This is a genomic window from Pseudomonas sp. NPDC089401 (genome assembly GCF_044749485.1).
GTDB lineage: Bacteria > Pseudomonadota > Gammaproteobacteria > Pseudomonadales > Pseudomonadaceae > Aquipseudomonas.
Genome location: NZ_JBIVIA010000003.1, coordinates 344,082 through 399,208 on the forward strand (window position 1 = coordinate 344,082; position 55,127 = coordinate 399,208).

General features: G+C 64.4%; 55 protein-coding genes and 2 pseudogenes (2 of these 57 cut by a window edge). 29 read left to right on the forward strand and 28 right to left on the reverse strand.

The genetic code is table 11. The annotated features are described in order from the left end of the window. From ACIP21_RS08955 to ACIP21_RS08980, 6 genes and pseudogenes are all read left to right on the forward strand, one after another. A pseudogene (locus ACIP21_RS08955) lies at nt 1–361 on the forward strand (RHS repeat-associated core domain-containing protein) (its annotated part extends 3,917 nt beyond the left edge of the window); the annotation flags it as partial. 258 nt (nt 362–619) lie between these two features. Beyond that, nucleotides 620–814, forward strand: a pseudogene (locus tag ACIP21_RS08960) (hypothetical protein); the annotation flags it as partial. Next, on the forward strand, nt 793–1,302 hold the full coding sequence (locus ACIP21_RS08965) for a DUF6714 family protein (RefSeq protein ID WP_400686532.1): 510 nt from the start codon (nt 793–795) through the stop codon (nt 1,300–1,302). The pseudogene ACIP21_RS08960 and the gene ACIP21_RS08965, both read left to right, overlap by 22 nt. 82 nt (nt 1,303–1,384) lie before the next feature. Next, nucleotides 1,385–1,819 (forward strand): Ohr family peroxiredoxin, encoded by a 435-nt coding sequence (locus ACIP21_RS08970; RefSeq protein WP_400686534.1) that lies wholly within the window; start codon nt 1,385–1,387, stop codon nt 1,817–1,819. A gap of 66 nt (nt 1,820–1,885) precedes the next feature. Next, nucleotides 1,886–2,626, forward strand: coding sequence for a response regulator (locus tag ACIP21_RS08975; RefSeq protein ID WP_400686535.1), 741 nt, complete (start codon nt 1,886–1,888; stop codon nt 2,624–2,626). Next, on the forward strand, nt 2,623–3,960 hold the full coding sequence (locus ACIP21_RS08980; protein WP_400686537.1) for a sensor histidine kinase: 1,338 nt from the start codon (nt 2,623–2,625) through the stop codon (nt 3,958–3,960). Before ACIP21_RS08975 ends, ACIP21_RS08980 begins: the two co-directional genes overlap by 4 nt. 3 nt (nt 3,961–3,963) lie before the next feature. On the opposite strand, the gene ACIP21_RS08985 is transcribed toward ACIP21_RS08980, so the two are convergent. Continuing rightward, nucleotides 3,964–4,746, reverse strand: a complete 783-nt coding sequence (locus tag ACIP21_RS08985; RefSeq protein ID WP_400686539.1) for an AraC family transcriptional regulator — start codon at nt 4,744–4,746, stop codon at nt 3,964–3,966. 102 nt (nt 4,747–4,848) lie between these two features. Between ACIP21_RS08985 and ACIP21_RS08990 the strand changes: the two genes are divergently transcribed. From ACIP21_RS08990 to ACIP21_RS09000, 3 genes are all read left to right on the forward strand, one after another. Continuing rightward, nucleotides 4,849–6,078: a CynX/NimT family MFS transporter gene (locus ACIP21_RS08990; protein ID WP_400686541.1), complete on the forward strand. Its 1,230-nt coding sequence runs from the start codon at nt 4,849–4,851 to the stop codon at nt 6,076–6,078. Between the two features lie 87 nt (nt 6,079–6,165). After that, nucleotides 6,166–6,540, forward strand: coding sequence for a sigma factor (locus ACIP21_RS08995; RefSeq protein ID WP_400686543.1), 375 nt, complete (start codon nt 6,166–6,168; stop codon nt 6,538–6,540). Between the two features lie 90 nt (nt 6,541–6,630). Further along, the gene (locus tag ACIP21_RS09000) at nt 6,631–9,513 is read left to right on the forward strand and encodes an ATP-binding protein (protein WP_400687106.1); all 2,883 of its coding nucleotides are present in this window, start codon (nt 6,631–6,633) and stop codon (nt 9,511–9,513) included. Nucleotides 9,514–9,515: 2 nt separating this feature from the next. On the opposite strand, the gene ACIP21_RS09005 is transcribed toward ACIP21_RS09000, so the two are convergent. Genes ACIP21_RS09005 through ACIP21_RS09015 form a run of 3 tightly spaced genes read right to left on the reverse strand, consistent with a single transcriptional unit; the run spans nt 9,516 to nt 12,682 of the window. Next, the gene (locus ACIP21_RS09005) at nt 9,516–10,295 is read right to left on the reverse strand and encodes an alpha/beta fold hydrolase (protein ID WP_400686545.1); all 780 of its coding nucleotides are present in this window, start codon (nt 10,293–10,295) and stop codon (nt 9,516–9,518) included. 17 nt (nt 10,296–10,312) lie between these two features. Further along, on the reverse strand, nt 10,313–11,353 hold the full coding sequence (locus ACIP21_RS09010) for an alpha/beta fold hydrolase (RefSeq protein WP_400686547.1): 1,041 nt from the start codon (nt 11,351–11,353) through the stop codon (nt 10,313–10,315). A 21-nt stretch (nt 11,354–11,374) separates the two neighbouring features. Beyond that, complete coding sequence (locus ACIP21_RS09015) at nt 11,375–12,682, reverse strand: epoxide hydrolase family protein (RefSeq protein ID WP_400686549.1); 1,308 nt, start codon at nt 12,680–12,682, stop codon at nt 11,375–11,377. Nucleotides 12,683–12,876: 194 nt separating this feature from the next. Between ACIP21_RS09015 and ACIP21_RS09020 the strand changes: the two genes are divergently transcribed. From ACIP21_RS09020 to ACIP21_RS09035, 4 genes are all read left to right on the forward strand, one after another. Next, nucleotides 12,877–14,088, forward strand: a complete 1,212-nt coding sequence (locus ACIP21_RS09020; protein WP_400686551.1) for an MFS transporter — start codon at nt 12,877–12,879, stop codon at nt 14,086–14,088. Between the two features lie 68 nt (nt 14,089–14,156). Next, nucleotides 14,157–15,293, forward strand: a complete 1,137-nt coding sequence (locus ACIP21_RS09025) for a sensor histidine kinase (RefSeq protein ID WP_400686553.1) — start codon at nt 14,157–14,159, stop codon at nt 15,291–15,293. Beyond that, on the forward strand, nt 15,290–15,661 hold the full coding sequence (locus ACIP21_RS09030; protein ID WP_400686555.1) for a response regulator transcription factor: 372 nt from the start codon (nt 15,290–15,292) through the stop codon (nt 15,659–15,661). The genes ACIP21_RS09025 and ACIP21_RS09030 overlap by 4 nt, the downstream gene beginning before the upstream one ends. A 26-nt stretch (nt 15,662–15,687) precedes the next feature. Beyond that, nucleotides 15,688–16,338, forward strand: a complete 651-nt coding sequence (locus ACIP21_RS09035; protein WP_400686557.1) for a response regulator transcription factor — start codon at nt 15,688–15,690, stop codon at nt 16,336–16,338. Nucleotides 16,339–16,420: 82 nt separating this feature from the next. Here ACIP21_RS09035 and ACIP21_RS09040 read toward each other — a convergent pair whose 3' ends face one another. The 3 genes from ACIP21_RS09040 to ACIP21_RS09050 all read right to left on the reverse strand — a co-directional run bounded on the left by ACIP21_RS09040 (nt 16,421) and on the right by ACIP21_RS09050 (nt 19,279). Then, on the reverse strand, nt 16,421–16,684 hold the full coding sequence (locus ACIP21_RS09040) for a DUF2790 domain-containing protein (protein ID WP_400686559.1): 264 nt from the start codon (nt 16,682–16,684) through the stop codon (nt 16,421–16,423). Nucleotides 16,685–16,961: 277 nt separating this feature from the next. Then, nucleotides 16,962–18,452 carry an aldehyde dehydrogenase gene (locus ACIP21_RS09045; protein ID WP_400686561.1) on the reverse strand — a complete coding sequence of 497 codons (1,491 nt, stop codon included), beginning with the start codon at nt 18,450–18,452 and terminating at the stop codon, nt 16,962–16,964. A gap of 104 nt (nt 18,453–18,556) precedes the next feature. After that, a complete protein-coding gene (locus tag ACIP21_RS09050) occupies nt 18,557–19,279 on the reverse strand; it encodes an SDR family oxidoreductase (protein ID WP_400687108.1) in 723 nt (240 codons plus the stop codon). A 131-nt stretch (nt 19,280–19,410) separates the two neighbouring features. Here ACIP21_RS09050 and ACIP21_RS09055 point away from each other — a divergent pair, with 131 nt between their 5' ends. The 7 genes from ACIP21_RS09055 (at nt 19,411) to ACIP21_RS09085 (ending at nt 25,229) form a co-directional block, all read left to right on the forward strand. Continuing rightward, nucleotides 19,411–20,214: a LysR family transcriptional regulator gene (locus ACIP21_RS09055; RefSeq protein WP_400686563.1), complete on the forward strand. Its 804-nt coding sequence runs from the start codon at nt 19,411–19,413 to the stop codon at nt 20,212–20,214. 61 nt (nt 20,215–20,275) lie between these two features. Continuing rightward, complete coding sequence (locus ACIP21_RS09060; RefSeq protein WP_400686565.1) at nt 20,276–20,698, forward strand: nuclear transport factor 2 family protein; 423 nt, start codon at nt 20,276–20,278, stop codon at nt 20,696–20,698. Next, entirely contained in the window at nt 20,695–21,447 is a 753-nt protein-coding gene (locus ACIP21_RS09065; protein ID WP_400686566.1) for an SDR family NAD(P)-dependent oxidoreductase, read from the forward strand. Before ACIP21_RS09060 ends, ACIP21_RS09065 begins: the two co-directional genes overlap by 4 nt. A gap of 3 nt (nt 21,448–21,450) precedes the next feature. Further along, entirely contained in the window at nt 21,451–22,698 is a 1,248-nt protein-coding gene (locus ACIP21_RS09070; protein ID WP_400686568.1) for an NAD(P)/FAD-dependent oxidoreductase, read from the forward strand. Next, nucleotides 22,695–23,507, forward strand: coding sequence for a DUF1365 domain-containing protein (locus ACIP21_RS09075; protein WP_400686570.1), 813 nt, complete (start codon nt 22,695–22,697; stop codon nt 23,505–23,507). Before ACIP21_RS09070 ends, ACIP21_RS09075 begins: the two co-directional genes overlap by 4 nt. Next, a complete protein-coding gene (locus ACIP21_RS09080; protein WP_400686571.1) occupies nt 23,482–24,741 on the forward strand; it encodes a class I SAM-dependent methyltransferase in 1,260 nt (419 codons plus the stop codon). The genes ACIP21_RS09075 and ACIP21_RS09080 overlap by 26 nt, the downstream gene beginning before the upstream one ends. A 2-nt stretch (nt 24,742–24,743) precedes the next feature. Further along, nucleotides 24,744–25,229: a DUF2878 domain-containing protein gene (locus ACIP21_RS09085; protein ID WP_400686573.1), complete on the forward strand. Its 486-nt coding sequence runs from the start codon at nt 24,744–24,746 to the stop codon at nt 25,227–25,229. 4 nt (nt 25,230–25,233) lie between these two features. Here the strand turns inward: ACIP21_RS09085 and ACIP21_RS09090 are convergent, their stop codons facing one another. From ACIP21_RS09090 to ACIP21_RS09120, 7 genes are all read right to left on the reverse strand, one after another. After that, nucleotides 25,234–26,646, reverse strand: coding sequence for an MFS transporter (locus ACIP21_RS09090; RefSeq protein WP_400686575.1), 1,413 nt, complete (start codon nt 26,644–26,646; stop codon nt 25,234–25,236). An 82-nt stretch (nt 26,647–26,728) separates the two neighbouring features. Further along, nucleotides 26,729–27,166, reverse strand: a complete 438-nt coding sequence (gene aroQ / locus ACIP21_RS09095) for a type II 3-dehydroquinate dehydratase (RefSeq protein ID WP_400686576.1) — start codon at nt 27,164–27,166, stop codon at nt 26,729–26,731. A 4-nt stretch (nt 27,167–27,170) separates the two neighbouring features. Then, complete coding sequence (gene aroE / locus ACIP21_RS09100) at nt 27,171–27,989, reverse strand: shikimate dehydrogenase (RefSeq protein WP_400686578.1); 819 nt, start codon at nt 27,987–27,989, stop codon at nt 27,171–27,173. After that, the gene (locus ACIP21_RS09105; protein ID WP_400686580.1) at nt 27,986–29,218 is read right to left on the reverse strand and encodes a CaiB/BaiF CoA transferase family protein; all 1,233 of its coding nucleotides are present in this window, start codon (nt 29,216–29,218) and stop codon (nt 27,986–27,988) included. Before ACIP21_RS09105 ends, aroE begins: the two co-directional genes overlap by 4 nt. Beyond that, a complete protein-coding gene (locus ACIP21_RS09110) occupies nt 29,215–29,670 on the reverse strand; it encodes a MaoC family dehydratase (protein WP_400686581.1) in 456 nt (151 codons plus the stop codon). Before ACIP21_RS09110 ends, ACIP21_RS09105 begins: the two co-directional genes overlap by 4 nt. Further along, a complete protein-coding gene (locus tag ACIP21_RS09115; protein ID WP_400686583.1) occupies nt 29,667–30,065 on the reverse strand; it encodes a VOC family protein in 399 nt (132 codons plus the stop codon). Before ACIP21_RS09115 ends, ACIP21_RS09110 begins: the two co-directional genes overlap by 4 nt. After that, nucleotides 30,062–31,009, reverse strand: a complete 948-nt coding sequence (locus ACIP21_RS09120) for a ketopantoate reductase family protein (protein WP_400686585.1) — start codon at nt 31,007–31,009, stop codon at nt 30,062–30,064. Before ACIP21_RS09120 ends, ACIP21_RS09115 begins: the two co-directional genes overlap by 4 nt. A gap of 93 nt (nt 31,010–31,102) precedes the next feature. Between ACIP21_RS09120 and ACIP21_RS09125 the strand changes: the two genes are divergently transcribed. Continuing rightward, nucleotides 31,103–32,008, forward strand: coding sequence for a LysR family transcriptional regulator (locus tag ACIP21_RS09125; protein WP_400686587.1), 906 nt, complete (start codon nt 31,103–31,105; stop codon nt 32,006–32,008). A 129-nt stretch (nt 32,009–32,137) separates the two neighbouring features. Here ACIP21_RS09125 and ACIP21_RS09130 read toward each other — a convergent pair whose 3' ends face one another. Beyond that, nucleotides 32,138–32,743 (reverse strand): hypothetical protein, encoded by a 606-nt coding sequence (locus ACIP21_RS09130; protein WP_400687110.1) that lies wholly within the window; start codon nt 32,741–32,743, stop codon nt 32,138–32,140. 206 nt (nt 32,744–32,949) lie between these two features. On the opposite strand from ACIP21_RS09130, the gene ACIP21_RS09135 reads away from it, so the two are divergent. Continuing rightward, nucleotides 32,950–34,173, forward strand: a complete 1,224-nt coding sequence (locus ACIP21_RS09135) for an amidohydrolase family protein (protein WP_400686588.1) — start codon at nt 32,950–32,952, stop codon at nt 34,171–34,173. A gap of 147 nt (nt 34,174–34,320) precedes the next feature. Here ACIP21_RS09135 and ACIP21_RS09140 read toward each other — a convergent pair whose 3' ends face one another. Further along, on the reverse strand, nt 34,321–35,946 hold the full coding sequence (locus tag ACIP21_RS09140; RefSeq protein ID WP_400686590.1) for a methyl-accepting chemotaxis protein: 1,626 nt from the start codon (nt 35,944–35,946) through the stop codon (nt 34,321–34,323). Between the two features lie 509 nt (nt 35,947–36,455). On the opposite strand from ACIP21_RS09140, the gene mtlD reads away from it, so the two are divergent. Beyond that, complete coding sequence (gene mtlD, locus ACIP21_RS09145; RefSeq protein WP_400686592.1) at nt 36,456–38,642, forward strand: bifunctional mannitol-1-phosphate dehydrogenase/phosphatase; 2,187 nt, start codon at nt 36,456–36,458, stop codon at nt 38,640–38,642. A 222-nt stretch (nt 38,643–38,864) separates the two neighbouring features. On the opposite strand, the gene ACIP21_RS09150 is transcribed toward mtlD, so the two are convergent. From ACIP21_RS09150 to ACIP21_RS09175, 6 genes are all read right to left on the reverse strand, one after another. Then, nucleotides 38,865–39,350: a heme-binding protein gene (locus tag ACIP21_RS09150; protein ID WP_400686594.1), complete on the reverse strand. Its 486-nt coding sequence runs from the start codon at nt 39,348–39,350 to the stop codon at nt 38,865–38,867. Between the two features lie 60 nt (nt 39,351–39,410). Continuing rightward, a complete protein-coding gene (locus tag ACIP21_RS09155; protein WP_400686596.1) occupies nt 39,411–40,742 on the reverse strand; it encodes a cytochrome c in 1,332 nt (443 codons plus the stop codon). 10 nt (nt 40,743–40,752) lie between these two features. After that, complete coding sequence (locus ACIP21_RS09160; protein WP_400686598.1) at nt 40,753–42,378, reverse strand: GMC family oxidoreductase; 1,626 nt, start codon at nt 42,376–42,378, stop codon at nt 40,753–40,755. After that, entirely contained in the window at nt 42,371–42,916 is a 546-nt protein-coding gene (locus tag ACIP21_RS09165) for a sugar dehydrogenase complex small subunit (RefSeq protein WP_400686600.1), read from the reverse strand. The genes ACIP21_RS09160 and ACIP21_RS09165 overlap by 8 nt, the downstream gene beginning before the upstream one ends. A 584-nt stretch (nt 42,917–43,500) precedes the next feature. Continuing rightward, the gene (locus ACIP21_RS09170; protein ID WP_400686602.1) at nt 43,501–43,926 is read right to left on the reverse strand and encodes a hypothetical protein; all 426 of its coding nucleotides are present in this window, start codon (nt 43,924–43,926) and stop codon (nt 43,501–43,503) included. A gap of 40 nt (nt 43,927–43,966) precedes the next feature. Beyond that, complete coding sequence (locus tag ACIP21_RS09175) at nt 43,967–44,359, reverse strand: hypothetical protein (RefSeq protein WP_400686604.1); 393 nt, start codon at nt 44,357–44,359, stop codon at nt 43,967–43,969. Nucleotides 44,360–44,677: 318 nt separating this feature from the next. On the opposite strand from ACIP21_RS09175, the gene ACIP21_RS09180 reads away from it, so the two are divergent. Together ACIP21_RS09180 and ACIP21_RS09185 are read left to right on the forward strand one after the other, a co-directional pair. Next, nucleotides 44,678–45,811, forward strand: a complete 1,134-nt coding sequence (locus tag ACIP21_RS09180) for an alanine--glyoxylate aminotransferase family protein (protein WP_400686606.1) — start codon at nt 44,678–44,680, stop codon at nt 45,809–45,811. 413 nt (nt 45,812–46,224) lie between these two features. After that, on the forward strand, nt 46,225–47,142 hold the full coding sequence (locus ACIP21_RS09185; RefSeq protein ID WP_400686608.1) for a hypothetical protein: 918 nt from the start codon (nt 46,225–46,227) through the stop codon (nt 47,140–47,142). Nucleotides 47,143–47,840: 698 nt separating this feature from the next. On the opposite strand, the gene ACIP21_RS09190 is transcribed toward ACIP21_RS09185, so the two are convergent. The 5 genes from ACIP21_RS09190 to ACIP21_RS09210 all read right to left on the reverse strand — a co-directional run bounded on the left by ACIP21_RS09190 (nt 47,841) and on the right by ACIP21_RS09210 (nt 52,262). Beyond that, entirely contained in the window at nt 47,841–48,299 is a 459-nt protein-coding gene (locus ACIP21_RS09190; protein WP_400686610.1) for a potassium channel family protein, read from the reverse strand. 279 nt (nt 48,300–48,578) lie between these two features. Then, nucleotides 48,579–49,790 carry a hypothetical protein gene (locus ACIP21_RS09195; protein WP_400686611.1) on the reverse strand — a complete coding sequence of 404 codons (1,212 nt, stop codon included), beginning with the start codon at nt 49,788–49,790 and terminating at the stop codon, nt 48,579–48,581. A 361-nt stretch (nt 49,791–50,151) separates the two neighbouring features. Next, a complete protein-coding gene (locus tag ACIP21_RS09200; RefSeq protein WP_400686613.1) occupies nt 50,152–50,643 on the reverse strand; it encodes a GNAT family N-acetyltransferase in 492 nt (163 codons plus the stop codon). Between the two features lie 81 nt (nt 50,644–50,724). Continuing rightward, complete coding sequence (locus tag ACIP21_RS09205) at nt 50,725–51,663, reverse strand: hypothetical protein (RefSeq protein WP_400686615.1); 939 nt, start codon at nt 51,661–51,663, stop codon at nt 50,725–50,727. A 74-nt stretch (nt 51,664–51,737) separates the two neighbouring features. Further along, nucleotides 51,738–52,262, reverse strand: coding sequence for a ProQ/FinO family protein (locus ACIP21_RS09210; protein WP_400686617.1), 525 nt, complete (start codon nt 52,260–52,262; stop codon nt 51,738–51,740). A gap of 665 nt (nt 52,263–52,927) precedes the next feature. On the opposite strand from ACIP21_RS09210, the gene ACIP21_RS09215 reads away from it, so the two are divergent. Continuing rightward, the gene (locus ACIP21_RS09215) at nt 52,928–53,206 is read left to right on the forward strand and encodes a DUF3077 domain-containing protein (RefSeq protein ID WP_400686619.1); all 279 of its coding nucleotides are present in this window, start codon (nt 52,928–52,930) and stop codon (nt 53,204–53,206) included. 119 nt (nt 53,207–53,325) lie between these two features. Here the strand turns inward: ACIP21_RS09215 and ACIP21_RS09220 are convergent, their stop codons facing one another. Continuing rightward, nucleotides 53,326–53,967 (reverse strand): HAD family hydrolase, encoded by a 642-nt coding sequence (locus ACIP21_RS09220; RefSeq protein WP_400686621.1) that lies wholly within the window; start codon nt 53,965–53,967, stop codon nt 53,326–53,328. Nucleotides 53,968–54,162: 195 nt separating this feature from the next. Here ACIP21_RS09220 and ACIP21_RS09225 point away from each other — a divergent pair, with 195 nt between their 5' ends. The 3 genes from ACIP21_RS09225 to ACIP21_RS09235 all read left to right on the forward strand — a co-directional run. Next, on the forward strand, nt 54,163–54,306 hold the full coding sequence (locus tag ACIP21_RS09225) for a hypothetical protein (protein ID WP_400686623.1): 144 nt from the start codon (nt 54,163–54,165) through the stop codon (nt 54,304–54,306). A gap of 130 nt (nt 54,307–54,436) precedes the next feature. Continuing rightward, entirely contained in the window at nt 54,437–54,613 is a 177-nt protein-coding gene (locus ACIP21_RS09230; RefSeq protein ID WP_400686625.1) for a hypothetical protein, read from the forward strand. 84 nt (nt 54,614–54,697) lie between these two features. Beyond that, nucleotides 54,698–55,127, forward strand: partial view of a sigma-70 family RNA polymerase sigma factor gene (locus tag ACIP21_RS09235; protein ID WP_400686627.1) — the 5' portion only. The gene runs 77 nt beyond the window's last position; the window shows 430 of its 507 coding nt (coding positions 1–430); its start codon is at nt 54,698–54,700; its stop codon lies off the right edge, out of view.

A 55,127-nucleotide genomic window follows, 5' to 3' on the forward strand; every position in this document is an offset into this window, starting at 1 on the left:
TACGGAGATCAAGTCGCGGGACTTCGATGCCATTGCCTGGTTCCACTGCGATCACCTGGGTACGCCGTTGGAGCTGACGGATCGACAAGGCGCTGTTGTGTGGGCAGGGCAGTACAAGGCGTGGGGGGAAGTGCGAGAAGAACAGAGGGAGGATGCGAGGCTCAATGGACTAGAGAACCCGATTCGCTTCCAAGGTCAGTATCAAGACCGCGAAACGGGGCTTCACTACAATCGCTACCGTTACTATGAACCCAAGCAGGGGCGCTTCCTCTCGGTCGACCCGATAGGACTCGCGGGTGGGTTGAATGTTTATGGCTATGCGGCCGGTAACCCTCTGACCTATGTTGATGCCCTTGGCCTGAATCCCGCTGCAGGCTGTGTAGTCGGCGCATGGGGCGGGCCAGTTGGATGTGGCGTAGGGGCTGTTGTAGGCACTGTGGCTGCGGTCGTAGCGGTAGGTGCTATCGTCAGCGCTCCTGGAGATACGCCCGCTGAGCAAGAGACTTTGTTTGACGACGCAGGCCGAAAAGTTAGCCCGTTTGCTGCAAATTTGAAACCACCAGGAAACTGCTCGCCTGGAGAACAGCAGCGCATGCAAGATGAAGTAGAAAAGGCATGTAAAGGTCAACCAAGACGCTGCACCGCCGCTACAGATCCGATCGAAGCCGCTCTCCGCAAAGAAATAAATATCCAATGCGGCAACGCGCGCGAAGCAATTAATAACCGGTGTTATGCTGGCGGTAATCGCGGGCACCGTAATGAATCCATCAAGGCGTGGGAGGCAGCAGCAAAATGCGAGGAAAGAATACGCTAAACAAGAGCCAAATCGAAATCAGACTAAAGGTAGAGCGTGCATTTGGAAATAAACCTCCGCCACCAGCAGAAGAAATAATCAACACGAAGTACATAGAACCCATCAGAATCAGAGATTTCTTCAAAGGAAAGCCTTGGTGGGAGATCACATTAGAAAAGCTCCAGACCGACTATTCTGGAGATGGCTCTGCCTGCCTAACATTCATGTCACCCAAAGGCAGAAACTACTACCTCCCTGCATACTTATTACTTACCACCGAGAGTTACTACGAAGGGGATGTTGTGACCTTAGACTTCCCATCTAGACTTCTTATGTATGCTAAAGATGACGATTACTTTGAGATTACAGGCTTGAAAAATGAAGAAATGGTGGCGATCGCTGAAGTTTTGCGATTCTTAGTGACCGAGCATGATGACGAGGATGCACAGGAGGCTCTGGATTTCCTATGGAAACAATATTTGCCTCAACCCCCGCACAATCCCCCCTAATAACAGCTAACAGCAGATAACGGGCCCTCCCCCCCGTGCCCCCTCAGGCTAAAGGCCAGAGCAAGGATCACGAGAATCACCCATGCTGAATGTCGAAAAAGTCCTCTACAGCGCCCGCACCCACACCAAAGGTGGCCGCGATGGCGTCGGGCGCAGCGATGACGGGCGCCTTGACGTCACCCTGTCGCCCCCCGGCGTGCCGGCCGATGGCAGCAACCCTGAACAACTGTTCGCCGTGTGCTGGTCTGCCTCGTTCCTCGGCGCCCTGCGCCATGCCTGCAACGCCCGCAAGGTCCCCTTCCCTGCCACCGCCGCGGTGGATGCCCAGGTCGAGCTGCTGCACGCCGAACAGGGCTTTTTCCTGCGCGCGCATTTCGCCATTGCCCTGCCCGGCATCGAACCAGAGTTGGCCGAGGTGCTGATCGACGCCGCCCGGCACAACTGCCCCTATGCCAAGGCGACCCACGGCAACCTCGCAGCCACCTTCAGCGTGGCGCAGGCCGGACCGACACCTTGATGTAATGGCGCCCCGCCGCCGCCAGCGCTACAAGTGTGCGCCTCTGGAAGCACGAAGGTGGGGCAGATGGAACACATGGATCACATCCTGATCGTCGACGACGACCGCGAGATCAGGGAACTGGTGGGCAACTACCTGCGCAAGAACGGCCTGCGCGCCTCGCTGATGGCCGACGGCAGGCAGATGCGCAGCTTTCTCGAAGCCAACCGCGTCGACCTGATCGTGCTCGACATCATGATGCCCGGCGATGACGGCCTGGTGCTGTGCCGCGAACTACGCGCCGGCAAGCACAAGACCACGCCGGTGTTGATGCTCACCGCCCGCAATGAAGAAACCGACCGCATCATCGGCCTGGAAATGGGCGCCGACGACTACCTGGTCAAACCCTTCGCCGCCCGCGAGCTGCTGGCGCGGATCAACGCGGTGCTGCGCCGCACACGCATGCTGCCGCCCAACCTGGTGGTCAGCGAAGCGGGCCGGCTGCTGGCGTTCGGCGACTGGCGGCTGGACACCACCGCGCGCCACCTGCTCGACCGCGACGACACCGTGGTCGCCCTGAGCGGTGCCGAATATCGCCTGCTGCGGGTGTTCGTCGACCACCCGCAGCGGGTGCTCAGCCGTGACCAGTTGCTCAACCTGACCCAGGGCCGCGACGCCGACCTGTTCGACCGTTCCATCGACCTGCTGGTCAGCCGCCTGCGCCAGCGCCTGGGCGACGACGCCCGCGACCCGGCCTACGTCAAGACCGTGCGCAGCGAAGGCTACGTGTTCTCCTTCGCCGTGCAGATCCTCGGGGAGCCGGCATGAAGGCCCTGCGCTGGCCGCGCACGCTGGCTTCGCAGCTGTCGCTGATCTTTCTGCTGAGCCTGGTGAGCGCCCACGGCCTGTCGTTCGGCCTGCAGTTCTACGAACGTTACCAAAGCGCCAAGACCCTGATGCTGGGCAACCTGGAACAGGACCTGACCACCACCGTGGCGGTGCTCGAACGCCTGCCGGCCGACGAGCGCAAGGCCTGGCTGCCGCGCTTCGTACACCCCAACTACCGCTATCAACTGGACGAAGGCCAACCCGGCACGCCGCTGGACATGGCTTCGCCCCCCGAATTCGTACGTTCGATGGAAGCGACACTGGGCCGCGAGTACAACCTGCACTACACCCAGCTGGTGGATTTTCGCCCGCACTACCAGGCGCACCTGCGCCTGCACGACGGCAGCCCGCTGACCATCGACGTGCGCCCCAAGATCTCGCCGCTGTCACCCTGGCTGCCGGTGGTGCTGGCCGGGCAACTGTTGCTGCTGCTGGGCTGTACCTGGCTGGCGGTGCGCACCGCCATTCGCCCGTTGACGCACCTGTCGAAGGCGGTCGACACCCTCGACCCCAACGGCGGCGGCGCACGCCTGGACGAATCAGGCCCGGTCGAAGTGGCCTACGCGGCAGTGGCCTTCAACACCCTGCAGACGCGCATCGCCGCCCATGTGAAGGAGCGCATGCAGCTGCTGGCCGCCATTTCCCACGACCTGCAGACGCCCATCACGCGGATGAAGCTGCGCGCTGAGCTGATGGACGACTCGGTGGAGAAGGACAAGCTGTGGAGCGACCTCAGCGAGATGCAGCACCTGGTCCAGGAAGGCGTGGCCTATGCCCGCAGCATGGACAGCTCGACCGAGACGAGCCGGCGCATCGATGTGCGGGCATTCTTGCAGAGCCTGGTGTTCGACTACCTCGACACCGGCAAGCAGGTCAGTCTCGACATGCCCCGCGACGCCGTGCTCGACGCCCGTCCCCATGCCCTGCGCCGGCTGCTGGTGAACCTGGTGGACAATGCCCTGAAGTACGCCAGCGACGTCGAGATCGCCGTGCACCGGCCCGCCGCCGGCAGCCTGGCCATCGCCATTCTCGACCGTGGCCCCGGGATCCCCGAGGCGCTGCTGGCCGACGTGCTCAAGCCGTTCTATCGTCTGGAAAGCTCACGCAACCGCGACACCGGTGGCACCGGGCTGGGCCTGGCGATTTCCCAGCAGCTGGCGCTGTCGCTGCAAGGCTCGCTGGTGCTGTACAACCGCGAAGGCGGCGGGCTGTGCGCGCAGCTGACCCTGCCCGTGCCGATTGCCGAGCAGGTCAAGGCCCTGGCCAACGGCTGACGCTCAGCGCGCCGCGAGGAAATCGCTGGGCGACTCGCCCATCACCCGGCGGAACATGCTGCTGAACGCACTGGCGCTGGCGTACCCCAGCGCCTGGGCGACCACGCCGATGCCCTCGCCCTGGTCGAGCCGGTCCAGCGCGCTGGCCAGGCGCACCTGTTGCACCCAGTGGCGAAAGCTCATGCCGGTTTCCTTGAGGAACAGGCGGATCAGCGTGCGGCCACTGGCACCGACCTGGTCGGCCCAGTACTCGAGGGTGCGGGCATGCCCCGGCGCTTGCAGAATCGCGTTGCAGATCACCAGCAGGCGCCGGTCGCTCGGCCAGGGAATCTGCAACGGCAAGGTGCGCGCGCTTTCCAGCTCGCAGAGGATCAGCGCGACCACATGGGCATTGCGGCCTTCGAACACGTACTCGATGGGCTGGCCGGCCAGCACCAGGATCAGCTCGCGCAGCAGCGTCGACACCTCCAGCACACGGCAGCGCCCGCCGAAACGGGCTGCGATGTCGGGCTGGACATAGATCGAACGCATGCTGACCGCGCCGAGCATCAGCTGATCGTGCACCACCTCTGGCGGAATCCACAGCGCCCGCCGCGGCGGCAGGAACCACAGGCCATCGTCCGTGGCCACGCGCATGACACCCTGGGTGGCATACAACAACTGGCCATGCCGATGGGTGTGGGGCGTGTTGTAGGCCCCCGCCGGCTGATTGCGCACCAGGGCGGTCATCGGCAGCGCGACATCCTGGTAATCGCGATAGTCCTCGCTGCGGGCTTGGCTGTTCATGGGCGTCCTTCGAGGTTGTCACTTGGCCGATACAGTTTGGCATTTATCGCCTCCGATGCCGCGCTACGATCCCTGGCATCCCCTGGCTCACGGTGCGTCACCATGGCATCTCCCGCTTCCAACGACAAACAGCAACTGGCCGCCATCGTCGGCCTGCTGGTGCTCTCCCTCGCCCTGCGACCGGCCATCGTGTCGATAGGCCCGATCCTGCTGGAGATCCAGCGGCACTTCGCCCTGAGCTTCACCCAGGCGGCCTTGCTGACGGCCATTCCCGATGTCTGCATGGGCGTGATGGCCCTGCTCGCGCCCGCCCTGGCCCGGCGCTTGGGCAGCGACCGCTGCGTGGTCGCCGCGCTGGCGCTGCTCGGCATGGCCGGCGTGTTGCGGGCGGTGGCCGACAGCGTGCCGCTGCTGTTGCTCGGCACCTTGCTGGTGAGCATCGGCATCGCCATCGCCGGCGCGCTGATCGGTGGCTGGATCAAAACACATTTCCCCCATCGCCCGGCATTGTTCATGGGTATCTATGCCGCAGGCCTGAGCGTCGGCGCCAGCCTGTCGGCGGTGTTCACCGCGCCGATCAGCGAACTGGCCCAGAGCTGGCGGGCAGGTGCCGGCATCTGGAGCCTGCTGAGCGTCAGCGCGGTCATCAGCTGGCTGTGGATGGCCAGGCGATTTGCCCTCGCACCGGCCGCCGCAGCCAACAGCAACCGCCAGCCCGCCAGGCTGCCCTGGCGCAACCCGCTGGCCTGGCGCGTGGCGCTGCATTTCGGCGCCAGCCAGTTCGTGGTCTATGCCCTGTTCGCCTGGCTGGCCCCGGCGTCCACCGAGCGTGCGCTGACCACCCTGCCCGCCGGCATCCTGCTCGGCCTGTTCACCGCCGTGTTCGCCGTGGCCAGTGCCGCCGCCGGTGTGTTGCCTGGCAGCGGCAGCGACCGCCGGGCTGCCCTGGGGCTGTCGAACCTGGTCGCCCTGGCCGGTGTCGCCGGCATGGCCTTCGCCCCCGCCGCCGCGCCCACGCTGTACGTGCTGCTGGTGGCCAGCGGCCTGGGCGTGGGCTTCACCCTGGGCATGACCCTGCCCCTGGACAACGCCGACAACCCCGCGCAGGCCGGCGCCTGGACCGTGTTCATGCTGTTCGTCGGCTACCTGGTGGCCGCGCTGGGGCCGATCTGCTTCGGTGCCTTGCGCGACCACAGCGGCAACCACGACCTGGGGTTCTTCATGCTGGTGGCCGTACTGGCGGCCATGCTGTGCCTGGTACCGGCGCTGAAACCCGCGCAGGCCGAGGAGCCGGGTAATGCCTGCCGGCTAACAGAAGCTAACAGGCCCTAACTGGCACTCGCCGCCAGCGCCGCTCATGCTGGATGCTCGCCACCGTTCGCGCGGGCGAGCCGATAGAGGACGAGAAGGAATCCGCTCATGACTGACGATTATCGCGAACCCTGCATCGACAGGGCTGATCGCGCCAGCAATGAGGAACTTGCCGCACTGTTGGCCGCCGCCGTCGACGGCCACGCCAGTGCGCTGCAGTGCCTCTCGCTGCAAGTCGTACCGCTGCTGCTGGCGTTCTACCAAGGGCAGGCGCAGGCCGGCGGGTTGCTGCGCGATGCCGTCGACGAACTGGTCCAGCAAGCCTGGCTGGCGGTGTACCAGCGCTGCGCCGGCTACGATCCGCAGCGGCCGTTTCGTGCCTGGCTGATCGAGATTGCCTGCCAGACGCTGGTCGAACATCGCCGCCGGCAAGTGGCATTCACCCCCGCACCAGCGCGCAAGGCCAGTGCCAGGCTGCACTGACTCGGCGAGCGCCGATGGCTTGATGTGGCGCTCGGCACAGGGTTCAATGGCCAGCCAACCCCTCTTCCCAGCGCCGAGAGCACGATGACCGTGGAGCCTTCCCAGGACGAGCAACTTGAGCCCTCCCTGTCGGCCATCGCGTTCGGCCCCTTCCAGGTCGTGCCGGGCGCGCGCAGGCTCACCCGCGAGGGTGCACCGGTGGCGATCGGCGGGCGCGCCTTCGACCTGCTCCTGGCCCTGCTGGAACAACCCGGGCGCGTCGTCAGCAAACGTGAGCTGCTCAAACGGGTGTGGCCCGACCAGGTGGTCGAGGAAGGCAGCCTGCGCTTTCACATGACCGGCCTGCGCCGCACCCTGGGCGATGGCGAGGATGGCGCGCGCTACATCGACACCCAGGTCGGCGTGGGCTATGCCTTCGTCGCACCGCTCGCCCGCCCAGTCGGCGAGCCGCCTGCCGCTGCGGCCCTCCCCCTGGCCAACGGCAGCGGCCTGCTCGGCACGGTCGGCAGCCTGCCGCCGCGGGCACAACTGATCGGCCGCGACGCCGACGTCGCGCAGGTCTGCGAGCACCTGCTGCAGCCCAGGCTGTTCACCATCGTCGGCCCGGGCGGGGTCGGCAAGACCAGCCTGGCCGTGGAAATCGGCCATCGGCTGGCGGCCGCGCGCGACGGCGCCGTGCGCTTCGTCGACCTGGCCCAGGTTGAGGATGCCGGGGTGGTGCCCTCGGCCATCGCCGGCGCGCTGGGCATCCCGGTGCAGGCCGAGCAGCCGTTGTTCGTGCTGCTCGCCCACCTGCGCGGGCAACGCCTGCTGCTGCTGATCGACAACTGCGAACACCTGGTCGATGCCGTCTCGGCACTGGTCGAGCAGATCCGCGAGGCGGCCCCCGGCGTGGCGATCCTGGCCACCAGCCGCGAGCCCCTGCGTGCCCTCGGCGAGCACCTGCACCGCCTGGAGCCCTTGGCGTTCCCGGCCGAGCACCAGGCCCTGGGCCTCGATGAACTGCTGGCCTTCCCGGCCATCCGCCTGTTCGTCGAGCGCGCCCTGTCGGGCAATACCGGGCTGACCCTGAGCACGGCGGATGCCCGCCTGATCGGCGACATCTGCCAGCGCCTGGAGGGCATGGCGCTGCCCATCGAGCTGGCCGCCATGCGCGTGGCCAGCCATGGCGTGCAGGCCACCCACACCCTGCTCGGCGAGCGTTTCTCCCTGGGCTGGTCAGGGCGCCGCACCGCACAGCCCCGCCACCAGACGCTGCGCGCCATGTTCGACTGGAGCTACGGCCTGCTGGCTGAGCAGGAACGGCTGGTGTTCGACCGCCTGGCGGTGTTCGTCGGGCCCTTTTCGCTGCAGGCCGCCAGCCAGATCGTCGCCGACCAGGCCCTCGACCCGCTCGACGCGGCCGCCAGCCTGGACCAGCTGTGCGCCAAGGGCCTGGTCACGGTCGAGTGCAGCGATGCCCTGGCCAGCTACCGCCTGCTGGAAATGACCCGCGCCTACGCCCGCGAAAAACTGCTGCTGCGGGGCCCACAGCAGGCCCATGCCCTGGCCTTCCGGCATGCCGCCTACCACACCGAACTGCTCGGCCAGCTGCGCGGCACGCCGCAGCAGATCTTCAACGCCTCGGCACGCCTGGGCAACCAGCTGGGCAACGTGCGCAGCGCCCTGGAGTGGAGCTTCGGCCCCCACGGCGACCCGGGGCTGGCGCTGCCACTGGCCGCCGCCAGCACGCAGCTGTTCCTGCATTTCGCGCTGCTGGTCGAGTGCCGCACCTGGTGCGCCCGGGCCACCGAGCTGCTGCAACTGGGCTACTTCGGCACGCCCACCGAAATGGAGCTGCAGGCCGCCCTGGGGCTGGTGCTGATGTTCACCCAGGGCAACAACGAGGCGGCCCGCCAGGCCCTGCACCGCGCCCTGGAGATCGCCGAACAGCTCGATGACCGCTGGTCGCAGCTGCGCCTGCTGGGCCGGCTGCAGATCTTCTACGAGCGCATCGGCGACTTCGCCGCCTCGCTGCACTGGGCCGAACAGGCGGTCGAGGTGGCCAAGCCCATGCGCCAGCCCGAGGCCACGGCGGTGGCCGCCTCGCTGGCCGGCATCGCCTACCATTTGCTGGGCAAGCAAGGCCTGGCCCGGCAGACCCTGGAAGTGTCGCTGCGCAACAGCCTGCCGTCCGAGCGCAGCAGCACCCTGCACTACGGTTTCGACCACCGCAACCGCACCGGCCTGGCCCTGGCGCGCACGCTGTGGCTGCAAGGCTACCCCGACCAGGCCCGCCAGGGCGCCCGTCAGGTGGAGCGCGAGGCCCTGGCGCTGGACCATGCCGCGACCTACTGCATCGCGCTGGTGTGGACGCTGCACATCGATATCTGGAGTGGCGACCTGGACAACGCCGAGCAAGGCCTGCAGGCCTTCGCCCAGGTCGCCCTGACCAACGCCTTCGCGCCCTATGTCGCCGCCGTGAGCGGCATTCGCGCCGCCATCGACATCCGCGCCGGGCGCCCGGCCAACGCCGTCGCCGCGCTCGAGGAGGCCCTGGCGCGGCTGCACGGCATGCGCTACGAACTGCTCACCAGCTACTTCGAGATCGCCCTGGCCGAAGGCTTGATACAGAGCGGCGAGCACGCCAAGGCACTGGCCCAGGTCGAGCACACCATCCGCCACTGCCACAGCAGTGGCGATGCCTTCGCCCTGCCCGAACTGCTGCGGCTCAAGGCGACGATTCAACGGGCGTTGGCACCCCAGGACCACAGGCTGGCACAAGCCACCCTGGAGGCCTCGCTCGCCCTGAGCGACGCGCAAGGCTCACGCAGCTGGGCCCTGCGCAGCGCCCTGGACCTGGCCGAACTGTGGCGCCAGCAAGGTCGCCTGGCCGAAGCCAGGCAACTGCTGGAGCACCACCGCGCGCAGTTCAGCGAGGGCTTCGACACCCACGACCTGCGCCAGCTCGACCTGGCGCTTCAGCGCGCCTGAGTTCAGGACTCGCCTGCGGCCGCCCGCTCGATGAGCCTGGCCACGGCTTGCGGGTGGGAAACCATCACGACGTGGGACCCGCCCTTGATCACCTCCACCGCCTTGCCGTGGGCGCGCTGGGCCATGAATGCCATGGCCTGGGGCGGGATGTTGCGGTCCTGGTCGCCGTAGATGTACCACGACGGCACGTGCTTCCAGGCCGGTTCGCCAGACTGCTCGTTCAGGGCCGCATCGGTGATCGGCCGCTGGGTCGCGGCCATTACCGCGGCCTGGGCAGCCGGCACATCGGCGGCGAACTGCTCATGGAAGCGCGCCTGCTGCACGTACAGGTCCTTGCCGCCATCGGCCAGCGGCACAGGTGGCGCCAGGGCCGGGCCGAGGGTGCTGCCGGGGAACTTGCCGGCCAGGCCCGCCACCGTTTCGCCGGTGTCGGGGGTGATGGCGGCGACATACACCAGCGCGTCGACATTGCTGTGGCCGTTGGCGGCAGCGCTGATCACGCTGCCGCCATAGGAATGGCCGACCAGCACTACCGGCGTCTTGATGCTGCCGATCACGGCCGACACCGCAGCACCGTCACTGGCGACGCTGCGCAGCGGGTTGGCCACGGCCACCACCGGGTAGCCGTCCTTTTCCAGGATGCCGATGACGCCGTTCCAGCTGGATGCATCGGCGAAGGCGCCGTGCACCAGCACGACCGTGGGTTTGCCGGCCTCGGCCAGGGCCTGGCCGGCGGCGAACAGGCTGGCGGTGACGGCCAGGGCGGTAAAGAGCTGTTTCATGGGTTGATTCCTCGAGGTCACAGGTGATCGGCGTCGATCACCGCCTGGGCGAAGGCCTGCGGGGCTTCCTGGGGCAGGTTGTGGCCGACCCCGCCGCTGACCAGGCGGTACTCGTACTTGCCGCTGTAGCGCTTGGCGTAGGCTTCGGCCGGTGGGTGCGGGGCGCCGTTGGCGTCGCCTTCCAGGGTGATGGTCGGCACGCTGATCGACGGGAATCCGGCGAGTTTCTTCTCCAGCGCGTCGTACTTGGCTTCGCCCTTGACCAGGCCCAGGCGCCAGCGGTAGTTGAAGATCGACACAGCGACGTGGTCCGGGTTCTGCAACGACGCGGCGCTGCGGTCGTAGGTGGCGTCGTCGAACTGCCACTGGGGCGAGGCCAGCTTCCAGATCAGCTTGGCGAAATCATGGGTATTCTGCTGGTAGCCCTGGCGGCCGCGCTCGGTGGCGAAGTAGAACTGGTACCACCACTGCAGTTCGGCGGCCGGCGGCAGCGGCGCCTTGCCGGCCTCCTGGCTGCCGATCAGGTAGCCGCTCACCGCCACCAGCGCCTTGACCCGCTCCGGCCACAGGGCCGCGACGATGTCGGCGGTGCGCGCGCCCCAGTCGTAGCCGCCGAGCACCGCCTGCTTGATGTGCAGGGCATCCATGAAGTCGATCAGGTCCGAGGCCAGCGCGGCGGGCTGGCCATTGCGCAGGGTCTTGGCCGACAGGAAGCGGGTGTCGCCGTAACCGCGGGCCGACGGTACCAGCACCCGGTAGCCCTGCTGTGCCAGGGCCGGAGCAACGTCGGCGTAGCTGTGGATGTCGTACGGCCAGCCGTGCAGCAGGATCACCACCGGGCCATCGGCCGGGCCGAGCTCGGCGTAGGACACGTCCAGCAGGCCGGCCTTGACATGCTTCAGTTCGCCCAGCGAGGTGTGGCTACCGGGCTTGATCGCTTCGAGGGTGCTGGCAGGAACGGCGGCGGCACTGGCCTGGGCGGGCAGCACGCTCATGACGGCCAGCGGCAGCAGCGCGAGGGCCAGCAGGCGCCGCGTGCGGGAAGGCGTGGTGTTCATCGTGAAACTCCGGGGTTGGGGTTATCGGGAAACCTGGGCATCGCCGGCCTTGGCCACCGCGCGTAGGGGGCGGAACGCTTCGCGCAGTTCTTCGCTGAACAGCTGCGGCTGCTCCCAGGCGGCGAAATGCCCGCCCTTGTCGACCTGACGGTAGTACGACAGCGACGGGTAGGCGCGCCGCGCCCAGCTCTGCGGCGCCTGGTAGATCTCGTGGGGGAACACGCTGATGGCCACCGGCACCTTGATCCGGTCGGTCTGCTGCGCGGCGGCGCTGAAGTTGTTGTTGTTGTTGTTCTCCCAGTAGAAGCGCGAGGACGACGCGCCGCTGTCGGTCAGCCAGTACAGGGTGATGTCGTCGAGCATCTCGTCACGGCTGAGCACGCGCTCGGGTTGGCCGTCGCTGTCGGTCCAGGCGGCGAACTTCTCGTACATCCAGGCGGCGGTGCCGGCCGGGGAGTCGGCCAGGGAGTAACCGATGGTCTGCGGCCGGGTGACCATCATCGCGCCGTAGGCGGCGTTGCGGCCGAAGAAGGTGCTGAGCGAGCGATAGGCGCCGCGCTCGGCATCGCTCAGGCCGGCGGGGGCCGGGTCGCCGCTGTTGATCGGCCGCACCAGCTCGGGCGGCACGGTGGCCGGCATGTTCAGGTGGATACCGAGCAGGCCGGCGGGCGCCAGGCGGCCCAGGGCATCGGAGATCACCGAGCCGTGGTCGCCGCCCTGGGACACGTAGTGGGCGTAGCCCAGGCGCTGCATCAGCACGTCCCAGGCCTTGGCCACCCGTTCCGGGCCCCAGCCCAGTTCCTTGGGCTTGCCGGAAAAACCGTGGCCGGGGATCGACGGGATCACCACGTCGAAGGCGTCCTCGGCACGGCCGCCGTAGGCGGTGGGGTCGGTCAGCGGGCCGATGGCCTTGAGGAATTCGAACTGCGAGCCCGGCCAGCCGTGGGTGAGGATCAGCGGCAAGGCGTTGGGGTGTTTCGAGCGCACGTGGATGAACTGGATATCGACGCCGTCGATGGTGGTGACGAACTCCGGCAAGGCATTGAGCCGGGCCTCGGCCTTGCGCCAGTCGTAGTCGCTGCCCCAGTACTTGACCAGGGCCTGTACCTGGGCCAGTTGCACCCCTTGGGAGACGTCGTCTACGGTTTCCTTGTCGGGCCAGCGCGTGGCGTTGATGCGCTGGCGCAGGTCGGCCAGCTGCGCGTCGTCGACATGGATGTGGTACGGGCGAATGGCCTCGGGCTCGGCGGCCCAGGCACCCAGGCTGCTGGCGAGCAAGGCAAGGCCGAGTGCGCCAAGCTTGGCGCGGCGGGACATCGGGGCAGGCATGGCGGATCTCCTTGGGCTGGGCCTGGCCGATCACACCATCTGCGACACCCTGCGGCGATTGCACCAAGGTGTCGGGCGATACCAAGGTATCGCCTGTGCCGGCCTCTTCGCGGGCAAGCCCGCGAAGCAGGCGACGCGGTGCACAGCCCTGGGTTTTCGGGCAGACTCCACGCAAACCCGTGCAAGGACCCCGCATGAGTGGGCAAACACTAAGCAATCCCTTGGCCGACACCACCTCCACCCAGTGGCGGGTGATCGGCCTGTGCATGCTGTTCAACGTGATCGACGGCATGGACGCGATGGCCATGGCCTTCACCGTGCACCAGGTCGCCGCCCAGTGGGCGCTGGGCGATGCGCAGGTCGGCCTGCTGCTCAGCGCCAGCCTGGTGGGCATGGCCTGCGGCTCGCTGGGCGCCGCCGCGCTGGCCGACCGCCACGGCCGCCGCCCGCTGTTGCTGCTGGGCCTGAGCGTCAGTGGCCTGGGCATGCTGCTGTCGTTTGCCAGCCAGGGTTTCACCGCCCTGCTGATGCTGCGCGCCATGACTGGCCTGGGCGTGGGCGCGGTGCTGGTCGGCGCCAACGTGCTGACTTACGAATACGCCAGCGCAAAGCGCCGCAACCTGGCCATCGCCCTGCAATCGGCCGCCTTTGCCCTGGGCGCCACGCTGGGCGGGCTGTTGGCCCGGGCCCTCAACGAAGGGCCGGGCTGGCGCCATGTGTTCCTCGCCGGGGGCGGCATCACCCTGCTGGCGGCACTGGCCGGCCTGCGCTGGCTGCACGAATCCAGGGCCTACGCCGAAGCCCCGAGCGGGTTCACGCAACGCTCGCTGCGCGACAAGTACCGGGAGCTGTTCGCCCCCGCTCAAGGGTTGCAGACCGTTTCGCTGGCCGCGACCGTGTTCCTGCTGATGTTCAGCTACTACTTCGTCACCAGCTGGACCCCGACGCTGCTGGGCCGCGACGGCATGGGCGCTGGCATGCTGCTCAATGCCGGTGGCATGTTCGGCGCCGTGCTGGTCGGCGTCGCCACCCAGCGCCTCGGCTCGCGGCGGCTTCTGCTGGGTTTGCTGGTACTCACCGCCACCCTGATGACGCTGATGATGCCCGCCGGCCAGCGCCTGGCGCCCGCCCTCGCCGCCGGCTTCGGCACCGGCCTGCTGCTCAACGGCGCCATCGCCGCCGTCTACACCCTGGCGCCCCGCACCTTCGCCACCCAGATCCGCGCCAGCGGCGTCGGCCTGGTGCTGGCCGTCGGGCGCCTGGGCGGTATCCTGTCACCCAGCGTGGCCGGCCTGCTGCTCGAAGCCCATTGGCAGCCGCAGCAGCTGCTGAACCTGTATGCCGGCAGCCTGCTGCTGGCTGCGCTGCTGATCTGGCGCAGCCTCCCGGCCCGCCGCGACACCTAAGTACTATGGTCGAACGCGATCGGGCGGCGCATGCTCACCCTGCGGCGCCCGACACTCAGAGAACCGCCATGCCGAACCCGCCCGACTTCAGCCACCTGATCAATGCCGTGCCCGGATTCATCTGGAGCGCCGACGCCAATGGCGAGGTCAATTTCATCAACCAGCGCTGGTGCGACTACACCGGCATGAGCGCGCAGCAATCCGCCGGGCACGGCTGGACGAGCTCGCTGCACCCGGACGATGCCGGTGGCCTGCTGCACTACTGGATGGCCTTGATGCAGGCCGGCACCCCGGGTGAGTACGAAGCCCGCCTGCGCCGCCACGATGGCAGCTACCGCTGGTTCCTGATCCGCGCCGTGCCACAGCACGACGAGGAAGGCGCGGTGGTGGGCTGGTACGGCGAAAACACCGACATCGAAGACCGCAAGCAGGCCGAAGAAGCGCTGGACCGGATCCGCCTGGAAATGGCCCACCTGGCGCGGGTGGCGAGCCTGGGCGCGCTCACCGCCTCCATCGCCCACGAAGTCAACCAACCGCTGGCCGGCATCGTCACCAACGCCAGCACCTGCCTGCGCATGCTCGGCGCCGCGCCGCCCAACGTCGAAGGCGCCATGGAAACCGCACGGCGCACCCTGCGCGATGGCAACCGCGCCGCGGATGTGATTAAACGCCTGCGCGCCCTGTTCGCCAGGCACAGTGAGCTGGCCGAAGATGTGGACGTGAACGAGGCCGCGCACGAGGTCATCACCCTGCTGCTCGGCGAACTGCGGCGCAACGGCGTGGTGCTGCAGGTGCAGTTCGCCAAGGGGCTGCCGGCGGTCAAGGGCGATCGCGTGCAGTTGCAGCAGGTGATCCTCAACCTGATCGTCAATGCCGTCGACGCCCTGCGCGAGGTGCCCGGCACTGCGCGGCAACTGCGCATCAGCACCCTCCTGGAAGAGCGACAGTGGGTTCGCCTGGCGGTGCGCGACAGCGGCATCGGTTTCGATGCCCAGGCCGCAGCACGCCTGTTCGAGGCGTTCTACACCACCAAGGCATCGGGGATGGGCATGGGCCTGTCGATCAGCCGCTCGATCATCGAGCGCCACCATGGCGAGCTCCGGGCCACCCTCAACGAGGGCCCGGGGGCAACCTTCCACTTTTGCATTCCACTGCCCGCGGGCGGTGACGCGGCAGACGCTGCCGCCCTGGAGCCCACCCCATGAAAGGACCCTTGCTGGTCGCGGTCGTCGATGACGACGAATCGGTCCGCGAGTCGCTGCCCGACCTGCTGCGCGAGTTCGGATTCGCCGTCGAGGCGTTCGCCTCGGCCCAGGCGTACCTGGCCTCGCCCAGCGTCGAACGCACGGCGTGCCTGATCGTCGATGTACTGATGCCCGGCATGTCCGGGCCCGAGCTGGTCAAGGCGCTGGGCGCGCGTGGCCATACCCTGCCGGTGATCTTCATCACCGCCAATGCCGACGCCTGCCAGCACCCGCGCCTGCGTGGCCCGGGCGTGGTCGACTGCCTGGCCAAACCCTTCAGCGAGGCGCAGCTGCTGAAGGCACTCAGCGCCGCCCTGCCAGTCGACTGAGCGACGATGCCAAGGAGCCGAAACCCATGATCGCCCGCACCCTCCAACCCAACCCGGCGACGCCCGTGGTGCACGTGGTGGATGACGACATTTCCGTGCGCGAGTCGCTCGAGCTGCTGATCCGCTTCGCCAACTGGCAACCGCGGCTGTTCGACTCCGCCCAGGCCTTTCTCGCCCAGCCCCGAGAAGCGGTGCCCAGCTGCCTGGTGCTGGACATCAACCTGCCCGACCTCAACGGCCTCGACCTGCAAGCCGCCCTGGCCGGCAGCCGCCCGGACATGCCGATCATCGTCATCACCGGCTACGGCGACATTCCCGGCACGGTGCGGGCGATGAAGGCCGGGGCGCTGGAGTTCCTGACCAAGCCGTTCGACGATGGCGTGCTGCTCGATGCCATCGGCGCCGCGCTGGAGAAGAGCCGCAGCGCCCTGGCGCGCGAAGACCAGCTGCACGACCTGCGCACCCGCTACGCCTCGCTGACCCCGCGCGAGCGGGAAATCATGCAGCGCGTGGTCGACGGCTGCATGAACAAGGTCATCGCCCTGGACCTGGACATCAGCGAGATCACCGTCAAGGCCCACCGCGGCAAGGTGACCCGCAAGATGAAGGCGCGTTCGCTGGCGGAGCTGGTGCGCATGGCAACGCAACTGGCGCAGGCCCCCACGGTCGAACCGTGAGCCCTGCGCCTGGGGTGATGCGAATGTGGATTACCAGTTCATGGCCATGCTCCTGTGTCGGTGAATGCCGAGGGGGTGGGTATCAGTTCTCGCCGAGGCAGTTGCTGGCGTTGGTGCGGTAGTTCAGCACCTGGGTCTGGTCGTGGGAGTCGAGGTAGGTGATGCGGGCATTGACCACCCCGCAGCTCGGCGCCGCGTCCTGGCTGGTCGCCAGCACTTTCTTGATGTCCAGCTGGGTGCCATAGGTGTAGTTGCGTACGTTGTCGGCGGCTTCGGCGCGGGCAGCGAAGGTGCAGACGTTGAGGGCGGCGAACAGGCAGGCGGCGATGGTGGCTTTGCGGTTCATGGTGATCTCTCCGGGCTTCGATGGGTTCGGGTTTCAATCGTTCCGAGGCGCTGTGCCTCGATGGAGCCCATTTAAAGCCCGGAAAGTACCTGGCCTGTGTCAGCAGACCCGGCGGCTTGAACCGTTACGTATCAGCGCCGCCCGCTGATACACACCGATACAAACCGCCTGGCCTTTTCGCGGGCAGTCCAGGTACTGCACACACTTGAGATCTGTGGCAATCCTGTGGGAGCGGGCTTGCCCGCGAAGAGGTCGGCACTGGTTTACCCAGTTTCCATCAACGCAACTGAATCCAGGTGGTCTTCAGTTGGGTGTACTTGTCGAACGAATGCAACGACAGGTCACGCCCGAAGCCCGATTGCCTGCCCCCGCCAAACGGCACCGTCACATCCAGCGCATCCACGGTATTGACCGACACCGTCCCCGCCTTCAACCGCTTGGCCACCCGGTGCGCCCGGTTGAGGTCATCGCTCCACACCGAGGCCGCCAGCCCATACACACTGTCGTTGGCCAGCGCGATGGCCTGTTCCTCGCTGTCGAACGCACTCACCGCCAGCACCGGCCCGAACACCTCCTCCCGCGCCAGGCGCATGTGCGGCTCGACGCCGGTGAAAATCGTCGGTTCGATGAAGTTGTCCGACCCGCCCAGGGTCAAGCGCTGCCCGCCACACACCAGCCGCGCGCCCTCCTCCCGCGCCTGCCCGATGGCCCGCGCAATGCGCCCGGCCTGCTCGCCATCGACGATGGCGCCGGCGCGGCTGGCCGGGTCCAGCGGGTTGCCTGGCTGCCACTGGCGGGCCTCGGCCTGCAGCCGTTCGACGAATTCATCATGGATCGAACGCTGCACGTACAGCCGCGAATTGGCCGAGCACACCTCGCCCTGGTTGAAGAAGATGCCGAATGCCGCTTTCTTGGCCGCCAGGTCCAGGTCCTGGCAGTCGGCGAACACCAGGTTCGGGCTCTTGCCGCCGCATTCCAGCCACACCTGCTTGAGGTTGGACTGCGCCGAATACTGCATGAAGTACTTGCCGACCTGGGTGGAACCGGTGAACACCAGGCAATCCACGTCCATGTGCAGGCCCAACGCACGGCCCGCCTGTTCGCCCAGGCCCGGCACCACGTTGAGCACGCCCTCCGGCAGGCCCGCCTGCAGGGCCAGCTCGGCCAGGCGCAGGGCCGACAACGGCGACTGCTCGGCAGGCTTGAGCACCACGCTGTTGCCAGCCGCCAGCGCCGGGGCGAGCTTCCACGCCGCCATGTCCAGCGGGAAGTTCCACGGTACCACCGCCGCCACCACGCCCAAGGCTTCGCGGGTGATGGTGGCCACCGCGTTGGCTGCCGTCGGTGCCACTTGGTCGTACAGCTTGTCGAGCGCCTCGCCGTACCAGGCGAACACCTGGGCGGAGCCGGGCACGTCGATGTTGTAGGCATCCATGACCGGCTTGCCCATGTTCAGCGAATCGAGCAGCGCCAGTTCCTCACGGTGGGCCATGATCAGCTCGGCCAGGCGCAGCAGCACGCGCTTGCGCTCCCCCGGCGCCATGCGTGCCCAGGGGCCATGCTCGAAGGCCTGGCGGGCGCTGTGCACCGCGCGGTCGACGTCCTCGTCGGCGCAGGCGGCCACCTGGGCCAGCAACTGCCGGGTGGCCGGGTTGGTCGAATCGAAGGTGGCGCCGCTGGCGGCGGCGACAAAGCGCCCGCCGATCAGTGCGCGGTTCAGGAAGGTCTGCTTGGCGGCCTTTTGCTGCCAGAAAGCGAGGTCGTACACGTCGTGCTCCAGGCGACCGCCAGGGCGGTCGTTCGTGGGTGGATGCCTGGGCCGAGTATCGGCGCTGACAGCCTCCCACGAGAATCACCCTTCGGGGTGAGCCTTCACGGCTGCTGGCGCGTGGCGCAGACGACGATTTCACGCACGCACACCGATTGCGGCTGGCCATAGGCAAAGTCGATGACTTCGGCAATGTGATCGGCACTGAGCACCCCGCCCATCTCTTGCTTCCAGGCGTCGTAACCGGCCTTGATGCCGTCATCGGTGGTATGGCTGAGCAGCTCGGTGTCCACCGCGCCCGGCTCGATGGTGATCACCCGCACATTGCTCGGCGCGAGTTCCTCGCGCAGGTTTTCCGACAAGCCGGTGACCGCGAACTTGGTGCCGACATAGGCCACGTGGTTGGGGAACGCCTTGCGCCCGGCCACGGAGCTGACGTTGATGATGGTGCCGTGCTTGCGCGCGACCATGCCGCCGGCCACGGCATGGATGCCGTTGAGCAGCCCGCGCACGTTGACGTCGAGCATGCGGTCCCATTCGTCCGGGTCCTGGCTGGCGATGCTGCCCAGCAGCATCACCCCGGCGTTGTTGATGATCGCGTCGACCGGGCCGAAGCGCGCCTCGGCCTCGGCGACGGCGGCCAGCACGGCGGCGCGGTCGGTGATGTCGACGGCCAGCGCCAGGGCGTTCGGCAGTTGCAGCTGCTCCATCGGCGCCAGGCGGCGAGACAGCAGCAACAGTGCATGCCCGCGCGCGGACAGCCGTTTGGCGGTGGCCAGGCCGATGCCGGAGCTGGCGCCAGTGATCACGACCAGGGGTTTGTGCAGAGTGCTCATCGTTGAAGTCCTGTTATCCAGAATGCCTATGGGTAAAATGCGCAGCAAGTTTAAAAGCCGGCGTAGCGCCTGAAAAATGGGATATTCTTCTGGCAGCCATCGGCAACACTTATGGGTAACCCATGGATTATCGTCAGCTGCGCGCCTTCATCGCCGTGTTCGAAGCGCGCAACATCACCACCGCCGCGCGTTCGATACACCTTAGCCAACCGGCGTTGTCCGGCAGTATCAAGGCGCTGGAAGAAGCGCTGGGCACCACGCTGTTCGTGCGTCAGGCCCGGGGCGTCGAAGTGACCGAGGATGCCCGGGCGCTGTATCCCGAAGCGCAGCGGATGGTCGCCGACGCGGGTCGGCTGCTCGCCCGCTTCAAGCAGGACCGAGAGCGACAGCCGCTACAGATCGGCGTCGAGCAGGATGTGGGCGCAGCCGTGGTGAGGCAGGTGGTGCTGGCGGCAGCGGGCATCGCCCCGGCGGTGCGCCTGCAGCTTGTGACTGGCTGCATGGGCGCGGCGCGGCTGGCCAGTGAAGAGCTGCGCTGTGAGGATGAACTGTTCCTGCCGCTGCTCAGCGAGACGTTCGTGTTGGCGCTGCCCTTGCTTGGCGATCAGCGCGGCTGGATCACCTGCCCTGCGCAACCCAGCCACCAGCGTTTGCAGACGTGTTACGACGCGGCACCGGTGGCGGAGGCAGAGACCTTTGCGCTGGCCCTGGAAATGGTTGCTGCCGGCCTGGGTGTGGCGATCGTGCCGCAGTCACTGGCTGCCGGGCATCCGGGGGTGCGCAGCGAGCCTTTGTTGCAGCTGGACCTGCGGCGACGCATCGGCTTGTGCTATTGCGCCCAGGCGCTGGCTCTCGAAGGCGTGATCCAGTTACGCGATGCGCTGCAGCGCCAGGCAAAAATTGTACAAAAAAATTCTGCTGTATAGATTTATCCAGATAGCTGCACTATACCTTGTACATTGAATGAATTTTGTACAGGTATTGTGCATGTCCGCTTACCTGCAACATTTCACCGAACGCTTTGCCACGCTGGATTCAAGCAAGCTCGAGCTGCTGGGCGACTTGTACAGCGAGGACGTCATCTTCCGCGACCCACTGCATCAGATCAGTGGGCTGCCGGCCCTGCGTGCCTATTTCGCCCAGCTGTACGCCAACGTTGCCGAAGTCCGCTACAGCTTCGACGGCCACGACGAATGCCAACCGGGCCAAGGCTACATCCGCTGGACCCTGCACTACCGCCACCCACGCCTGGCCGGCGGCAAGCCGATCAGCCTGCAAGGTTGCAGCCATTTGCGCTGGCGCAACCGGGTGCATTTCCACCAGGACTACTTCGACGCCGGCGCCTTGCTCTACGAGCATATACCGGTCATGGGCGGGGCCATTCGCTGGCTCAAGGGCCGGCTGGCATGAGCCGCTGCTGGCTGAGCGGTGCCAGCAGCGGCATCGGCGCGGAGCTGGCGCAGCGCCTGCTCGAACAAGGCCACCAGGTGGCACTCGGCGCGCGCCGGGCCGAGCGCCTGGCGACGCTGGCCGCACGCTACCCAGGCCAGGTGCTGCTGGCGACGGGCGATGTCGACCAGCCTGAACAAGTGGCACGCATCGCCGAGCAGATCGAACAGGCCTGGGGCGGGCTGGACCTGGTGATCCTCAACGCCGGCACCTGCGAGTACCTGGAGCCAGGGCAGTTCGACCCGGCACTGGTCGAGCGGGTGATCCGCACCAATGTGCTCGGCACCAGCCAGTGCCTGGCTGCCGCCCTGCCCTTGCTGCGCCGCAGCCAGCAGCCACACCTGGTGGTCATGGGCAGCTCGGTCGGCTGGCTGGCGCTGCCCCGTGCCGGGGCCTACGGCGCCTCGAAAGCCGCGCTGCGCTACCTGGTCGAATCCCTGCGCATCGACCTGGTCCGCGAGGGCATCGACGTCACCTTGGTCAGCCCCGGCTTCGTCGACACTCCGCTGACCCGGCGCAACGACTTCCCCATGCCGCAACTGTGGAGCGCCGAGCGCGCGGCCAATCACATCATCGCGCGGCTGCCACGTCGCCCGCTGGAGATCACCTTCCCCGCCACCTTCACCCTGGTGCTGCGCCTGCTCGGCGCGCTGCCGGCACGCTGGCGCCTCAAGCTGGGCCAGCGCCTGGCGCGGCCACCACAGGACTAGCCCATGCGTATCGCCATCCTCGGCACCGGCATCGCCGGCCTCACCTGTGCCCACCTGCTGTCCCGCCGGCACCCGGTGACCGTGTTCGAGGCGGCGGACCGGGTCGGCGGCCACACCCATACCGTGGACGTGCAATGGCGTGGCCAGCAGTATGCGGTGGACACCGGTTTCATCGTCTTCAACGACTGGACCTACCCCCATTTCATCCGCCTGCTCGAACACCTGCGGGTGCCTTCGCGGCCGACCGAGATGAGCTTTTCCGTGCATGAGCCGCGCAGCGGTTTCGAGTACAACGGCCACGACCTCAACAGCCTGTTCGCCCAGCGCCGCAACCTGCTGTCTCGCGGTTTCTGGGGCATGCTGCGCGATGTGCTGCGCTTCAACCGCCAGGTGCAGGCCGACCTCGACAGCCAGCGCATCGGCAGCGACACCACCCTGGGCCAGTACCTGCGCAGCCAGGGCTACGGGCAGCGTTTCATCGACCATTACATCGTGCCGATGGGTTCGGCGATCTGGTCGATGTCGCTGGCCGACATGCTCGATTTCCCGTTGCAGTTCTTCGTCCGCTTCTGCCGCAACCACGGCCTGCTGTCGGTCAACCATCGCCCGCAATGGCGGGTAATCGAGGGCGGCTCGCGCAGTTACCTGGCGCCACTGTGCCGGCCCTTTGCCGAGCACATCCGCCTGAACTGCCCGGTGCAACGGGTGAGCCGCGACGATCAAGGCGTGGAGATTGCCTGGGCCGGCGGCAGCGAACGCTTCGACAAGGTGGTGTTCGCCTGCCACAGCGACCAGGCCCTGGCGCTGCTGGCGGTGCCCAGCGAGCAGGAGCGCGCGATCCTCGGCGCCATTCGCTACGCCAGCAACGACGTGGTGCTGCACACCGATACCCGTCTGCTGCCGCGCCGGCGCCGGGCCTGGGCCAGCTGGAACTACCGCCTGGGTGGCAGCGCCCAGGCCCCTGCGGCACTGACCTACGACATGAACATCCTCCAGGGCATCGACGCGCCGGTCACCTTCTGCGTCAGCCTCAACCAGACCGCCCTGGTGGACCCGGCGCAGATCCTCGCCCGCTTCGAGTACGCGCATCCGCAGTACAGCCTGGCGGCCCTGGCGGCCCAGGCGCGCCAGGGCGAGCTGCAAGGCCCCCGACACAGCTACTACTGCGGCGCGTACTGGGCCAACGGCTTTCACGAAGACGGCGTGCTCAGCGCCCTGCGCGTCGCCGAGCACTTCGGAGAAACCCTGTGAACAGCAGCCTGTGCCAAGGCTGGGTCGGCCATCGGCGGCTGACCCCGCGACCCCATGCGTTTCGCTACCGCATCGGCATGTTCTACTTTGACTTGGAGGAACAAACCGGGCTGCTTGGCCTGTCGCGCTGGCTCGGTCGCTCGCGCCTGGCGCCGCTGTGCTGGCGCGAGACCGACTACCTGCCGGCGCTGACCCGCCAGGGCATGCCATTGATCGACGCCGCGCGACTGCTGGTCGGCCAGGCAACCGGGCAGGTACCCGAAGGCGCCGTGCACCTGCTGACCCAGCCACGCTGCTGGGGGCTGTCGTTCAACCCGGTGAGCGTCTACTTCTGCCATGACCGCCAGGGCCAGGTCAGCGCCGTGCTGCTGGAGGTGCGCAACACCCCGTGGCGCGAACGCTTTCACTACGTGCTGCCGGTGCAAGGCGACCTGGCCCGGCCCTTCGCCGTGGCCAAGGCCTTCCACGTCTCACCGTTCATGCCGCTGGACATGGACTACCGGCTGCGCTTTGCCGTGGATGCCCAGCGCGTGCACGTGCACATGGAGAACTGGCGTGGCGGTGCCAGGGTGTTCGAGGCCGACCTCGCCCTGCAACGCCGGCCGCTGGACCGCGCCGGCGTGCAGCGCCACATCCTGGCCTTCCCCTGGATGAGCCTGCGCACCGTCACCGGCATCTACTGGCAAGCCCTGCGCCTGCTGCTCAAGCGCACCCCCGTCCACGACCACGTCGCCAGCCAACACGACCTGGCGCTCGGCCAACCCGCCCGCGAGGAACCCGACCATGTCCGAACCGACCTTGAGCGTTAGCAAATCGGCCGGCATTGCCCCGCTGCTTGGCAGCCTGGCCCGGCGTGCGGTGCTGGCGCAATTGCGCCACCTCAAGCACGGCCACCTGCGGTTGATCCGCGAGGGCCAGCAGTGGACCTTCGGCGACGTCGCCAGCCCGCTGTACGCCGAGGTGGAAATCCTCGACGACGCGGCCTGGGGGCTGGTCGCCGGCAATGGCTCGATCGGCGCCGGCGAAGGCTACATCCATGGCTACTGGCGCAGCCCGGACCTGGCTGCGGTGACCCGGCTGTTCGTCGCCAACCTCGAGGTGCTCGACGCCATGGAGGGCGGCCTCGCGCGCCTGGCGCGCCCGGCCCTGCAACTGCTGCACCGTTTGAACCGCAACAACCGACGCGGTGCCCGGCGCAACATCCTGGCCCACTACGACCTGGGCAATGCCCTGTTCGAACGGCTGCTCGACCCGACCATGATGTACTCCGCCGCCCAGTTCGACAGCGCCGAGCAGCCCCTGGAACAGGCCCAGGCGAACAAGCTGCAGCGCATCTGCCACAAGCTCGAACTCAAGCCCCACGAGCACCTGCTGGAGATCGGCAGCGGCTGGGGCAGCCTGGCCATCCATGCCGCCGTCGAGTTCGGCTGCCGGGTCACCACCACCACCCTGTCCGCCGCGCAGTACGCCCACACCCTGCAACGGGTCAAGGCGCTGGGCCTGGAGCAGCGCGTGACCGTGCTGCACGAGGACTACCGCGACTTGCGTGGCCGCTTCGACAAGCTGGTGTCGATCGAGATGATCGAGGCCGTCGGCCACCGCTACCTGCCCACCTACTTCCGCCAGTGCGCCGCGCTGCTCAAGGACGACGGCCTGATGCTGCTGCAGGCCATCACCATCCGCGACCAGCGCTATGCCCAGGCCCGGCGCTCGGTGGACTTCATCCAGCGCTATATCTTCCCCGGCGGCGCCCTGCCCTCGCTGAGCGTGCTGCTCGACACCGCCAGCCGCCAGACCGCGCTGAACCTGGTGCACCTGGAGGACTTCGGCCAGGACTACGCCCGCACCCTGCGGCACTGGCGCGACAACCTGCGCCACGCGCGCGGCGAACTGACCACGCTGGGCTACGACGACACCTTCCAGCGCCTGTGGGAGTTCTACCTGTGTTACTGCCAGGGCGGTTTCGAGGAGCGCACCATCGGCGTGGCGCAACTGCTCTGGGCCGGGCCCCAGGCACGCCGGGCAGCGCTGCCGGGCGCCTGAGCATGAGCCGCCGTGGCTGGCTGCTGGGCAATGCGCTGTGGCTGCAGGCCGGCTGGTGGCTGTGCGTGCTGGGCGCGCAGCGGCCGTGGCTGCTGCCGGTGGTGATGGTCGGGCTGCTGCTGCACGTGCGCCTGGCCCCCCGTGGTGAGCTGCGCGTGCTGCTGTGGGTGGCGCTTGCCGGCTGCCTGCTGGACAGCGCCCTCGGCCTGCTTGGGGTGTTTGACTTTGCGCAATGGCCGTTGCCGCTCTGGCTGGCGCTGCTGTGGCTGGTCCTGGCCAGCGGCATGCGCCACTGCCTGGCCTGGCTCGGGCAACCGCTGTGGCGCGCCGCACTGGCGGGCCTGCTCGGCGGCCCGCCGGCTTACCTGGCGGGCGCGAGGCTGGCCGGCGTAGCGCTGCCTCTGGGAGGCCTGGACACCGCACTGGTGCTGGCGCCGATCTGGGCACTGGCGCTGCCGCTGGCCCTGCGCTTCGCGGCCAAGGCGTAAAGCATCAGGTACGCAGCACCTGCTCGCCGGCATCGCGTGGCAGGCGTACCGCATCGAGCAGCGCGGCGCAGGCGATCAACGCCACCCCGAGCAGGGCCCAATGGAAGTCGCTGACCGACAACCCGCCCGCGTCCCCCTGCAAGGCCATCGACACCCTGAGCAACAACGCCGCCACCGCCACGCCGAGCGCCATCGCCAGCTGGAAGAACATGCTGAACAGCGTCGACGCCTCGCCCATCTGTGGCTTGGGCACTTCGGCAAAGCCGACAGCGTTGTAGGTGGTGAACTGCATCGAGCGCGACAACCCGCCGACGAACAGCACCAGCGCCATCCAGTACCAGGGCATGTCCGCCTGCAGGCCCAGGCAGGCGAGGATGCAGCCGACGCCGATCAGGCCGTTGACCAGCAGCACCCGACGGAAACCATGGCGGCGCAACAGGCCGGTGGTGAACGGTTTCATCGCCAGGTTGCCGGCGAAGATCGCCAGCACCAGCAGCCCGGCATCCACCGGCGAATAACCGAAACCGACCTGCAGCAACAACGGGACCAGGAACGGCAAGGCGCTGATCGACAGGCGAAACAACGTGCCGCCGACGATGCTGGCCCGGAAGGTGGCGATGCCCAAGGTCGCCAAAGGCAGCAGCGGTGCCGGATGGCGCTGGCAATGGCGGATCGACAGCCAGGTCAGCAGCGCCCCCACGGCGACCAGTGCAGCGCCTGCGCCGAGGCTGCCGCCCGCCAGCGCGCCGAGCATTTCCAGGCCCAGCAGCCAGGCGGCGCAGGCCGACGCGAGGAAGACGAAGCCAAGCAGGTCGAAGCGCCGCGCCTCGCTGGCGCGGGTGTTGGGGATCAGCCACCAGGCCGCGGCGATGGCCAGCACGCCGAGCGGGATGTTCAGGTAGAAGATCCACGGCCAGGACAGTTGGGTGACGATCAGCCCGCCGATCGGTGGGCCAAGCACCGGCGCCACCAGCCCGGGCCAGGTGATCACCGCGAGCATCTTCACCAGGTCCTGCTTCTCGGTGGTGCGCAGTACCACAAGCCGCCCGACCGGCACCATCAAGGCGCCGCCGATGCCTTGCAGCACCCGCGCGGCGACGAAGGTCTCCAGGGTCGGTGCCAGCCCGCACAGCCACGAGGCCAGGGTGAACAGGCCGATGGCCCCGGCGAACACCTGGCGGGCGCCGAAGCGGTCGGCGACCCAGCCGCTGAGCGGGATGAACACCGCCACCGCCAGCAGGTAGGCGCTGATGCCGATGTTCAGGCTGACCGGGTTTTCGGCGAAGTCACGGGCCATCTGTGGCAACGCCGTGGCGATGACGGTGGCGTCGAGGTTTTCCATGAAGAACGTGACGGCGACCAGCAAGGCGATGCCGGTGGCTTGGCGGGCGGTGTTGGGGACGGCGGGGGTGGCCAAGGGTACGAGTCCTTCTGAAATTGGGACGTCTGCATGTGGGAGCGGGCTTGCCCCGCTGCCACAGAGTGATGCGTTACACAGCTCAGATCATCTTCATGGCCGCGCGCAGCGCCAGCAGGTAGGTCTCGACGCCAAACCCGCAGATCTGCCCGCGCACCACTTCGGCAAACACCGAGTGATGGCGGAACGGCTCCCTAGCATGGATGTTCGACATGTGCACTTCAACCACCGGCACCTCGACAATGGCCAGTGCGTCACGAATGCCGTAGCTGTAATGGGTCCAGGCCCCGGCATTGATCAGCACGGCATCCACCCGGTCTTCGAAGGCCTGGTGAATGCGTTCGCACATCGCCCCCTCGAAATTGCTCTGGAAGCTCTCGACCTGCGCGCCCAGCTCCTCGCCCAGCGCCTGCAACGCCCGGTCGATGTCGGCCAGGGTCGCAGTACCGTACTGGCGCGGGTCGCGCTTGCCGAACATGTTGTGGTTGATGCCATGCAGCATCAGCACCTTGGCGACCATGGGCCTACTCCAGGGGAATCGTCAGTTGATCGATCACGGCGCGGGTACCGGGCCGCACCCCGCGCCACCAGGCGAACGCCTCGGCGGCCTGCTCCACCAGCATGCCGACGCCATCGGCCAGGCGCGCCACGCCCTGCTCCCGGGCCAGGCGCAGGAACGGCGTGAGGCCTTTGCCATACGCCAGCTCGTAGGCCAGGCGCGTCTGGCCCAGTGCGTCGGCCGGCAGCGGCGGTAGGTCGGCGGACAGGCTGGCGGAGGTGGCGTTGACCACGATGTCGAAGGCCTGGCCTTCGAGCGCCTCGTAGCGGCTGATGCGCAGGCGTGGGTGGTCGAGTTCGTTGCGCAGGGCCAGCGCCTTGGCCATGTCGCGGTTGGCGATCACCAGCTCGCTCGGCCCCGCCTGCAAGAACGGCAGCAATGCCCCGCGCACCGCGCCGCCGGCCCCGAGCATCAGCACACGGCGGTTGCGCAAGGGCTCGCCGAGGTTCTCTTCGATATCGCGCAGCAGGCCGATGCCGTCGAAGTTTTCCGCCACGATGCGGCCATCCTCGAACTTCAGCGCATTGGCCGCCCGTGCCAGTTGCGCCCGCTCGCTGCGCCGGTCGGCCAGCTCGAAGGCGCGCAGCTTGAACGGCGCGGTGATGTTCATGCCCTTGCCGCCTTCACTGCGAAACCGCAGCACCTGGGCTTCGAAGTCTTCCAGCGAGCCCTCGACGGCCCCGTATTCCAGCTGCTGGCTGCTGGCCTGGGCGAACAGGCCGTGGATCAGCGGGGACTTGGTGTGGTTGATCGGCCGGCCGATCACTGCATAGCGGTCGCTCATCGTGCATCTCCGTGGGTGAACAGCACACCGTCTGCCTGCAGGACGGTGATTTCTTCGGGGCTGAAGCCAAGCGCGGCGGCGATTTCGGCATTGTGCTGGCCGAGGTCCGGAGCCACCTGGTGGATCGTGGTGTCGCAGTCGGAAAAGCGGAACGGCAGGTTGGCCAGGCGCAAGGCGCCGTAGCGCGGGTGCTGCTGTTCGATGACCATGTTGCGGGCCTGGATCTGCGGGTCGGCCAGCACTTCGTCGATGCGCTGCACCTTGGCGCTGGGGATGTCGATGCCGTCGAGCAGTGCGAGGATATCGGCCACCCGGCGGGCCCCGACCCAGTCGCGGACCACCGCCAGGATCGCCTCGCGATGGGCATTGCGGCCATCGAGGCTGTGGTAGCGGCGGTCGCTGCCGAACCCGGGCGGGCCCCCGTTGGCTTCGAGCAGGGCGGCGAAGCGCTGCCAGGCTTCATCGACCTGGGCGGCGATCACCAGATCACCGTCGGCGGCGCGGAACACGCCATACAGGGTCGAGGTGGGCATGTCGTGGCCGGTCTGCTGCGGCAGCTGCGTGCCGCCCGACAGGGTGTAGCACTGCACCGCGTACTCATGCATCGACACCAGGGTGTCGTACAAGGCCATGTCGATGTGCTGGCCGCGGCCACTGCTGACTCGGCCGAGCAGCGCCGCGTTGATCGCCGCCACCGCGTGAATGCCGGTGTACATGTCGCCCAGGGAGATGCGCAGCAACGGTGGCGCCTCGCCCGGCACGCCGACCATCTGCATGATCCCGCTCTTGGCTTCGGCGACCAGCCCGAAACCGGCGCGGTGAGCATCCGGCCCGGTATGGCCGTAGGCAGAGATCGAGCAGTACACCAGCCGCGGGTTGCGCGCCGACAGCTCGGCGTAGCCCAGGCCGAGCTTGTCCAGCGCGCCGGGCCGGTAGTTTTCGATGAACACGTCGGCGGAGTCGGCCAGGCGCTGCATGAACGCCTTGCCGCGCGGGTCCTTGAGGTTGACGCTGAGGCCCTGCTTGCCCATGTTCAGTTGCAGGAAGTACCCGCTCTGCTGATCGTCCAGGGTATAGGCGTGCTGGCGACCGGCATCGCCGCTGCCTGGCCGCTCGACCTTGATCACCTCGGCGCCAAGCGCCGCCAGGCAACGGCCCACATAGGGCCCGGCAAGGAAGTGGCTGTAATCGATGACGCGGAGACCTGCCAATGGCAATGCCTGGCTCATGCTACGGCCCTCCTTGGCACCATCAACCGATGCTCGCCACGCTGCACGACCTCGCCGTGCTGGTTGATCAGCTCCGATGGCAGCACCACGATGCCCCAGCCCGGGCGGCTATTGCTCGGGCGCATAGCGCCAACGCGCATGCGCACGTGCAGCACATCGTTGACCTTGATCGGCAGCACGAAGTCCCAGGTCCAGCCGAGCGACATGCCCGGCAGGAAGCGGTAATCGCACTGGGTCTTCAGGCCGTCGGCGATGGACAGCCCGAACAGACCGTGGGCAACCAGGCAACCGAAGTGGCTGGCGTTGGCGTAGGCCTCGTCGACATGCACCGGGGTGTGGTCGCCGGTGAGGTCGGCGTAGGCCAGGATGCGTTCGCGGGTCACGGTGTAGGTCGGGCTGATGCACTCGTCGCCTTCGCAGGCATCGTCCCAGTACTTTTCAATCACGCTCATGGCTGTACCTCAGCGCGCGGGTCGATGGCCAATGCCTGGGCCACGCATCTGGCCGGGCGGGCCTGGATGAATTCCACCGCCAGGCCGTCGGGCAGGCGCAGCCAGTTGCGGCCCTGGGGCATTGCACTGACGCCGAAGCGCTGGGCTGCAGCCAGCGCCGCCTCGAGGTCTTCGCACATGATGCCCAGGTGCGCCATGCGCCCTTCCGGCCCGGCAAAGTCCGGCTGGTGGATGAACTGCAGGCCGCCGAGGGTCCAGTACTGCGCCGGCTGTTCGACGTCGCCCTGCACTTCACGCATGCTCATGCCGCACACCTCGCTGAAAAAGCGGATATGCCACTGGATGTCGCGCACCCAGAACGCCACGTGTTCGAGGTAGGCTTTCGGCTGGGTCATGGGGTTTCCCTCTTCTGGTGATCGGCCATGGCGCGTTCGATGCCCTTGATGCAGGCCACCAGGGTCGCGTTGACCGGCGTGGCCACGCCATGGCGCTGGCCCCAGCGCACGACGGAGCCGTTGATGAAGTCGATTTCGGTGATCGAGCCCTTTTCCAGGCTCTGCAGCATCGATGTACGGAAGCTCGCCGGCAGGCCCTCGGCGGCCAGGGCCCAGACGGCATCGGGGCTGCCCAGGCTGAGGCGGATGCCGGCGCGCTCGGCCACGGCGATGGCTTCGGCGACGGCGGCCTTGGCGGTGCTTTCCAGCAGCGGTTCGCTGTACAACTGGCCGTAGCTGAGCATGGTGATGCCACTCAGGGCGCCGGTGGCGACGTTGACCAGCAGCTTGTCCCACATGGTGCCGAGGATGTTGTCGCTGACCGTGGTGGCCAGGCCGGCATCGTTGAAGGCCTTGGCGATGGCTTGCACACGGGGCGTCAGCTGGCCGTCGAGTTCGCCGATGAAAGTCTGCTTGCCCGCAACGCCCGCGCGGACCGAACCCGGCGCCAGCAGCACGCCGCCGACGTAGGTCTTGCCGGCCAGCACCCGCTCGCGGCCCACCGCCTCGGCCAGGATGTCCTCGTGGCCCAGGCCGTTCTGCAGCGACAGCACCAGCGTCTGCGGCCCGATCAGCGCGGCGGCGCCGGCGATGGCCTCGGCGGTGTGGAACGACTTCACCAGCACCACCACCAGGTCGGCCACGCCGACGTCTTGGGCATCGATGGCCGCATTGACCGGCACCTGGCGCTCGCCCCGTTCATCCTCCACCCGCAGCCCCTGCAGGTTCATCGCCTCGACGTGCGCGCGGCCGCGGTTCAGCAGCCAGGTTTCATGCCCCGCCTCGCTCAAGGCCGCGCCGATGGCACAACCGAGGGCTCCGGCGCCCAGAATGCAGATTTTCACGTCGCAGACCTCCTGTGGTTTGCCAGCACCTTATGCAGCGGGCGTTATTTGCGCTATACAATGACCGCAATAGCGTTATTGAGATTCGCAATAGTGAATACCCTCGAAACCCTGCCCGAACCCAAGCTGCTGCAACTGTTCGACGTGCTGTACCACTGCCGCAGCGTCACCCGCGCCGCCGAGCAGCTGGGGCAGAGCCAGCCGACCATCAGCATCTGGCTGGGGCGCCTGCGCGAGCAGTTGCACGACCCGCTGTTCGTGCGCACGCCGGGCGGCATGGCGCCTACCCCGCGCGCCGACCAGTTGATCGGGCCGTGCCGCGAGGTGCTGGAATCGCTGCGCCGGCTGAGCGCCTGGGAGCCGCAGTTCATCGCCGCGACGGCGCAGCGGCGCTTTCGCCTGTGTGTCAGCGATGCCAGCCACATCACCTTGCTGCCGAGCATCCTCAACCACCTGCGCAGCCATGCCCCGGGCATCCGCCTGGAGGCGGCGCGCATCGACGGCAATACCGAGCGCGCACTGGAGTCGGGCGAGGCCGACCTGGCCATCGGCTTCGTACCGTGGCTGGGTGGGGGGATGTACCAGCAGGTGCTGTTCGAGCAGGACTGGGTGTGCCTGAGCAGCCCGCAGCATCCGCGCCTTGGCAAAGGCATGAACCTGGCGCGCTATCGCGCCGAGGGGCATGTGCAGATCAGTTTCGGCACGGGGCAGAAGCTGCTGGAGGCGGGCTTGGCGCGCGCCGGGATCGAACGGCGGATCATGCTGGAGCTGCCGGCGTTTCTGGGGTTGGGGATGATAGTCGGAACGACGGATTTGCTCGCGACCTTGCCGCGGCATATCGGGCAGACCCTGGCCGACATGCATGGGCTACGGGTGCATGACTGCCCGTTCCAGGTGGAGGGGTTCACGGTCAAGCAGCATTGGCATGCGCGGTATCACCAGGACAGCGGGAACCGCTGGTTGCGGGAGGTGGTGCGGGGGTTGTTCGGGGCAAAGTGATGGGGTGCCTGGGCCGGCCCTTTCGCGGGTCAACCCGCTTCCACAGGGACCGCGCATGCCTTGAATCCGGTGGGGTCATCCTGTGGGAGCGGGTTCACCCGCGAAGAGGCCCGGCCTGGAAATACATCATCAGGGTGCCTGAAGCCGGCTGAACTGGTCCTGCCGAACCCAGCCCTTGAAGAACCGGGCATCCGTGTTCATGTACTCGACCTGCGCCCAGCCGTCCTTGTACACCAGCACCCCCACCACATCGTTTTTGACGATGTAAGGCCCTTTCACCGCCTGGCCGCCGGCGCGCTTCTGCAAATAGGCCTTGTCGGCCGACAGGGTCAGCAGCCCGATCCACGGTTTGCTGGCGAGGCGGCCCAGCTCCAGGCCATCGGCGATGCCCGGGAACATCACGTTCATGCAGCCGTCATGTTCGGTGCCGCGCTTGATCGTCAGCATCACGCCATCGGCGGTCGCCGCCACGCTGCCCGGAAATACCTCGCTGCTCCAGGTCTTGACCGGCGTCTTCGCCGCGTCTGCGACCTGGCCCTGAAGGAAGAAAGCGCAGTGAAAGGTGACACCCTCGCCCCGTTCCTCGGAGTAGTAACCTTCGACCTGATGGTCCGGCGTGACCGCCAGCATGAGCGCTTCATACCAGCCGGACTTGATGGCGGTGCCAGCAGCGAAAACTGGCACGGCAACGCTCAGCGACAACAGCCCGGTGAGCAGCAAATGGGGGGAGAACATCCTTTTCAACGTGCGATCCTTTCAAATGTTGCGAGGAGAAGGATTTTGCCACACCACTTGCAATGGCTTCCATCTCGGCACTGGCCGGGTCATCGCATAAGATAATCCGATAGACCAGATAAATAATAAGACTTTTACCTTATGAACTGTTCTCCGTAGCCTCTGCTCTGGCGTAACTGGCTGACCCGAAGTGAGGAGCAATACCCGTGGATATCATTTTTCGAAACGTACGCATCGACGACGCGCAGCCGCTGGTGGATGTGGCCGTGAACAACGGCAAGATCGCCGCGATCGCCGTGGCGATTCAGGCGCACGCAAAGCAGGAGATTCAGGGTAACGGCAATGTGCTGATTCCGGGCTTCGTCGAAGGCCACCTGCACCTGGAAAAAGCCAACGTCATGCACCGTAAGGCCAACCATTCCGGCACCTTGAAAGAGGCGATCGCGGTCACCGCCGCGCTCAAGCCGACGCTGACCCGCGAGGACATCCTCGAGCGTTCCACCCAGGTCCTGCGCACGCTTGTTCAGTCAGGCAGTACCCATGTGCGCGCCCACGCCGAATTCGACCCGACGCAAGGTTTCACCGGCCTCGATGTGGTACTGGAACTGCGCGACAGGTTCCGTGACGTCATCGATATCCAGGTGGTCGCCTTCCCCCAGGAAGGCATCCTCAAACTGCCGGGCATGAAAGAAATGATGGTCGAGGCCATGGAGAAAGGCGCCGATGTGGTCGGCGGCATTCCCTACAACGATACCTCGCCCCTCGAACACATCGACTTCGTCTTCGACCTGGCCAAGCGCTACGGCAAGGACATCGACTTCCACCAGGATTTTGCCGATGACGCCGAGCAGATGACCATCGAGTACGTCGCCCGCAAGACCCTCGCCGAGGGTTATCAAGGCCGCGTCTGCGTCGGCCACCTGACCAGCCTGGCGGCGGTCGCGCCCGAGCGGCAGGCGCGGATCATCGCGCTGCTGCGCGAAGCCGACATCAGCGTGATGTGCCTGCCGGCCACCGACCTGCACCTGGGCGCGCGCGGCGACAGCCACAACGTGCGGCGCACCCTGACGCCGGTGCGGGCATTGCGCGATGGCGGCGTGAACGTGTGCCTGGCCACCAACAACATTCGCAATGCGTTTACCCCGTATGGCACGGGCGATCTGCTGAACATCGCGCAACTGGCGATCCCGGCTTGCCACCTGGGTGGGGCGGACGACCAGGCGACGGTGTTGTCGATGCTGACCACACGGCCGGCCAAGGCCTTGGGGTTGAAACGCTATGGCCTGGAAGTGGGCAAGGAGGCGGACCTGGTGCTGGTGGATACGCGGGCGGTCAGCGATGTGATTCTCGATTTGCCGGCGCGGTTGATGGTGCTCAAGCGCGGCAAGGTGGTGGCGACGGCGGAGCATCGGCGTTCGGTGGTGTTTTGAGCCGAGGTGGATGGCACGGGCTTCGCCCGTGTTCGCGGGCAAGCCCGCTCCCACAGGTATGGTGCAATCCTCGGGTCCTGCGCGACACCTGTGGGAGCGGGGTTGCCCGCGAACACGGACGAAGTCCGTGCCATGCCATCACCTGCCTCAGACCTTGAACCGCCCCACCAATGCGGTCATTTCCCCCACCAAACCCGACAACGCCTGGCTCGCCGTACTGGTCTGCTGAGCCCCCGCCGCGGACTGGTCCGACAGCTCACGGATATTCAGCAGGTTGCGGTCCACTTCCCGCGCCACCTGGGCCTGCTCCTCGGCCGCGCTGGCGATCACCAGGTTGCGCTCGTTGATTTCGCCGATGGCGCTGTAGATGCCTTCCAGCACCTGCCCCGACGCCAGGGTCACATCGAGGGTCGACTGGGCCCGGCTGGTGCTGGTCTGCATCGACGCGACCGCCGCCTCGGTACCTTGCTGCACACGCCCGATCATCTGTTCGATCTCCTGGGTCGAGGCCTGGGTGCGGTAGGCCAGCGTGCGCACCTCGTCCGCCACCACCGCGAAGCCGCGCCCGGCCTCGCCGGCGCGGGCGGCCTCGATGGCGGCGTTGAGCGCCAGCAGGTTGGTCTGCTCGGACACCGAGCGGATCACTTCCAGCACCTTGCCGATGTCACGCACCTGCCCCACAAGCTGCTCCAGGTGCGCGCTGCTGGCCTGGATCTCACGGGTCATGGCCTCGGTGCCGTCGATGTTTTCATTGACCTGGCGGCGGCTTTGCTCGGCCAGGTGGTTCGATTCCTGGGTGGTCTGGGAGGTGGACACCGCATTGCGGGCGACCTCTTCCACGGCAGTGGTCATTTCGGTGACGGCGGTGGCGGCCTGTTCCAGCTCCTGGCCCTGCTGGCGCAGGTTGTTGGCGCTCTGCTCGGTGACCGTGTTCAATGCCGTCGCCGCGTCGGCCAATTGCTGGGTGCAGGCGCTGATGCTGCCCAAGGTATCGCGCTGGCTCTGCTGCATGCGCTGCAGTTCATGGAACAGCTGGCCGATCTCGTTGCGCCGCTGCACCCGCACCGGCACGCTCAGGTCGCCACCGGCGATGCGCTGGAAATGCTGGCCCGCTTCGCGCAGCGGGTGCAGCACGCGCTGGGCGATGAAGGCCCAGCACAGTGCGGCCAGCAGCAGCGTCACGCTCAGCAGCGCCAGGCTCAGGTACTGCGCGCGCTCGAGGCGGCGGTCGGACTCGTTCATGATCTGCTGGCTGCGTTCGCTCAAGGCGGCGACCAGTTGCTGGCGCAGCGCCTGCAAGCGGCCCATGGCGTTGCCGGCATCGATGTTGACCTTGAAGTACTGCTCCAGCGAGCGCTGACGCGTGGCTTCGCGCTGCCCGGCCACGGCCTTGGCGTACTCGGCGAAGGTGGCCTGCAACTCGGCGGCCACTGCATGCAGCGCAGGGTCCTGGGTGTTGGCGACGAACTCATCGACCAGCTTCTGGCTGTTGGCGTTCAATTCGACCGACATCGCCATGCGCTTGCCTGAGCTCTCGTCGTGCCCGCCCAACTGCTCGATGAAACCTGAGGACACGTTGGCGCTGGAGCGGATCGCCATCAGCAGCGCGTTGTTCAAGCGGTCCGACTGGTGCGCGGTCTGGTCCAGCTCGTTGATCTGCGCGTCGCTGCCCACCGCCGCCCGCCAGGCGCTGACGGTGGAGAACAACAGCGTCAGGCTGAACAGCAACAGCACCCAGAACATTCCGGTGCGGATCTTCAGGTTGGCAAACATGCGGGCAGTACTCCTCATTGTCCTGGTGGGCACCCCTTCTCATCGGCTTTTCGACGGTGGGTGAGCAGGTATCGGAGTGGCGGTTGCCGGCTTGAGGGGCGTTGGTGCGCTTGTGTGCGATCAGCGAACGAATGTTGCCAGCGCCTTGCATGGGCCGGTGCATACGTGCAAGGGTAAAAAAGGAACGTCAGTCACCGGAAAAGGAAGATAAGCACCTTATGCTTGGAATCACACGTATCCATCGCTATGTGCGCCCATTGCCTGCCAGACAAGCAGCAGCCAGTGGGCGTGACGTCAAAGTCAAACGAGGCGCCCGCCTCAAAGCGAAGCTTGCCACCCTCCTCTGCACTCCCCGCGCCGTCCCGCCCTACCTCTGGGTCAACCCCGAGCGCCCCCCTGTCGATCGCGTGCCCCCGACCTGACTGCCGACGCCGCAGTCATCACACCTGCCTGGCCATTTGCAGCGGCTGAGGGCGGGATGTTTCATGCAGACAAAGGGGCAACAGCCAATGATCTTTTTTCAGGGCAAGACCATTCACAGCGCCATCTTCGACATGGATGGCACGATGTTCGACACCGAGCGCCTGCGCTTCAAGACGCTGAAACAGGCCTCGCTGGAAATCTTCGGCAAGGCCTTGAGCGAGCAGACGCTGATCGGCTCCCTGGGCCTGAGTGCGAAAAAGGCCGAAGCCCTCGCCAAGGCCCACAACGGCGACGACTTCCCCTATGTGCAGATCCGCCAGCGCGCCGATGAGCTGGAGCTCGAGCACGTGCGCAACCACGGCGTACCGATCAAGGCCGGCCTGCTGGAGGTGCTGGAGCGCCTGCGCAAGTCGGGCCTGACCCTGGCGGTCGCCACGTCCAGCCGCCGGGCCATCGCCGAGGAGTACCTGATCAATGCCAACGTGCTCAAGTACTTCGACATCACCGTGTGCGGCGACGAGGTCAGCCAAGGCAAACCCCACCCGGAAATCTTCCTGAGCGCCGCCCGTGCGCTCAATTGCCGGCCCGACCAGTGCTTCATGGTCGAGGACTCGGAAAACGGCCTGCTCTCGGCGATCCGCGCCGAAGGCCAGGCGATCCTGATCGAGGACATCAAGCCGCCCGCGCCCGAAGTCAAGGCCGGCGCGCTCAGGGCCTACCGCAGCATGCACGGTTTTCTCGCCGACCTCAGCGAGTGCGTGCCCGACCTCGGCATGCCGGCCCTCGGCGAGCCCTTTCCCGCCTCGCTGAACCAGTTTCGCGTCGGCATCCACGGCTTCGGCGCCATCGGCGGCGGTTACCTGACCCAGGTGCTGTCCCATTGGGATGGCTACACCCGGCCCTGCGAAATCATCGCCGCCACCCGCTCGCGCATGCTCAGGGAAAGCGTCGCCGCCTTCGGCCGCTACAGCGTGCGCTACGGCGCCACCGCGTTCGACCAGACCATCGACAACGTGCGCATGATCGACATGGACGATGACGAGGCGGTGATCGAGATGTACCAGGCCGCCGAAGTGATCGGCATGAGCCTGCCCGAGCAGGCGATCCAGCACCAGGCCAAGGTCATCGCCAAGGGGCTGCTGCGGCGTTTCGAGCGCCGCGGCCGCGAGCTGACCCTGCTGATCGTGCTGAACAAGATCGGCGGTGCGGCGTTCGTGAAGCGGCACGTGCAGGCGCAGCTGGCGTTGCTGTGCGCGCCGGACATTTGCAAGCAGGTGCTGGAGAAGACCCACTTCGCCGAGACCGTGGTCAGCCGCATCGTCTCGAAGATCAGCAACGATGCGCTGGTGCGCCAGTTGCGCATCAAGTCGCAGATATTCCAGAACAGCCTGGAGGACCAGCCGACGCTCACCTGCAAGCCCGCCTCGGAATACCAACGACTGATCGGGCATTTCAGGCCCTTTGCGCAGCCCAGCAGTGCGATGAGCCAACTGCACCTGATCCTGTTCAACAGCGAGCCGGACATGCCGCTGTACGTGGAGCGTGGCAGCCCCTTGCTGGAGCGGCTACGCCAGGTGAAGACGGTCGCCGATATCACCCAGATCCAGATCATCAAGAACCGCTTGTGGAATGGCCCCCACGCGATCATCGCCTGGTATGCGAGCCTGCTGGGGCATACCTGGGTTGGCCAAGGGATGGGGGATGCCCGGGTGAGTGCGCTGGCGCAGCGCCTGATTCATCAGGAAGTGGCGCCCGCGTTGAATGCCGAATATCCGCAGATGGCAGACGTGGTCAGCAGCTTTGCCAATGCCTTTCTCGAGCGCTGCAAGACCTCGTTCAAGGACCCGTGTGCGCGGGTTGGGCGAGACCCGATGCGCAAGCTACAGCGCAACGAGCGGATCCTGAGCAGCATCGACATGGCGCGCAAGCACGGGATCGAAACGCCGGCGCTGGCATTCGGGGTGGCGTTGGCGGTGCACTATGCGCTGCGCTCGAACGCCGGCAAGGACCGGGAAGCGCAAGTGATCAAGGGCCTCTACAACGCGAACGATGAGCGCATCGAGGCAGTGCTGACCCATGATGGGGATTATCATGGCAAGCCTTATCCGGGGCTGGATCCGGTGAGGGATGCGGAACTGGTGGAAACCATTTCGGCCAGCTTCCGGCGGTTGCAGCAACGGGACAGGGTTGACTGGGTGATGCCCACGGCGCTGAAGGGCGTTCCGTCCAGGCTCAACATTGCATCCGCCGAGGATTGTCTGCCGATTGCTTGAAGTTTGTGGGAGCATCTGTCTGGCCAAACATCCAGAGTCCAGCGCGCCCCCTGTGGGAGCGGGTTTACCCGCGAACACCGGCTAAGCCGGTGCCATGCACCGCGTTGCTTTCTTCGCGGGTAAACCCGCTCCCACAGGGTAGGCGGCGCGCTTGCGAATGCTGTTATCTGCGCGACAGCGCAGCCCACAGGGCTAGGCGATCTCCTACAAGAACAGCTGCTCTCAGTGAGCACCCTCCAGCGCATGCGCGCCTGCCACCGCGATCGGGTCATCGTGGGCACCGACCGGGGTGCTCACGCCTACCGCCCCGATCACCTTGCCGTCCACCAGGATCGGCTGGCCGCCGGCCAAGGTGGTCACGTCCAGCGCCAGCAGCGCCGGATGGCCGTCGTTCACGCGGTTCTCGAAGTTCACGCTAGGGGCGCCGAACAGCGCCGAGGCCTTGGCCTTGCGCATGGCCAGTTCGGCGCTGATGGCGGTGGCACCGTCCATTCGGCGCACCACGATCGGGTAGCCGGCGTTGTCGACCACGGCGATCGAACCCACCCAGCCCTGTTGCCTGGCGTACTGGTCAGCGGCCTGGGCAATGTGCTCGGCGGCGGCCAGGTCGAGTTGCTTGATCGAAGGCAGCGCCACCGGTTCGGCGGCTTCGGCGGCGCCGGCAACGCCCAGGGCGAGCACGGCGGACAGCAGGAATCGTACGGACATGAGGTTCTCCTGAGGATGAAATGAAGGCGCCCGGCACGCCGGGCGCGTGGGTAAAGAGCCTCAGCGCAGCTCGGCGACTTGCGCTGCGGTGACCTGCACCTGGGAGTTGCCGAACTGCTTGAACAGGAAGGTGCCCAAGGTGGCGATCTGGGCATCGCTCAGGTTGGCGAAACCGGGCATGAACACCTCTTGCCCATCGACCTTGCGGTGCACGCCGCGCAACAACACCGACACCAGGTTGGTCGGTTCGCTTGCACCCAGCACGCTGTTGCCGAACAAGCGCGGGTACTCGCCCACACCCTGGCCGGTGACCGCATGGCAGGTGGCGCAGTTGGCGTTGAACATCACTTCGCCGCCCAGTGCGTCGCTGTTCGGGTCGTACTGCGGATGGCTGGCGCGCAGCGCAGTGGTGCCGGTGTAGGCCTGGCCCTGGCCGGTGCGCGCGGGGGCGCCGTTCGGCTTGCCGCTGGTGGGCAGGTCGCGCAGGTAGGCGACCATGGCGTGCAGGTCGGCATCGGGCAAGTGGTTCAGGCTGTTCTCCACCGCTTCGGCCATGGGGCCTGCAGCGTTGGCCTTGCCATGCACGGCGCCGGTCTTGAGGTAGCTGAACAGCTCGTCATCGCTCCAGCTGCCGATACCGCTCTGGCCGCCGGTGATGTCGTAGGCCTTCCAGGTGACCAGGTTGCCGCCGCCCAGGTCCGGGTGGCTCAGGCCCTGGATGAAGTTGCGCGGGGTGTGGCATTCGCCGCAGTGTTCCAGGCTCTGCACCAGGTAGGCACCGCGGTTCCACTGCTCGCTCTTGCCGGCCACCGGCACCTGGCGCCCGGCCTGGAAGTTCATCACGTTCCAGAAGGCCATGGCCCAGCGCTGGTTGAACGGGAAGCCCATGGTGTTTTCCGGCGGCTTGCTGTCGATCGGTTTGATCGTGCGCAGGTAGGCGACCAGCGCCACGGCGTCGTCGTCGGACATGCCGGTGTACGAGGTGTACGGCATGGCCGGGTACAGGCGTCGGCCATGCTGGGAGATGCCGTTGCGCACCGAACCGACGATCTCGGCGTCGGTGAAGCTGCCGATGCCGTTGACCGGGTCCTGGGTGATGTTGGTCGAGTACAGCTTGCCGAACGGCGTGTCGAAGGCCATGCCGCCGGCGTAGGGCTTGCTCGCGTCGGAGGTGTGGCAGGCCACGCAGTCCGAGGCCAGGGCCACGGCGCGGCCGTGCTCTACCAAGGCCGCGTGGTCTTGCCCGGCCGAGGCCAGCGGCATGTCGATCTGCGACTGCTGCCAGATCACGCTGCCTACCCCGATGCCAGCGGCGACCGCCACGGCCAGGCCGCTCCAGACCAGCGCGCGCAGGCGAGCACGGGCTTTGATCGATCCTGTTTTCATCAACATGCGCAGCCCCTCACGCCGAAGCCTGGATGATGCTGTCGGCGGCCAGCAGCGACAGCGCCACCCCGGTCAGCGTCGAGTTGACCAGCGCCGCGGTCGGCATCACGCCGGTGCCGCCGAAGTACAGGTTGGCGTGGTCGTGGGCCTGGGCCAGCTTGTTGCACACCGAGGTGTGCGGGTCGCTGCCCATGCTCAGGGTGCCGGTGATGTGCTGGCTGTTGGTGTACTGGCCGCGCTCGGAGAACTTCACCTCGGTGCCGCCGGAGGCGCTCACGCAGTCGGCGAAGTGCTCGCGGCAGGCGTCGTAGCCGCGGTGCACGTACTCGGGGAAGCGGTAGTGGATCTCCATCTTGGGGATGCCCCAGGCGTCCTTCTGCTCGCTGAGGACGATGCGGTTCTCCGGGTCCGGCAGCATTTCGAACATCGACTTGAGCAGCACGAAACGTTCGCCGTCGCGCTTGAGCTTTTCGTTCAGCTCCTTGCCGTAGTAACCCTGGGCCAGGTACTTCTCGGTCAGGTAACGGGTCGGGTTGTCGTTGTGCACGTCGATGCGCAGGGCCGAACGCTCGCTGCGGAAGGCGCCGTCGCGGGTGTTGTTGATGCTGCCCGGGCACATCGGGCCACGGCCGACGTACAGCGGCTCGTCGGCCAGGTATTCGACGGCGCTGGCCGGGTGGTCCATCAGCCGGCGGCCGACCTGGTCGGTGGCGTTGGCCACGCCGTTGGGGTTGCGCTCGTCCTTGGACATCAACAGGATCTTGACGCTTTCCATGGCGTTGGCGGTGAGCAGGAAGTGCTTGCCGGTGACCCGGTGGACCTCCTTGTTCTGGTCGATGTAGTGGGCGGCGACGATACGGTTGCCCTCCCCGGTCTCAAGCTTGAACACCACCGCGTTGCTGATCAGGTTCAACCCCAGGCCCTGGGCGCGGCGCACCGACATGCTGCCGTTGTACTGGGCGCCGATCGGGCAGATGGGCATGCAGTTGTTGTTGCCACAGCAGGCCGGCCGATCGTCGTAGGCGGTGCTGTTGCGCGCCTGCGGGCCAGGCAGCAGCTCCAGGCCGACCGACTCGTAGCGCTGGCGCAGGCGCTCGAAGGCGTAAGGCAGCGGCAGCACGTCCATGGGGTACGGCATCGAGCGTGGCGAGCCGTAGTCACCGGCCAGCGCGCCGCCGCCGGAGACACCCATCTCGATCTCCGCTTCGCAGTAGTAGGGTTCGAGCTCGTCGTAGCTGATCGGCCAGTCGACCGACTGGCCGTACAGGGTCTGCATGCGAAAATCGTTGGGGATCAGTCGCCAGGCCTGGCCGGCCCAGTGCCAGGTGGTGCCGCCGACGCCGCGGATGTACTGCGCGGTGTACGGCGCCGGGCCCTTCTGGATCAGGTAGCCGTTGTCGTGGGGGACGAAGTTCGGATGCGGCGCCCACGGCATCATCGGGTACGGCGCCATATGGTTGTTCTTGTACGCGCCATTGCGGTAGTTGGACACCAGCATGCCCTGGTCCAGCGGTGCGCCGGCCTCGAGCATCAATACCGACAGGCCCTTGCGCAGCAGCTTGACGGCAGCGGCGCCGCCCGCGGCACCGGCGCCGATGATGACCACATCGGCGGACATTGGGGTGGAATTCGAATCAGGCATGGCGTTCGCTATCTTTTTGCAGGGCGTAGGCAGGAGGGTCGACCCAGAAGTTCGGGCTTCCGGTGCAGTAGCTTGGGGGCTCGACGAAATCGGACACGGCCTGGTAGGCCGCCACGCTTTCGAACGCCACGCACTCGCGGACCCCTTCGCCGTCTTCGACGGTGCCCAGGTACAGCGCGGTGTTCACGCGCAGGAACAGGTTCTTCAGGTCCGGGCCTTTGCCGGCCAACAGTTGCAGGCGCTCGGCCGGGGTGTTCAGGGCGGTCAGTTCGGGCAGCGTGGCCAGCAACTGCTCGACCAGCGTGTCGAGGCCGGGAAGTGACGGCTGAAGCTTCTGGTGCACCAGGTTGACCAGCTCGCGATCGACACCGATCTGGCCGGAGAGCTGGTCTGCAAGTGCGATGAACGGGGCCGGGGCAACCGGGACTTCGAGTGCACCACCGGCCGCCAGGGCCTTGGGCAGAAGTGTGGGTGCGCCCAAGGTCAGCAGCATCATGCCGGCGCCGCTGGAGACAAAGAATTCTCGTCTGCTAAGCATGGGAAGTACCAAGAAATGGAGAGCTGCCCAGCAGGGATGGCACGGTGCCCCCCTGCGAGGCGGCGCCACCCTAGCACATGTTACTAAATGTGTAGTTAATTTTTTGAAACACTAAAAAGCCCGAGATAGAGCGGTTTCAGGGGCGTGATCTGCGACTTAAGGCGAGTGGTATTTTGTAGGAAAACGCGTTAGCCCGAGGGGCGATCACGGACACGAGCACGGCACCAATGGCGCTCTGGGCAAGCATGATTACGCGCTGTTTCATGGCGCTTTTGCGGTGCGCGGAAGTCGCCTGGTTGGCCAGGTGATTCCCCCGCAATTACGGGCTCTGATAGCGGATTACGAGATTCAGCTGATGGTTGTGACTGGCGGCTCAGGATGCGCTTGAAGCGAGAGGTTGATTCAGCTCCTGAACCAGCATCCGACGCTGTGCCTTGCGCGCTATGCTTCTCGGTTCTTCTTCGCTGGCGCTTCATGAAATTTGCAGTGGCCTGCGATTGGCGCGTTCGATAACCGCACGCTTTCGTGTGGACAGGGAATCTTCAAGCGCCCTATCCGCTCCCATGGCATAGGACTCGCGTTACTCAGGACAAGTCGGCCAGGAGCGGTTTTATTGCTTCTGACTGCATGGCCATCAGTGTCTGGCTGGCTGCTTCTCTTGCTGGTTGCCAGGCCTCATGTTGGAAAATCCCTCTATCGAAGCACGGCAGCTCAAGCACCCTGATTGCACAGCAGGCGGCCCAAAGGCGCTCCAGATGGGCGCGCAGGTAATCCGGCAGCGCTGCGCCACAGCTAGTGATCAGATCACTGACAGGGGAAACTCCAAATAACCAGGCCTCGCAAAGCGGACAGTCAGGAATCACCGCTTGTTGTTGCCTGGCCTCCATCGCCAGAAACTCAAGTGCAGGAATGGCCCGGGACACAGCGGCGATGCGTTCGCTCTGTTCTTCGCCATACCAATGGCAGATCAAGCCAGTGAGAACTGTCACTTCGCTAGAGGTCTGGTTCATTAGAAGTCGCATTCTTACTTCACCAGACCTTGGGTGCCATTCAGCTCTTTGCTGCAATCGTGCCTGACACGCCGGCACCAACGGCTGCCCCTGTGCCGGCAACAACGGCAGTACCGACTGCCATGCCGCCACCACCTGCCGCAACAGCCCCTCCACCAATCGCGGCGAGCGAAGCGTTAGTCAATGCGGCACCGGAAAGCGTACTGATTGCGGTGCCCGTGCTTGCTGTACCCAGCAGCCCTGCTGCACCAGCTGTTGCAGCAATCGCTGGAGCTGCAACCAGCGCAGCGCCTCCGGTTACTACGGTCGCAGCGACAACAGCAACGGTTTTGCCCGGATTCTCAGAGATCGCATCTACGACATCGCCCAAAAGGCCGCCAGCAACACCTGGAGGGCCAAAAAAGAATTCGTCTAACGAACTGAACAGACCCATTTCATCCACTCCTTGACTGAGACCTGGAACACGATAGAGGCCATATGACATCAAGGGGATAACTTACTTGATACTGTTCTTGATTCCTAGCCAACGATTCATGCCTTGGATTAGTAGGGTCTTCGGATGTGTATGCCTGTGGATTTTCAGCGCCAGCTGGCGATCAGCATCGCCCACTGCATGACAATCTGAATCTGCTAACTTGAACGCCAAGTCTGCACGGCAGCGGTCAGAGACAGCAGCTCCACTCCATCTGTCATTTGCCAACGCTTGGGACAGGGTCCATACCGATGACATCTCAGCCAAAGGAGTAACCGAATGTCAAAGCTATATCCCAACATTGATCCTGAGGGGCTGGTCGAGTACTCGGTGGTCTATACCGACCGCTCGCTCAATCACATGTCGCAGACCTTCCAAGGCGTGATGAGGAACATTTCCAAGACCCTGAAACAGGTCTACAACGCCCAGGCCGTAGCGGTTGTGCCGGGCAGCGGTACCTTCGGCATGGAGGCGGTTGCGCGGCAGCTCGCCACCGGCCAGCAGTGCCTGGTGATCCGCAACGGCTGGTTCAGTTATCGCTGGAGCCAGATTCTGGAGATGGGCAACATCCCGGCATCCGCCACGGTGCTGAAAGCCCGGCCGGTCGAAACGGGTCGCCAGGCAGCTTACGCGCCCCCGCCGCTTGACGAAGTGCTGGCGGCGATTGCGGCGCATAAGCCGCAGATCGTGTTCGCCCCCCACGTTGAAACCTCATCCGGGATCATCCTGCCCGACGACTACCTGCGCGCCGTCGGCGACGCCGTGCATGCGGTGGGCGGCCTGTTCGTGCTGGACTGCATTGCCTCCGGCACGGTTTGGGTGGACATGCACAAGTGCGCGGTCGACCTGCTGATCAGCGCACCGCAGAAAGGCTGGAGCGCGTCCCCTTGCTGCGCCCTGGTGATGCTCAGTGCCTTGGCCCTCGAGCGCATCGAGCACACGCAGAGCAGCAGCTTTGCCTGTGACCTGAAAAAGTGGCTGCAGATCATGCAGGCCTACGAACAGGGTGGGCATGCGTACCATGCGACTATGCCCAGTGATGCGCTGGCGCGCTTCAATGACGTGATGAACGAGATGCAAGCTTACGGTTTCGACAAGGTTCGCGAGGAACAGCAGATACTCGGTGATCGTGTGCGCGCCATGTTGACCGGTAAGGGCATCAAAAGCGTGGCTGCTGCCGGGTTTCAGGCGCCGGGCGTGGTGGTGAGCTACACCGATGATGCCGACATCAAGAACGGAAAGAAATTTGCCGAGCATGGTTTGCAGATAGCTGCTGGGGTGCCGTTGCAATGTGACGAACCGGCTGATTTCCAGACTTTCCGCATTGGGCTGTTTGGGCTCGAGAAACTGCACAATATCGACCGTACGGTCAGCACGCTTGAGCAGGCACTGGATGAAGTGATGGAGAAGTAGGCCGTCTACTGGGCTGAAACACGGATGCGACTGCCTGCGTTGGGTCGCTTAAAGTTATTCGCGAGCGACCGCTTCCGATCCGGAGCTGCCGTTGAAAATGAAACGATATCGTGAGCGCTACGCGCACCCTGTGGGAGCGGGTTTACCCGCGAAGCAGGCGCCGCGGTGGATGGCACCGGCTGTGCCGGTGTTCGCGGGTAAACCCGCTCCCACAATGGATTGTGGTCGGGCTCAACGGCAGCATTGGGTCGAGAGCTGCCGGTCGCGAGTGACCGCTATCGACCCGAATCTGTCATTCGCGGCAGACAGCTATCGGTCAAAGCGGTTGGTCGAGAGTGAGCGGCAAGATGAACTCATGAGACAGGCTAACGGCGGCGTTATGCTCTGGATTGTTCCTGACAGACACCGCAGCTATGATCGCCGGCTATTCGGTAAGGTCAGATCAAGGGGGGGCGATGGCGGTCTGGGAGCCGATTAACGGCGTGTTTATAGCTACGACTTCATGTCTTACAAGCCTAGGGTGGCTGGAAAAATGGGTTAATTCACCGCTGAGTTCGGCTGCTATCGGTGGCATGATTGGCGCGGGTTTCGGGGCTTGGGCCGCTGGATGGATCGCTAAGAGGAGCAAACGACTCGATTCCGTTAATGAGGAAATTCGGGCTTGCAACCTAGCAACGCTCCTGGCTCAGCAAGCCTTCAATCTTGCCCTAGCGCTAAAGATTGATGCGATAAAACCCATGACAGATGCCTACGATAACGCTCGTAGTGAGTATTTGAATCCGAAGGCTGGCGCTGCCTCGGAGACGCAAAGCCTGCAAAAAATCAGCCCGATAAACCCGCCGCTCGACGCGTTGCGCACCGTTGCTCTAGAACGCCTCACTCTGACAGGCCCTGCCACGCGGGCGGTATTACAGGTAGTCGAATCGATGAATTGCCTGAACCGCGCGCTGACAAGTCGCAACGAGCTAACAGATATGTTTTTGCACAAGCAATTCCCGCCAGGTATGGATTTCCACCATATGTATTTCGGGGTACCGAAGGATGGTTCCTGCCACGCCGGCTACATGGACTGTATGAAGAGCATGGCTAGATACACTGACGAAGCGCTGTTTTTCAGCATGACGCTATGCCAAATGTTGGATGAGCAAGGGGTGCAACTGCGGAAAGAGCGTAAAAAGCTAGTTCGAGGCAAAGTGTCCATCAATCGTTTCCGTCTGGCTGACAGCATTCCCGAGGGGATCATCCCGGACGCCAAGAACTACGCGACGTGGTTTGCTGGCTATGAAGTGCAGGCCATTAGAAAAAAATGGTGGCAGTGGGGTAAAAAGTAAAGTGGCCCACACTCCGGACACGCTGTCATTTCCTTGCCAAGAGCTTACTGAACATCTGCCTTAAGCCGACTGCCGCCCTGCACCCCAAAGAGCACGGACCTTTAGATGCGAGACACTGAATGCGCATAGTCTTCGAGTGATGAATACCGCTTAGGCGGTAGTGAACCCGCAGCTATGGGTCGATAGCGGTCATCCCCGGTAGCTACCGCCCCCTAGCTGCCGACTGCGAAAGTCAGCATTCGGCCACAAACGGTCATCGAGCGAAGCGGAAGTGTTGAAATTCTAAAATTGTATATATTTCATGGCGCATTGGTTAAGATGCGCCGTAACTCCAAGCTTATCTGCACATTCCCCGAATGTCATTTGCTATGGATTTAACTATGTCCCTATACATGCCGCCACCTTTATATGGTCTCTCTGCATAGCTCGTTTTTTCGATAAACTGATCGACAAAATAATCTATCTGATCACACAGGGTTTGAAGAATTAAAATGGTTCTGTCCTGTTTCCAATCTACATTTTTGCTTCGCAGCAAGTTGAGATATTTTCTAGAGAAACCCGCAAGCTCCTCAACATGATGTGCTGCGCGCTCCACGTGCTTAATAAGCTCGTCAATCTTGCCTATGCTAACAAGGTGAGAGGAGTACCCATTTGTAATGCGCAATGCTTTTGTAGAGGAGTAAAAAGGGTTGGATCTGTTAAATATAAATAAGATTTTTTTCCGGAATGATGTTGTTTTGTATTTCCCGTCTTTTATCTCCTATGGATTCTTTGGCGTCAACAATATATTCGATGCATTGGTTGTATGCCTCATGAACGCTATAATTCACTGAATACTCTACTAGGGCGGACTGGCGCAGGGATAGAATTTGAGAAATTGAATAACCCATGAACAAAATGCCGAATATCGCTTCTAGTGAAGCGAAGAGCCTAGACAGACCCACGGGTGTAAAATCACCATAGCCTAGGGTCGTTATCGAAACTACGCTAAAATACAGCAGCTCATAAGCATCAGCAGCTTCATTGTTCTTGGTTACACCGTGCCCCTCAAATTTTCCGACCATCCAAAAAATAGTTGAAAACAACAAAATCGAGCCAATTAAAGTTGCACCAAGCTTGTATGAGAGGTGCTTTTGCTTTGTCGATAGTTCCTGCATATTAATCTATTCCTTTGTATTAAGCGACAATATCAGTTGATTAGGATTTGATAGTGGGTGTTCCCATACAAGCCATTTCTAGCTTTTATATCACGCAAATTTCCGATGGCTTTTCACAATCAAATGGTCAGCCACTGCATTGCGTGGTGGTACTTTAAAGTAATCGCCTACAACTAAGGGGGGTAGAGGGGTAAGGGGGCGAATATAATTCGCTCCTCATATTTCTCAAAAATAGGTCTAGCCCGTTTTTGGCCTGCGCGTCAACTTTTGATGTATCCGCTATCTATTACGTTTGCGAGAGGCTTTCGAAATTTTTCTCGCTTGCTTTTTTTGAGACTTCACGCCCCCCTTTTTTTTCCTGGTGTTTGGCACTCTATTTAGCTCTTTCGCACAATATTCGGGATTGAACCTCTCGAAGGTCTCTGCTTTCAACTGGTTGATTAACAAAGGAGGTAAGAGATTGGTGTGATATCGCGAGACTATGAGTGGATGATTTCCTTGCTGGTAGCACCCATAGGCATCACTGGAGAACTGAGCTAGCTGGGAAAATAGCTCTATATCAAGAGGGTTGCTGGCATATGGGTTGTGGAACACATACAGGCCGTCCAGCAAAGTCTCCGGGTTTTCCGAAGTAACCTCATGTAGACGAAAGTGAGGTTGCTCAGTAACATGTCTGATATTTAAAACGCTGTCAAAGCTGGGATTGTTGGATTTGTAGAGGGAGGCGAGCTTCCCCAGGGTTAGCGTGCTGCTGAAAAACACAGCGGACACTTCTTGGTGTGAGGCGTCAGTAAATAATCCCAAGTTTATGTCTGCATCTGTTCCTGGTTTTTTAACTGAGGATTTACTTATGTATTTCTTAGTCAGCGGGTCGAAATACTTACCGTAAAGCAAGGCATTCATCGAGTAGGTGAATTCTCGACCATACGAAATTTGATCATAAGAAGAAATCGCAATAATGTACGGCGTGTTTGGATCGACCCAGTCACACTCAACGTAACCCTTGGTTTTTTTGCCTTTATGTTCAAATCCACGATATTTCTTAAGCTTAGAAAAGAAGGCGCTAGAGTGCCGGACAATGGCCTCATCAATAAGCTCAGAAAATTCTTCGCGGGTTGAAATAGGATATAAGTTCCGTTCGACACCCTCAATCGTTCTATGCTCTTCGGTCTTTCCGCCTTTACGAATTTCAGAAACTACGGCTTCAATATAAAAGTTGGCAGGCTCTTTAATTATGAAGTCTGGCCGACTATGCACAGTGCATTGAGCAAATCCTAACTCCTTAAGCACAGCATGAAGGTACAACTCCCAGAACGTTGAATGGAAGGTCGTTTGGAATTCAGTTTTTGCCTTCTTATCTTTGTCATGAAAATCCTGCCCCCAGCCAGAGATTACCTCCTTGGCCCCCATGTAGCTAAGCTTGCACAGGTCATTGAACTTTGGGTGCAGGGTATCCAAATCGGTGTTTTTATCAATCTCAAAGAAGTTCACTAGATTCGTCCTTGTTCTGATCTTTGAATTTTTATGTTGTTTCGCGGAGTTATTTTTGCATGCCAGTCAATATTCATTCAGCTATAAATTAACGCACGAAATTAAAAGGAAGTGATGTAAGGGCTTCAGCAAGCAAAGATGGTTAGTTGAATATGCCACCCAGTGGCCTTGAACCATCAAGAATCGTGAAACACGACCGTCGGAGCCTATCACACGGCGCAAAGATTATGTCACCCTACTATAAACACCTAACGTCCTCCTCAGACTCCCTAAGACTATTGGTGAGTAAGCTCAGTCGTCTGATCGGCAGGTCGAAAGCAGCCGGTCGCGACTGACCGCTATGGGTCGAAAGCGGCCACTATCAAACAATGAACTTGGCCATTTCCGCCGTCCCAGCCCAACCGCTCTGCTCATACACCGGTTTACCCGTCTCGGTGGCATGTAGGACCGCAAAGGTAATTCCCCGACGAGCAAACTCGGTATCAGCCGTCCGCATCAAGGCCGAAGCCAAGCCTCGACGGCGATAGGCCGGCTGAACGTACACATTCAATACATAGCCTCGCTTATCCAGAGTCGGGTGCGAGGGATGCGGAGGCCAATCGATGCTCATTAGGCCAATGGCTGCCACTGGTTGTTCGCCGTCGAGAAGTTTGAACCCGTAATACCGACCGTCACCCAGCCGCTCTTCCAGCCAGGGTCGAAAGTGCTGGGTCATGACACGAAGGTCTTCAGGATTGCCCCCCGCCTCAAGAAACATTTCCTGGCGATGCGAGCAGATCATCTCGGCATCACTGGGCTCAACAGGCCGACATTCCAGACCGGAAAATGCTTCACATCCTTGTAGTTCGATCATGGTTTACCCAACGCCAGGAAAACGATTGATGAGGATGCAGCCGATGGCAGCGTCAGGTGTGATGGAAATGGCTCGACGGGATCAGCCGCACGCCCAGTCCATTTCCATCCTGACCAGGTCCAGTTGCGCATTGCCGCCACCGAAATTGAACCCGCCGAAATTTTCCTCGAACTCCAGGTACAAGGGACCGAACGCGGGGTAACTCTGTATCGGGAACATCGTGCCCCCCAGGTGATTGCGACCATGAAACTGAGTGAGCCCGAGCGCTTCGCTCTGCTCGCCACCGAAGGCAGGCACGTAGCCGCTCTCCTTGCAGTCTTCGTCGCTCTCCCCCGGTGTTTTACCGACGTTCGGGTCGCCTTCACGAACCTGTGCGCGAATCGCAAACGCGGTGTCGATACCTGCTGCCGGGCCGTCGCCTGCTAACCAGTCAAAGGCAGGACTACCCGGGTTGCGGACCTTGTCGTAAGGCAGGTACTCGGCATAGCTCTGGTCAAGCCAGACTGGCGCCGGCCCCAGCAGAGGGTTGCCCTCCAGCCTAGGCACAGGGCAGATGCCGCCTTCGAACTCAGCCTGGGTCAGCCAGATCGCCGCGTATTGCGTGCCCAGGATGTCGCTCATGTCGAACTGCATCGGGTGGCGCGCGCGACGGTGTTGCCAAAAGGGCGTCAGCGCTTCATCGCCGGGAGGCTGGTCCGACAGTTCGCTGGCGAAGAACGCCTCGATCTCGGGGCTGGACGACAACTCTTCGAACTGGTCATCCACGAACACGCTGAGGGCGACGTAGCCTTCGCCTTGCGTGCGGTACTCAGGGGGCAGGTACAGCGTAAATGCGTGGCGCAGCGGGTAGCCGAGGCTCTCGCTCAGCGGCCACTGGTGCGGGGTGATACCGGGTGGCAGGCCCAGGCTCCAGCCGCCCGCCCACTGCTCGCCGCGAGCGCTGCCGGGCAGCGGGCATTGCGGGTCGCGGAGCAAGTCGTAGGCGGTGCTGAGAGACTCGACAGGCAAGGGTGCGTTCATGCGTCTGGATCCTTGACGTGCTTCATCCTTGGTAATGCCCTGCCGGAAACGCACAGGGCATCATGCGACGGGTATCAGTCTGCAGCTTGTTCCGCTGGGACTTCAGCGACAGCGGCTGGCGCCGGTGCAGCGGCCTTTGCCTTCGCGCGGTTGCGACGGTCCTGGCTGCGCTGGCGCGAGGCCTGCTGCTTGGCGTACAGCGCCTGTTGGGCGGTGACGATGCCGGCGGGCTGGCCGTTCAGGTCCAGGCGCGGGGCGTCTTCGACCATGCTGGCCCAGTAGCGCGAGCCACGGCACCAGGTGGAGATGCCCAGCTTGAGCTGTTCGCTGGTGATGCCGAGCAGTTCAAGGTGCTGTTCGGCATCCTTGAAGATGCCTTCCTTGAGCGGCACCTTGGGCGCCGGGTTGACCGGGAAGGCCAACGGGAAATGCTTCTGCAACGGCCAGATCGCGGCCACTGCCGGGTCCTGCTCACGCTGCTTGGCGGGCGCCGAAGGCTTGCGTTTGGCAGGCTTGGCGGGCTTCGGGCTCTCGGCCTTCACCTGCTCTTTTTCCGCCCGCAGACGGTCACGTAATTCAGCTAGTTGTTCAAAACCCATCGTTCAATTCACTGCTTGGAAGTTGATTGCGTGGCGCAAGGATAAGCCATGCAGCGCCTGAGATCAGCTGAAAGAGGATGAATCGCCGATGTTTTCGTCGACGGGTACCGGTTACGAGGTGTGTCGGGGAGGCTGAAAAGCGGCTGGTGCGGTGGATAAAAATCAGAAATGCCCCCTTTCTTGTAGTCCATTTCCCAAAGATACTCCCTGCCATTGTGGTGTTCCGGGATGCCCACTAGTCTCGGCCAGTCGCTGCCCATCAGCGACCGGCTTTGACAGGCCGCTCTGAACTAACCACATGGCTTTGCTTCTATGGCGGCTGTGCGTGGGGCACCTCGTGTGCGCCGGCTTTTGGTTCTGTTCACCGGTCTGTCAACCCGCGTACAGCTGCCGCCTTTCTGTTTGACAGCAGCGGGTGGTGGCCCCAACTTTGAACAGGCCACATACCATGCCAAAGATCGTCCCCGACCCACCCCACTGCCTGCGGAGCCTCGGACTTTGCATTGAGGCTTGAGTGATGGGTTGCCTGGGCCGGCCCTTTCGCGGGTAAACCCGCTCCCACAAAGTTCACCACAGGCCTGGAGGCATGCGCAGTACCTGTGGGAGCGGGCTTGCCCGCGAAAGGGCCGGCCCAGGCAGCCGAGAAACTCCAGGGAGATAGACCAATGACCACAGACTCCACCCCATGCACCGTTGGCAAAACCACCTTCTACCAAGGTGAAAACAAGACCCACCCGCTGTTCCGCATTGAACCCGGCATCCCCTGCCAGCTCGCCCGCGAGCAGGCCTCGGAATTGATGGGCTATATGAACGAGCTGACCATTACCGGTTTGATGGAGGAGAAGCCGCTGTTGCTGTGGGCCTCGCATTACCTGGGGGCGATGGCCAAGGCGCTGATGGATGATGCCGAGCGGGGAGTGAAGGCTGCGAAAGGCCAGATTTGAGAGCGCATGATGGCCGCCAGGTGTTTGCCACAACATGTTCAGCGCCTGTGAGATCGAGCGCCGCCCGCGCGGCGCTCGATCTCACAGGCGCTGCACAACTGTCGGCATACGCTCCAACCTCACCCCACCGGCCCATCAACCGGCAACCCATGCCTCACCAACGCCCGCCGCAACTGCACGGCATCGCTGAACCGCACCGCCTGCATCCCCTCCCCGATCGCCGCGTCCACATTCTTCTGCACATCATCGATGAACAGCGTGCGAGCAGGCGTCAGCCCGTAGCGGCTGAACAGCAGCTGGAAAATCTCAGGCTCGGGCTTCATCAGGTTTTCCTCACCCGACACCAGCACCCCTTCGAAACGCTTGAGGAACTCGAAGCGCTCCCTGGCATAGGGAAAGGTCTCCGCCGACCAGTTGGTCAGGGCGATCAGCCGCACGCCGGCGCCATGCAGTTCGTCCAGCACCTGCACCGTGTCATCCATCGCCCCGCCGAGCATTTCCACCCAGCGCTCACGGTACGCACGGATGTGCGGCGCATGTCCGGGGTGCTCGGCAATCGCCACCTCGATCGCCTCGGCCCAGGTTCGGCCGCGGTCCTGGCGCTCGTTCCAGGCCGAGTTGCACACATCGGCGAGGAAGGTTTCCATCGCCGCTTCGTCATTCACGAAGAGCTTGCGAAACAGGTAGCGTGGGTTCCAGTCCACCAGCACGCCGCCGAGGTCGAACACCACGGTGTCGATGCCGTTGATCTCCTTGTGCATGGTTCACGCTCCTTTTGTCAGTCCTTCAATAAGGTCAGTGGAGCTTACCTGAAACCGCCACCCAGCCCATGCCTCGGTCTGGGCCGTCACATCGCCATTAGCACACCCGCCCTAATCGCCTGCGTTCAGGTCTGGGCATAGAGTGTTGGCACCCACCCAGTCCAGGATGGGTGCTCACTCAAAAGGATATTGACCATGAAAAAAATCCTCTACGCCTCGGCCATCGCTCTGACCCTCACCGCCTCCAATGCCCATGCCTTCGCCAACAGTTGCAGCGACTCCCTGTGGAAGTTCAGCGGCATCGAAGCCCTCACCTGCATCTTCTCCGGCCAGTGGTGACGGGCTGCTGCCACCTGCAAATGTCAGCACCCTGGCCAGACAAAGGCCGGGGTGCTTACAACGCTATCGATCCGGGCGCTTACCTGACGCTAGAATGCCGTACTTCGCACACTCAGCCTGGAAGCTGCCCATGTGGTTCATTGACTTGGTAGTCGGCATCTTCAACCTGCTCGGCGCCGTGGAAGACTTCAGAAACCACCGGCCTCGGCGGGTCTTCACCCGTGGTTTCGTCCTGTTCTGCATCTTCGTGGTGATTTTCGAACTGCTATTTCTTCACAACATTTACAGCAACCATCCCGGCAACTGATAACGACAGCAGCGCTGTCTCGGAAAAAATTGATTTGATAATCGTTATCACTTAAGGTGCCTTCCTCACCCCGGAGGGTTTCCCGTGATCAACGACGATCTGAGCCAGGTCTACGCCGAGCACAACGGATGGCTCAAGCAGTGGCTGTACCGCCGCTTGGGCTGTTCGGCGCAGGCCGCCGACCTGGCCCAGGACACCTTCCTGCGCATCCTCCAGGCCCAGCAGAAGGCCGGCGCCAGGCTCAGCCTGCAACGCCCCCGCGCCTACCTGGCCACGGTCAGCCGGCGCCTGGTCTACGACCACTTCCGCCGCCAGTCGCTGGAACGGGCCTACCTGGAGATGCTCGCGCAACTGCCCGAGCTGTTCGCGCTGTCGGCCGAGGAACAATGGGCAATGCGCGAAACCCTGCAACAGCTCGATGCCCTGCTCGACACCTTCAAGCCGGTGGTGCGCTCGGTGTTCCTGCTGGTGCAGCTGGAAGGCCTGACCTACATCGAGGTGGCACGCCGGCTGG

What these genes read in the sequence shown, in the direction of transcription:
- ACIP21_RS09015 (WP_400686549.1), bottom strand. Translation starts at nt 12,682, where the DNA reads ATGCCTGCCCCGATGTCCCGCCGCGCCAAGCTTGGCGCACTCGGCCTT.
- ACIP21_RS09180 (WP_400686606.1), top strand. Translation starts at nt 44,678, where the DNA reads ATGTCAAAGCTATATCCCAACATTGATCCTGAGGGGCTGGTCGAGTAC.
- mtlD (WP_400686592.1), top strand. Translation starts at nt 36,456, where the DNA reads ATGATCTTTTTTCAGGGCAAGACCATTCACAGCGCCATCTTCGACATG.
- ACIP21_RS09080 (WP_400686571.1), top strand. Translation starts at nt 23,482, where the DNA reads ATGTCCGAACCGACCTTGAGCGTTAGCAAATCGGCCGGCATTGCCCCG.
- ACIP21_RS08980 (WP_400686537.1), top strand. Translation starts at nt 2,623, where the DNA reads ATGAAGGCCCTGCGCTGGCCGCGCACGCTGGCTTCGCAGCTGTCGCTG.
- ACIP21_RS09030 (WP_400686555.1), top strand. Translation starts at nt 15,290, where the DNA reads ATGAAAGGACCCTTGCTGGTCGCGGTCGTCGATGACGACGAATCGGTC.
- ACIP21_RS09215 (WP_400686619.1), top strand. Translation starts at nt 52,928, where the DNA reads ATGACCACAGACTCCACCCCATGCACCGTTGGCAAAACCACCTTCTAC.
- ACIP21_RS09010 (WP_400686547.1), bottom strand. Translation starts at nt 11,353, where the DNA reads ATGAACACCACGCCTTCCCGCACGCGGCGCCTGCTGGCCCTCGCGCTG.
- ACIP21_RS09025 (WP_400686553.1), top strand. Translation starts at nt 14,157, where the DNA reads ATGCCGAACCCGCCCGACTTCAGCCACCTGATCAATGCCGTGCCCGGA.
- ACIP21_RS08975 (WP_400686535.1), top strand. Translation starts at nt 1,886, where the DNA reads ATGGAACACATGGATCACATCCTGATCGTCGACGACGACCGCGAGATC.
- ACIP21_RS09190 (WP_400686610.1), bottom strand. Translation starts at nt 48,299, where the DNA reads ATGCAGGAACTATCGACAAAGCAAAAGCACCTCTCATACAAGCTTGGT.
- ACIP21_RS09115 (WP_400686583.1), bottom strand. Translation starts at nt 30,065, where the DNA reads ATGACCCAGCCGAAAGCCTACCTCGAACACGTGGCGTTCTGGGTGCGC.
- ACIP21_RS09170 (WP_400686602.1), bottom strand. Translation starts at nt 43,926, where the DNA reads ATGAACCAGACCTCTAGCGAAGTGACAGTTCTCACTGGCTTGATCTGC.
- ACIP21_RS09175 (WP_400686604.1), bottom strand. Translation starts at nt 44,359, where the DNA reads ATGGGTCTGTTCAGTTCGTTAGACGAATTCTTTTTTGGCCCTCCAGGT.
- ACIP21_RS09230 (WP_400686625.1), top strand. Translation starts at nt 54,437, where the DNA reads ATGTGGTTCATTGACTTGGTAGTCGGCATCTTCAACCTGCTCGGCGCC.
- ACIP21_RS09130 (WP_400687110.1), bottom strand. Translation starts at nt 32,743, where the DNA reads ATGTTCTCCCCCCATTTGCTGCTCACCGGGCTGTTGTCGCTGAGCGTT.
- ACIP21_RS09085 (WP_400686573.1), top strand. Translation starts at nt 24,744, where the DNA reads ATGAGCCGCCGTGGCTGGCTGCTGGGCAATGCGCTGTGGCTGCAGGCC.
- aroQ (WP_400686576.1), bottom strand. Translation starts at nt 27,166, where the DNA reads ATGGTCGCCAAGGTGCTGATGCTGCATGGCATCAACCACAACATGTTC.
- ACIP21_RS08990 (WP_400686541.1), top strand. Translation starts at nt 4,849, where the DNA reads ATGGCATCTCCCGCTTCCAACGACAAACAGCAACTGGCCGCCATCGTC.
- ACIP21_RS09140 (WP_400686590.1), bottom strand. Translation starts at nt 35,946, where the DNA reads ATGTTTGCCAACCTGAAGATCCGCACCGGAATGTTCTGGGTGCTGTTG.
- ACIP21_RS08995 (WP_400686543.1), top strand. Translation starts at nt 6,166, where the DNA reads ATGACTGACGATTATCGCGAACCCTGCATCGACAGGGCTGATCGCGCC.
- ACIP21_RS09205 (WP_400686615.1), bottom strand. Translation starts at nt 51,663, where the DNA reads ATGAACGCACCCTTGCCTGTCGAGTCTCTCAGCACCGCCTACGACTTG.
- ACIP21_RS09110 (WP_400686581.1), bottom strand. Translation starts at nt 29,670, where the DNA reads ATGAGCGTGATTGAAAAGTACTGGGACGATGCCTGCGAAGGCGACGAG.
- ACIP21_RS09040 (WP_400686559.1), bottom strand. Translation starts at nt 16,684, where the DNA reads ATGAACCGCAAAGCCACCATCGCCGCCTGCCTGTTCGCCGCCCTCAAC.
- ACIP21_RS09200 (WP_400686613.1), bottom strand. Translation starts at nt 50,643, where the DNA reads ATGATCGAACTACAAGGATGTGAAGCATTTTCCGGTCTGGAATGTCGG.
- ACIP21_RS09070 (WP_400686568.1), top strand. Translation starts at nt 21,451, where the DNA reads ATGCGTATCGCCATCCTCGGCACCGGCATCGCCGGCCTCACCTGTGCC.
- ACIP21_RS09020 (WP_400686551.1), top strand. Translation starts at nt 12,877, where the DNA reads ATGAGTGGGCAAACACTAAGCAATCCCTTGGCCGACACCACCTCCACC.
- ACIP21_RS09150 (WP_400686594.1), bottom strand. Translation starts at nt 39,350, where the DNA reads ATGTCCGTACGATTCCTGCTGTCCGCCGTGCTCGCCCTGGGCGTTGCC.
- ACIP21_RS09055 (WP_400686563.1), top strand. Translation starts at nt 19,411, where the DNA reads ATGGATTATCGTCAGCTGCGCGCCTTCATCGCCGTGTTCGAAGCGCGC.
- ACIP21_RS09185 (WP_400686608.1), top strand. Translation starts at nt 46,225, where the DNA reads ATGATCGCCGGCTATTCGGTAAGGTCAGATCAAGGGGGGGCGATGGCG.
- ACIP21_RS09105 (WP_400686580.1), bottom strand. Translation starts at nt 29,218, where the DNA reads ATGAGCCAGGCATTGCCATTGGCAGGTCTCCGCGTCATCGATTACAGC.
- ACIP21_RS09225 (WP_400686623.1), top strand. Translation starts at nt 54,163, where the DNA reads ATGAAAAAAATCCTCTACGCCTCGGCCATCGCTCTGACCCTCACCGCC.
- ACIP21_RS08970 (WP_400686534.1), top strand. Translation starts at nt 1,385, where the DNA reads ATGCTGAATGTCGAAAAAGTCCTCTACAGCGCCCGCACCCACACCAAA.
- ACIP21_RS09035 (WP_400686557.1), top strand. Translation starts at nt 15,688, where the DNA reads ATGATCGCCCGCACCCTCCAACCCAACCCGGCGACGCCCGTGGTGCAC.
- ACIP21_RS09160 (WP_400686598.1), bottom strand. Translation starts at nt 42,378, where the DNA reads ATGCCTGATTCGAATTCCACCCCAATGTCCGCCGATGTGGTCATCATC.
- ACIP21_RS09060 (WP_400686565.1), top strand. Translation starts at nt 20,276, where the DNA reads ATGTCCGCTTACCTGCAACATTTCACCGAACGCTTTGCCACGCTGGAT.
- ACIP21_RS08965 (WP_400686532.1), top strand. Translation starts at nt 793, where the DNA reads ATGCGAGGAAAGAATACGCTAAACAAGAGCCAAATCGAAATCAGACTA.
- ACIP21_RS09165 (WP_400686600.1), bottom strand. Translation starts at nt 42,916, where the DNA reads ATGCTTAGCAGACGAGAATTCTTTGTCTCCAGCGGCGCCGGCATGATG.
- ACIP21_RS09005 (WP_400686545.1), bottom strand. Translation starts at nt 10,295, where the DNA reads ATGAAACAGCTCTTTACCGCCCTGGCCGTCACCGCCAGCCTGTTCGCC.
- ACIP21_RS09210 (WP_400686617.1), bottom strand. Translation starts at nt 52,262, where the DNA reads ATGGGTTTTGAACAACTAGCTGAATTACGTGACCGTCTGCGGGCGGAA.
- ACIP21_RS09220 (WP_400686621.1), bottom strand. Translation starts at nt 53,967, where the DNA reads ATGCACAAGGAGATCAACGGCATCGACACCGTGGTGTTCGACCTCGGC.
- aroE (WP_400686578.1), bottom strand. Translation starts at nt 27,989, where the DNA reads ATGAGCGACCGCTATGCAGTGATCGGCCGGCCGATCAACCACACCAAG.
- ACIP21_RS08985 (WP_400686539.1), bottom strand. Translation starts at nt 4,746, where the DNA reads ATGAACAGCCAAGCCCGCAGCGAGGACTATCGCGATTACCAGGATGTC.
- ACIP21_RS09155 (WP_400686596.1), bottom strand. Translation starts at nt 40,742, where the DNA reads ATGTTGATGAAAACAGGATCGATCAAAGCCCGTGCTCGCCTGCGCGCG.
- ACIP21_RS09065 (WP_400686566.1), top strand. Translation starts at nt 20,695, where the DNA reads ATGAGCCGCTGCTGGCTGAGCGGTGCCAGCAGCGGCATCGGCGCGGAG.